We start from the raw sequence: 54,020 nt of genomic DNA, 5'->3' as shown, positions 1-54,020 counted from the left end.
CAGGGCTTGCTTTTTCGAGGTCTTCGGCGGTGATGACTTCCCACTTGCCCTTCGGGATCGATACCACGACGCCAGTGCCGAAAAAGTAAGGCAGCGGGACTTCGTCCATGAACGGCGTGCCCTCGACGACGTGCGCCGGGGCATCGATGTGCGTTCCCGAGTGCATCACCGTCGTGATGCGCTGCGTGAGCACCCCGGACTTGGCCATGTTATGGAGACGTTCGATCTTCACGTCTTCGAAATACGGCCAGCAGGGCTGCCCGAGACCCCACGGATGACTGAGGTCGTAAAACTCCAGCCCCATGTCGTTATGTAAGTTCTCCTGATAGTTGATGCCTCGGACAGTCACAGTCATTTACATACTCCGGTCTAAAGATATCGTTGAAAATCTGTACCGCTATTCAGTACAGAAGTACCGTATTGCGGTGAAGTGAATACTAATCGGAAGGTCGATCGAAACCATAGGGATGAACCCGAGGTGATTCGACTTCATGCCCGATATATTTAAGTGACGAGAACAGGATGCGTATTGCGCATCTGGCAAACTACCGATATCTCTTAAGCAGGAATGGAATGCGAAATGGCTAGAGCAAGATCAGAGGAAGTCGAGCAACTTGAGGGGGAGGGTTCACCTGCCGAGAGACCGGCAGTCCAGGTGATAGCGAGGGCAGCGGCAGTGCTCCGGGCGCTCAAGGAACACCCGGAGGGTCTCTCGCTTGGCGAACTGGCGAAGCTGCTCTCCCTGCCGCGCTCGACGGTTCAGCGTATCGTCGATGCACTTCACGCTGAGAACCTGGTCATTGCTGCTTCACTGGCCAAAGGCGTGCGCCTTGGGCCCGCGCTGCTGCCTTTGGCGGCGGCCGCAAAATTTGCGATCGTCGATATCGCGCGTCCGACACTGCAGCAGATCTCCCGGGAGTGCGGAGAGACGGTTGACCTGTCCTTGCTCGACGCAGACAAAGTGGTGTTCGTGGATCAGGTGCGCGGAACCCATCGGTTGCGGGCTGAGTCGGACGTCGGGATTTCGTTTCCGTTGCACTCTAGTGCGCCGGGCAAGGCCATGCTGGCTGCACTAGAGCGCGACGAACTCGATCGTCTCAAGACCACATTGCGCCTCGGAAAGCTGACAAGCCACACGATCGCGACCTGGCCAGAGCTTGAGGACGCGCTTGCAGAGGTTCGCCGCACTGGCCTGAGCAGTGATCTTGAGGAAAACGCGGACGGGGTCTGCGCAATCGCTGCATCGCTTCGTCTTCCCACTGGCGAGCTGGCGGCGATCTCGATACCTGTGCCCACGCAGCGCTTTCACGACCTGCGGGAGCAGCTTGAGGTTCTGTTGCAGGAGCAGTGCGAGAAATTGCAGCAACGGCTCCGTGGGAGCCGGTTCGGTTAATAAGTGAATAACGCGCTTGCGTTACCGGCAGGATCTTCGCGGCTTCACCGAACGGCAAGAGCCCGCTTCTTGCGGGCTGCCAGCCTGATCATTTAAGCAACGCATTGCGCGCACGGAACGGATTCGCGCGGGGCGTTGTTTATCTTGCAGTTATTTCGTACTGCAGATGTATTGGGTGGCAATGCTACATCGGGACAAGGCGAGCTGATGCGCGCGCCTCGTGGCTGCACATCAGCGTCACCGGCTCAACCAAATTGCGCCTCGATTTCGGCCTTGCATTTGAGCAGGGTGGCCTTGATTTCCGGCAGTTGACGCTCGAATCTCAGTGACGGCACGGCAATCGAAAGGGCATGCCTCTCGTTCGTGCCGCACCCGACGATCACGCCAACTCCGCATACGCCTTCCGCATGCTCCTGCAGGTCGAATGCCAGTCCAGTGCGGCGAACGGATGCGATGTCGTCGAGGAGCGCATCAATATCGGTGACCGTGTGCTCGCTGCGCGCATCCAGCTGGCCGCTCACCAGCCTGCGGATATCGTCGTCTTCCAGGGTCGACAGAATCGCCTTCCCATGCGCGGTGCAATAGAGCGGGAACGCGGCTCCGACTGGTGAAACGACGCGTAGCTCCCGGTCGGAAGAATGCTGGAACAGGGTCAACGCATGTGACCCACGGAACACCGCCAGATCCACTGTTTCACGCAGTCGTCTCGACGCCGCTTCAATGAACGGTGCGCTGATCGTCACCACATCGGTATGAATCGACGCAGCAAGCCGCGTGATTGCGGGGCCAAGACGCACGCCCGCTGCACCCGCTACGACAAAACGTCGCGCCTCCAGCGCACCGACCAGTCGCTGGACGGTGCTTTTCGGCAGGCCCGTTGCCTTGGCGATATCGCCAAGACTCAAGCCTGACGCCTGTCCCTCAAGTGCTTCGAGAACCGCGGCCGCGCGCGCCACTACCTGTTTTCCGCCGCCATCGGTTTCCAGTTCATCTGCCACTTCATTTCTCCCTTGACTTCAAGTCGAAATCTTGCCAGACTTCGTGCCGTACCGTTTAACGATACTAGCGTATCATTATTCGGTACGATGAGAAAAGACTTCAAAAAGGGACAAACGGCAGGAAATCTCAGCGAGATTTCAAGGTCGATGTTGCGAACCCATTTGATTGATCGAATGTGTCGGGTTCGTCGCGCAAACCAATGAGAGTGCCGGTGAGTGTCTTACGTTAGCCAGGGCAGGTCGCTGCCAGCAGGCGATCGGGAATGGTTTCAGATGATTTGGACGACTAACGAGGTATAAAGCATGACAACGGATATCAAGCGGCGCCGGATTCTGGGTGCAGCGCCGGCCTTTCTTGCAGGCATGGCAGCCGCCAATGCGATGCCGTCCGCTCTCGCGGCGGCGCCGTCCAGCATGGCCGGTTGCGCCGATGCTGAGCGCACGAGAATTACCTACTACCAGGTGCCGATGCAAAAGCGCTGGCCAGTCAACGAGCAGCTTGTTCAGTCCAAGTCCTACGCCAAATATTTCACGAAGGACCTGGTCGCGCCGATGGCGATGGTCAACGCCCTGGAGCAGGGCCCTCTGCCCGCTGAATTCATTCTCCCGCCGACCGTAGCAGGCCTCGACAAGATGATGCGCACCTTTGAGAGCGCACCGGTCTCTGGCTATGCCCTGGTGGAAGAGGGCCCTCTGGCCTATGCGCAATCTCGCCATGTCTTTCCGGGCGTGACGGCCAAAATGTTCGAATGGTGGTTCACGTGGCACCCGCTCGAAAGCGAGCGATACATGCTGTGGTTCCCGTATGCGCACATTCACAATTCGGTTGACGATCCCGCACGGCTTGCCAATTCGAAGCTGACCTACGCAGAGCGGCTGTATGGCAACCCGAATCACATCACCGAATATATCGGCAACCTCTTTCTCGATGGCTACATCAGTTTCGATACGCCGGAGAGCTTCGGCGTCAATCCGGCTGCACTGAAGACCAACGGATTTACATTCAACGCCAGCGGAATCATTTCTCCCGCAGACGCGCGCAATGCGCCGCTTGTCCTGATGATTCACCTGGGGCGCGACACGCCGGCGGGGCTGGAGATGATCAACCGCTACTGGATCGGCACTCACTCGTCGTTCAATCGCTTCAAGAAGTTTCCGGATGGCGCACGTCTGTCGAAGGCGGTGACCCAGCGTATGGGCCTCGATAAAGCGGCACTGGAAAACTTTGCCTACGAGATGGCGCTGCACGACATGACCGAGTTCACCTGTCTCGGCGGTTTCTTGCCGCAGATCTATCGGGAGTACGGAGCCTGAAAATTCAGGACGGTGCCTGCATGGAAGATGTCGTGCAGGCATCGCAGGAAGTGGAAACTGTAGCTAGCTTTAGTCAGTGGTAACTGCCAGTGCCTCGAAACGGTAAAGGGTGCCGCGAGGGATCTGGCGTTGTTGTTGAAAGGATATACCGTTGGATAGGAAACCCTTGATAGGTCTGGCTGGCGTCATCGTCGCGGCGATGGCGGCAGAGTTCAACGATCAAGTAGGATCAAGTGCGCTAGTCGATGTACGTGGAGCCTTTGGCATCGGTCACGACGCCGGGCTCTGGATGGAAAGCATCTACGTCAGCGGCATGGTCATCGGCATGGCGCTTTCGCCTTGCTGGGCAGTGGCGGTCACGCTTCGACGCATGGTTCTGTTCGTGCTCGCGTTGAACTGCATATCGTCGTCTCTTCTGCCGCTCGCTCATAGCGAGCCGATTTTCCTGATGTTGCGCGCGCTGCAGGGACTCGCCCACGGGTTCACGATCCCCCTTGTCATGACTGCTGCGTTGCGTTTTCTGGGGCCGCAAATCCGCCTCTATGGCCTCGCGTGCTATGCGCTGACCGCAACGTTTTTCCCGAACCTGAGTTCTGCCATGTGTGCACTATGGACAGACATGGTTGGATGGCAGTTTGTCTATCTCGAAGCAATTCCGCTTTGCACGATTGGTGCGCTCTGCGTGTGGTACGGCATGCCGCAGGATTCGCCGAATTATGCGCGGCTCAAGAAGTATGACTGGCAAGGAACCCTGCTCGTGTTTATCGGCATGGGCGCGCTGACGACCCTGCTGAAGCACGGCCCCCATCTGGACTGGTTCAATTCAAGGTTGATCTGCACGTTGGCCGTCGTGAGCGTTGTCGCTATTCCGCTCCTGATCGTCAACGAGTTCAAGCAGGAGCTCCCGCTGTTTCGCCCGCAACTTCTCAAGCGGCGCAATGTGGCTTATGGCGTGCTGACGCTTTTCAGCTTTGTGATCATCGGGATGTCAGGCTCTGCGGTTCCATCCGAATACCTCGCGGAAGTGCAGGGATTCAGGCAGATGCAGATATGGACGTTGATGGCAGAAGTCGCGGCGCTACAACTGATATTTCTCCCTTTGGTGGTCAAGATCCTGGATGTGGAGTGGATCGATAGCCGGTGGGTCAATGGCCTCGGTTTGCTGTGCCTCATCACCGCCTGTATCGGTTGCAGCCAGCTCGACTCGACGTGGAGCCGGGAGCAGTTCTACGTCTGGCAGGCGCTTTCAGGATTTGGGCAGGCGTGTGTCGTCCTGTCATTGCTGATGATGGCGACGAATTCCATCGCGCCGCAAGAAGGGCCGTTTGCATCATCTCTGGTGAACATGCCACGCGGCGTCAGCGAGGTGCTCGGCGGCTGCATCCTGGAACTGATGGCCCAATTTCGTGGACAGCTTCACTCCACCCGTATTCTTGAGTCGGCTGGAACCCATCGGTTCACGACCATTCAGGCGAATGGCGGCCTCGACGTGCAGCACCTGCCGCCGCTTTTGGCCGATGGCACGCCGCGCACTGCCAGTAGCCTCGCCCAGTTTGCGCACGCTGTGGACGTTCAGGCGGCAGTCATGGTTATCAAGGATGACTATCTGTTGCTGGCGGCCTTTGCGGCCGTTGTATTCGCCGTGTTGCTTGTGCTTCCGCAACGCACACTGCCACCGCGCATCGCACTTTTGAAGAAGTAAGAAGTAATCAATCAGTTTCAAGAAATGAACGACATGACCAAACCCCCTGCTGGCCCGGCTTCAACCACGCAGAACGGGGCTCACCACGCGCACCCGAAAAAGAGCAAGCTGCCGCTGATAATCGGTGCAGCGGTAGTCGCAACTTTCGTTGGCGTGGCCGCCTGGAAAATCTACGTACCGACATCCGACGTCTATACGGACGATGCGCGCATCACCGCGCACTACACGACCATCGCGCCTCGTATTGCCGGGCAGGTCAACTATGTCGGCGTTCAGGATAACCAGTTTGTGCACGCTGGCCAGCTGCTCGCGACGATCGACGACCGTGACTATCGCACTGCCGTCGATCGTGCCGAAGCGCAGTTGTTGCGCGACCGTGCGCAGGTCGATGACGCGCTGGCATCGGTGGATCGACAGCCCGACGTCATCGCCCAGGAAGACGCGCAGGTGAGCCAGATCGAGGCAAGGCTCTCGCTCGCGCAGTCCAACGCCACGCGTTACCGCAACCTGGCCGAGTTTGGCTCGGGATCGCGCCAGGACACCCAGGCGGCGGACGCCACGCTTGCGGAAACGAAGGCGGAACTTGCCCGCTCGAAAGCGGCAGTGAGTGCCGCGCGACATCAGCTTGACCTGCTCAAGGCGCAGCACGAAGCCGCACTGGCAACTGTCAAGGCTGATGAGGCGGCGCTTGCCCAGGCGCAGCTCAATCTCAGCTATACGCGGATCACGGCGCCGGTGGATGGCGTCGTCGGCGAGCACAGCGTCGAGCAGGGAAATTTTGTCAATCCTGGATCGGCATTGATGGCGCTTGTGCCGCAAAAGGAAATCTATGTCGAAGCGCAGTATCGCGAGGTTGCGCTCAAGCACATGGAGCCGGGTCAGCACGTGCGCGTACATGTCGATGCTTACGATATCGACCTGGATGCCTATGTGGACAGCGTTGCGCCGGCGACCGGCGGTACGTTCGAGCCCATCGCGCCTGACAATGCGACCGGGAATTTCACCAAGATCGTCCAGCGGCTTCCGGTCAAGATCACGTTTGCGCCCAATCAGCCGCAAGTTGCGATGCTGCGCCTGGGTATGTCAGTCGAGACGACCGTGAGGACGAACTTTGCCGATGTGATGGCCAAAGGTCGGGACACTTATCACCGGGCCAACGAGGCAGGCCAGGAGCGCATGACCGATGGCGGCGACGGAACCCGCAACGAAGCTGCCCGTCCTGCCAGCGCCGCAGCAGGAGTGTGATCATGGGCGTCAAGCAAGTTACCGGGCGCTCCAGCCTTGAAATCAAGAAGCTGCCACAGCTTACTGTCTGTGTTCTGGGTGCGCTCGCATCCGCCATGCTCGTTGCAGGTTGCACCGTTGGGCCTGATTTTCGTCCACCGGCATTGCCGGAGAAGACGACGGCGATGGCGCCTTCGGTATGGGCGAGCACGCCGGATGATGCGACCAACAGGGTAACGGGCGCAGCGATAGACGAATCGTGGTGGAGCAGCTTTAACGACCCCGTCCTGTCCAGCCTTGTACAGCGTCTCGTCAAGGAGAATCTTGACCTCGCAGCGGCGAGCGAGCGGGTGCAGCAGGCCCAGGCCGCGCGCGGCGTGGCGGCGTCCGCAGGACGGCCTCACGTGGGCGCCTCGATCGCCGAATCGCACGATCGCATTAGTTCCGCTGGAACGGCAAATCTTGTCTCGCACCCGGACGGCGCGCCGCTTGAGTACAGCGACTGGAATGCGGGGCTGTCGGCGTCCTGGGAGCTCGATCTGTTTGGCAAGGTAAGACGTGCGGTTGAAGCATCGGATGCGGGCACTGACGCGGCAATCGAGGCCCGTCGCGGTATCGCACTGGATGCGCTAGCCGAACTCGCATGCGATTACATGACCTTGCGTGGATACCAGGCGCGCGAAGCCATCACACGCAGCAATCTCACCACCGCCAATCATTCATTGTCGCTGGTTCAAAACCAGTATGAGAACGGCGTCGGCAACAAACTCGACGTGGCGCGGGCGAAAGTTCGGCGGGACGCCATCGCCGCTTCGCTGCCGGAGATCCTGACCACCGAACAAGAGGCCATTAACGCCATCGGACTGTTGCTTGCCTTGCCACCGCGAGCGCTTCAAAGCGAACTGGCGCCTGTAAAAGACCTCCCGCTCTTGCCGCCCGAAGTGCCAGTGGGACTTCCATCGGAACTTCTGCGGCGCAGACCCGATGTTCGGGAGGCCGAAGCACGTCTGCATCAGGCAACTGCGCAGACTGGCGTCGCCATCGCATCGTTCTATCCGGATGTCAGCCTCAACGGCAGCGTTGGCACCGAAGCGCTGAATTTCGGCAGCTTGTTCGCGTTGCCGAGCCGTGCGTTCTCCATCGGGCCAACGATCGACCTGCCGATCTTCGAAGGCGGCCGTTTGCGCTCAACCCTGAAGCTGCGCAAATCGCAGCAAAAGGAGGCGGCGATTGCGTGGCAAAAGACGGTGCTCCAGGCCTGGCGAGACGTCGATAACGCCATCACAGCCTATGGAAACACGCAGGAGCGCAGGAAAGATCTCGTACTGGCAGTCAGCAATGCGCGCGACGCGTTGACCGCCGCACAGCAGCGCTATGAGCAGGGAAGCGTCAGCTTCCTGGAAATCGACACAGCACAGGAGGCGTTGCTCGCGAACGAAGATGCGCTCGAACAGACAGAGATCACGCTTCGCGCCGAACTCGTCGCGCTTTACAAAGCTTTGGGCGGAGGGTGGCAGGTCGTGGGTTGACTTTAGGTTGCCTCGCGACGAATCAGGTTTGGAGTTAGCAGATGGATACGACTGAAAATATGCGCATGTTCATGGCCGTCGTTGCGTCAGGAGGGTTTTCCGCAGCGGCGAAACAGCTGAAGGTATCGACGGCACAGGTATCACGCGCGGTCTCGCAGCTCGAAACCCATCTGCAGGCACGACTGCTGAACCGCAGCACGCGCAAGTATGTGCTCACAGAAGTGGGCGAAAAATACCTCGCGCGTTGCAAGACGATCATGAGATGGCTGGATTCCGCCGAAGCCGAGGCACGCAGCGCGGCGGAAGATCCGGCGGGAACGCTTCGGGTCTACGCTCCCCTGGGGTTTGGCCAGAGCGACATCGTGTCGACGGTGCTGCGGTTCCGGGAGCGGCATCCAACCGTCGATGTCGACGTCGTGTTTTCGGATGCGCCTTTGCATATCATCGAAGGCGGCTACGATACCGCCTTGATACTTGCGCCTTCGCTACCTGATTCGGTCATGGTGGCGCAGACTTTGGGTACGGTTGCGGTCGTAGCGTGCGCCTCTCCAGGTTATCTCCGGCGCCACGGCACACCTGCGGGTCTCGACGACCTGAATGGCCACACGTGCCTGCGCATGAACACGCCGCATATGCCGGCAGGCACCTGGACGCTTGCAGGCAAGGAGGTCGTCGAACGGATCCGGGACTTGCCGATCGGGCTGTCCTTCAATCACGAAAGCGCGCTGCTTGCGGCAATGCAGGAGGGGTTCGGGATTGGCGTGCTTCCGGTAGCTTCGGCGCTTCCCGCGCTCCGGCGCGGCGATCTGGCCTGCGTTCTTCAGGATATCGAACTAGGTGCGCTCAATTTGTACGTCATCTATCCCTCACGGCAATTCGTCGATGCGAAGACGCAGGCCTGGGTGAATTTTCTTAAACGAGAAATTCCGGCGGCGCTTGCTGAAGACAATCGCCAGCTTGAGGAATACCGGAAGCTGGCGCGTTGGACAAGCGCGCCAGTTGCGTAAACCTGCCCAGTTTCTCAGCGTGATCCGGCTCGTGCGCGCAGACGATGGTGAGTGATCGATACGGTTGCCACAGCGAAGCAGCCGAGGATGAAAGCGGTCACAAAAACGTGCTGAGTATTGGACGCAACAATATCCATGAACGAGGAAAGAAACTGGCCAAGAAAAATCGACATGGAAAGATAGGCCAGGTGACGTCCTCGCTGGGCAACAGGACTTTGCTCGACGGTCATGTGATTGACTAGCGGCACGGAAAATCCAAAGCCGCATCCCATGGCAATGCCGCCGCATATAGCGCTCGGGATGGAAGGCGAAAGAGCAAAGATGGCGTGCGCTACGACGTAACAGACGAACGCAAAAACAAGTGTCTGATTTTCACCAATCGAGCCCGCTACGCGTGGCATTTGCGACGCAGCGACGACGGCAACCAGCGAGATGAATGACAGGAAATAACCTGTCTGCGCTTCACTCAGTCCCAGTGAACCGAGCATGAGCGGCAGCGCAATGATTCCCGTGAAAAACAGAATCATCGAGGCGCTGGCCGAGAAAAAGACCAGCTTGAGTCCAGCAGAGACGGGAGCCGACTGCGCTTGCACTTCGCCGTCACCCTGAAGATGGACGTCGGGAACGAACATCCACACCATGGCCAGCATCGCCCATGCAACAAGGTAGAGCAGGAACGGGAACTGCCAGCCATAAGCGGCAAGCACGCCGCCGATCGACAGAAAGATGACCCCTCCCAGCTCGATCGACATGCCCTGTCTTGCGATCATGGCGAGCCGTGCCGACCCCTCGTAGAGCGCCGAGATCATCCCGGTGCCGGCGGACATGACGATCGCCGTTGCGCCGCCAAGCAGCAACCGGTCGCCAAGCACGACATACGGCCCGCGCAGGAAGACGCCAATGACACCGAGAAGCCCGTAGAGAAAGAGGCCGATACAGAGCGAGCGACGCAATCCCGCGCGCTCGATGAGTCGACCGACCATCGGCCCAAAGAGCACGACGCCCAGAGAAGGAGTTGTCACGAGCCAGCTGGCCGACGTGGGCAAGCCTAATGCCGAAGCGATCGATGGCAGGCCGGGGACGATAACGCAGCCGACCATGATCGTCAGGCAGGCAACGCTCAACAAGGTGAATCCAGCGAGTTTCGAAGTGGAACGTGATTTCATTATTGCGTCTGTTTCCGTGCTGTTCTATAGTGTCCACTGAGTGGAACACTGATATCCTTTGTACGGAACATAGGGTAGGACGTGCTGTCCAAATGGTCAAGATTTCTTTTGGTATTAACCCTTAAGGTGCAAAGCGTGGACGAGATTCAGGAAGCCGATGCGGACAACGCATCGGGCAAGCAGGTGATCGCGCGCGCGGTCGCTGTGCTCAGTGCCCTGGAGGGGCAATCGTCGGGACTCAGCCTCTCGCAGATCGCTCGATCTGCGCAGCTTCCTCGAACGACCGTGCATCGCCTCGTTCATGCACTGGAAGCTCAAGGTTTTGTGTCGACCGGCTCGGGAGGGGTCAGGTTGGGGCCGGCGCTTGTCCGGCTTGCGGCATCGGCGCAGACCGATGTGGTGGCCGTCGCAAAGCCTTTTGCTGATGCGCTAAGCCGACGCACGCGCGAGACTGTCGACATTTGCGTGTTGAGAGGGGCTCACGCGATCTCGGTCGACCAATATCTTTCCGATCAGGAGCTTCGTGTTGGATCGGCCATTGGCACGGCCTATCCGCTGCACTGTACGGCTCACGGAAAAATGCTGCTGTCGTTGCTTCAGGATGCTGAAGTGGGGACGCTGCTTGAGCACCGGCTTGAGCAACGGACGCAGGCAACAATTGTCAAGAAGCCGGAGCTGTTTCAGCACCTGGCCACGATCCGGGAACTCGGCTATGCGGTCGATCGCGAGGAGCATGCGCGAGGCGTCTGCGGACTGGGTATCGCAATCGAGACTTCATCCAACCAGAGCTATGCGATGGCGCTCGCCGTTCCCGCCTTGCGGTTTGAGGAGCGCTTCGAAGACTTGCTGGGAGCACTACGTCAGACCAAGTCGGAGATTGAATCGGCGCTTGGCGCTACGCGCCGTAATTCGGGGGCGGTCGCTGCCCCCCAGGCTTGACCACAAGGAATAGTGATCGGAAGGTGTGCGAAACATTTGTTTGGTACGCCGGTCACCAGTTTGCTGTGATTATGGGCTCAAGCTACGAAAGGGAAGCATTCAACTTTGTAGATATCGTTTTACGCTTCCCGTACCCCATGTCCCGCTTTTTACCGACGCATTACCGACGCATTATCGACTCATCACTGACGCATCAACGCCATCATCGCGCCGAAGCCGACAAACACGCCGCCCGTCACGCGGTTGAAAACCTTCGCCACTCGCTGGCTCTTGAGCGTCGCGCCGATGCGCGTGCCGAAGCTCGCATACACCAGGTACCAGCTCACCTCGCACACAGCGAACGTCGCGACCAGCACGCCGAACTGCGGCAGCGTGGGGCGGCTCGCGTCGATGAACTGCGGCAGCAGCGCGGCGGCGAACAGGATCGCCTTCGGGTTGCTGCTCGCCACCAGGAAGCCGTTGCGGAACAGCGTGGCCGCAGGGCGCGCCGGACGGGCCGTAAGCGCTTCGGTGCTGGCGTCGGCACGTTCGTTCGACTCGACGGGCGCACTCCACGCCTTGACGCCCAGATACACGAGATAGGCAGCGCCGATAAAGCGCAGGACGTTGAACATCGTCGGCCAGGCTTGCAGGAACACGCCCAGGCCCGCGGCGGAAACGGCCAGCATCAGCACGAGCGCCGACAGGCAGCCGCCCATGGTCGCGCTCGTGCGGCGCAGGCCGTACTGCGCGCCGTGCGACATGATGAGCAGCATATTGGGGCCGGGGATGGCGCAGACGACAAAGACAGTGGCGAGGAACAGCCACCAGGTATGGAGGTTCATTGCAACAGCCTGACAGGGATGGAAAAAGTGAACCCGGATTATGCCAGTGCGCGGCGCGGCGGGCAGGCGTGAATCGCGGCGGCGTGCGGTCTGGAGGGGCAGGCAGAAGTCCCGCAAGCGACCCGCAAGCGTCGCGCAAAAGAAAAAAGCCCGCCTGGAGGCGGGCTTGAACCACGTCTAAGGAGACATGGAGGAGACAGTTTCACTATAGGTAAGTTATTGACGCATCGCAATAAACATCCGAAGAATGAATCGTTAACCATTGTCAGATTTGGCGATTTATGATTGCTCTGCCTGTCTGCTGCGTCGAGAATGTCTCAACGCCATCGCCCCGTGTCTGTCATCCAGCGGTGCAGGCGGTGGGAGAACGGTGCGTCGGCAACGGTATCGAAGCGATTGATCGAAGGCGGCACCTCGACAGGCAAAAAATGCAGGGATGAGCAGGAACCGCAGGGCTTGAACGTGCGTTTCGGGCGCGACGCGCCTGAATCGTCAACTGGCATGAACCGGAGGGGTCAAATGGGCATTCTGGACAAGGTAGGCGAAATCGCTGGCGCAGTGGCAGCCGTCGAAGCGACGGAGAAGGTCGATGCGGATGCCGGTTTTCTGACCAAGGCGGCCGCGGCGGTCGCTGGTTTCGAGGGCGCAGGTGCGCTCGAAAAGATGGTCGAGAAGAAGGAAGACGAGAAGCAGGCCGACGACGGCACGCAGCAAGCCGACGCGGGCGACGCTTCGGCAGATCCGCAGGCCTGAGTGGCGCGGCGGATTCTCGCAACAGGAATAAGCACGGGGTTCCCGGGCGCGCCGTTTGAGGGAGCGGCGCGCATCGGATGAGAGTGGCAGGACTTCACGAGCCGCGGTTTGCGAACCGCGGTTTTTTTTCGTCCGCCGAATGGTGGGCCGGGTGGAATGCGCGCGACGTCAAGGCGCTTCATGCCGATGCCGTGCCGATGCAACGCCGCCCTCATTGCTTCACGAACACGAAATCACATTGACGCGTGGTCGTGCGCGAGCCGGTGCCTGAAGCCGCGTCGAAATGCGCGCTCACGCTGTATTCGTAGGGCGTGCGCGGATCCAGGTGGCCGACCGAGTAGCCTGGCGCGCTCGTCAGCCCCTGGCCGATCAGCGTGGAGCTGCCGTCGGGCTCGATCTTGCCGTCGAGCGTAAACCAGCCGCCGCGGCCCTTGTCGCCGCGCTCGCCGTGGAGCACGCCGTCCACCACCGTGGCCGGGAAGTGGAAGGTGTAGCTATAAGCGCCGTCGGGGCCGGTCTGGCAGGTGAGCGTGACGCTCCAGGTGCCGTCGAATTTTCCGGCTGACTGGGCGGGCTGCGTGAGCAGCGCGCCGCACACGATTCCCAGCAAGGCCGCCGCACGGGCATGGCGCCGGACGTGAATGGCTGGCATTGTCGGATCCTCCCGAAAGCCGCGCGGAACTCACATCGAATTCACGCTCAAGCCATTCTCGACGCAAGGTGCATACCCGCATGTGCGGCGGCTTACCTTCGATCCCAACAATCTGTCACGCGCACCCGCATCCGCTCAGCCCGCCGCCTTGCCGATGGCGTCGAGCTGGGCGAGCACGTCCGCGCTCAGTTCGAGCGTCTCGGCCTGCATGTTTTCGCGCAGGTGCCCCAGCGACGATGTCCCCGGAATCAGCAGGATATTCGGCGCGCGGTGCAGCAGCCAGGCGAGCGCGACCGTCATCGGCGTGGCGCCCAGCGACTGCGCGATCTCCGACAGCGCCGACGACTGGATCGGCGTGAAGCCGCCAAGCGGGAAAAACGGCACATACGCAATGCCCTGCGCGGCGAGCGTGTCGATCAGCGCATCGTCGGCGCGGTTCACCAGGTTGTAGTGGTTCTGCACGCAGACGATCGGCGCGATGCGGCCTGCGTCGGCGACCTGCTTTGCCGTCGCGTTCGACATGCCGATGTGGCGCACGAGGCCGCGCTCGCGCAGCGCGGCGAGCGCTTCCATCTGGCGCTCGATCGGGCCTTCCGAGGGCTGGTGGATGTCGCCCATGATGCGCAGGTTCACGATGTCCAGCGCGTCGAGACCCAGGTTGCGCAGGTTGTCGTGCACGGCGCGCTCGATGTCCGCCGGTTCGAGCGCCGGCAGCCACGCGCCCTTGTCGTCGCGCACCGCACCGACCTTGGTGACGATCGTCAGGTCGGCGGGATAGGGGTGCAGCGCCTCGCGGATGATCTGGTTGGTCACGTGCGGCCCGTAGAAGTCGCTCGTGTCGATGTGGTTCACGCCCAGCGCGAGCGCTTCGCGCAGCACCGCGACGGCCTGGGCGCGATCCTTCGGCGGGCCGAATACGCCCGGCCCGGCCAGTTGCATGGCGCCATAGCCCATGCGGTTGACGGTGCGGCCGGCCAGCGTGAAGGTGCGTGCGGGGGATTTCGTCGGTTGCGACATTGCGTTCTCCTCGAAAAGGGATGGCGTCAGTATGGGCGCCGCCGCGCTGTTAGATAATCCCAGTCGATCCGCACGGGTTGTTCAAAATTTTGCACAATGAGGGCGGATCCCGGAGGCTATCTTTCGCCATGGTCACGATCACGAATCAGGAAACTCGCCCGCAACCGAACCTCGCGTTCGAGATGAACGACCTCGCGGCCTTTGCCGCGGTCGCGCGCGCTGGAGGCTTTCGCGACGCCGCACGCGCGGGCGGGGTGTCGGCGTCCAGTCTTAGCACGGCGGTGCGGCGGCTCGAAGCCAAGCTTGGCCTGCGACTGCTGCACCGCACGACCCGCAGCGTCGCGCCCACCGAGGCGGGCCAGCGCCTGCTCGAAACCATCACGCCGCTGTTCGCGGAGATGAAGGCCGCGCTGGACGTGCTCAACGGCTATCGCGACCGTCCCGCCGGGGTGCTGCGCCTGAACGTCCCGGCCAACGTAGCGCGCAACGTGCTGCCGCCGATTCTCGCGCCGTTTGCGCAGGCTTACCCGGAAATTCGCGTCGAAGTGATGGTCGAGGACGGTTTCGTCGATGTCCTGCAAGTGGGCTGCGACGCCGGAATCCGCTATGACGAGCGGCTCGACCAGGACATGATCGCGCTGCCGATCGGGCCGCGTACGCAGCGTTTCGCCACGGCGGCGTCACCGGCTTATCTTGCGGCGCGCGGCGTGCCGGGGCATCCTCGCGACCTGCTCGACCATGCTTGCTTGCGCATCCGTTTTTCGGGCGGCGCAATGGCGATCTGGGAATACCACCGCGATGGCGAGACCCTGCGTCTCGACCCGCCGGGGCAGCTGGTGGTGAAGCCCGCGGCGTCGCTCGATCTCGCCATCGACATGGCATTGCGCGGCGCGGGCGTTGTCGCGCTGTTCGAGGACATGCTCACGCCGCATTTCGAGAGCGGCGCGCTGGTGCCGCTGCTTGCGGACTGGTGGCCCGAATTCTCCGGGCCGTTTCTTTACTATCCCGGGCGGCGTCATGTGCCTGCGCCGCTGCGGGCCTTCATCGATTTTCTGAAGTCGAAGGATGGTTCGGCATCCTGATTGATGGCTGGCGCGGGCGATAAAGCGGCGCGCGCCACGTCTGCGCGAGCAGGACGCCCGCGAGCGCCGTGACACCGCCCAGCAGGTGATAGCCATGCAGCTGCTCGCCGAACACGCTCACGGCCAGCGCCGCCGTGAACACGGGCAACAGGTTCATGAACATGCTGCAGCGGCTCGGCCCGAGGTGCTTGACGCCCTGCATCCAGAAGTACGGCAGCACGACCGACGCCAGCGACCCGGCGTAGGCAATCAGCGGCAGGCTCGCGCGGTTCGGCAGCGCTTCGGCCAGCGGCAGGCGCGAGAGCGGCAGCAGCATGAAGAGCAGCGCCGCAAGCGCCTGAAAATACGTCGATTGCCAGGACGGCAAGCCCACGTGCCAGCGTCGCAGCAGCACGCCGTAGAGCGCATACGCGAGCGCCGCAACCAGCATCAGCAGATCGCCCGCGTGGACGCCGCCTGCGAGCAGCGCGGCGGGATGGCCCGCCGTGATCAACCACACGAGTCCCGCGAACGACAGGACGCCGCCGCCTGCCATGCCGGCCGTTGGTGTCTCGCCGAGCAGGGCCACCGAGAGCAGCATCGTCAGCAGGGGCACGAGCGCCGTCATGATCGACATGTTGGTCGCCGTGGTGGTTTTCGCGGCGGCGTAGGAGAGGCACTGGAACAGCGCCATCGCAAGCAGGCCGAGCAAGGCGAGTTTCGGCAGTTGCGGCAGGATGGCCGCGCGGTTGCGCCATGCGGCGGCGGGCACGAACAGGCTCATCAGCGCGACGGCCAGCACGAGACGCCAGAACGTGATGGCGTAGGGATCGATCGTGTGCGCGGAGAGCCGCGACACCATGACGTTGCCTGACCACAGCAGGATGGCGGCAAGCGGGAAAAGCGCGTGGCGCAAAGAGGGGGCGGCGGGCATTGCGTCGGTTCTCACGAGAGCGGAAAGAACCCCGATCTTGCGGGCGGATCGCCGTGCCCGTCTCACGCTAGAATGGCAAAAGCTATCGCAAAACTGCCACATATTTTTGTGGCCCAAGCCATGATCGCCACGCCGCCCGCCGATATCCACGTCCCCTTCGAAGACACGCCCATGCCCGTCGCGGCATTGGCCGCCGATTATCCGCACGGCGCGTTCATTGCCACGCATCGGCACCGGCGCGCGCAACTGCTCTATGCGATCGAGGGCGTCATGCTGATCGAGGCCCAGACGGGCCGCTGGGTCGTGCCGCCCTCGCGGGCCGTGTGGCTCGACGCGGGCCTGGAGCACACGGTGCGCATGAGCGGCAAAGTCCGCATGCGTACCGTTTTTATCGAGCCGGGTGCGGTTGAGGGGCTGCCGCAGGGCAGTTGCGTGGTCGATGTGCCGCCGCTGTTGCGCGAACTGATCCTCGCGGCCGTGGACGTGCCGCTCGACTACGCGCCGGGCAGCCGGCACGACTGGCTCATGCGCCTGCTGCTGGCGGAACTGGCGGTGATTCCGCGCCTGCCGCTCTACCTGCCGTGGCCGGAGGAGGCGCGTTTGCGGCGCGTGTGCGATGCGATCGTGGCTGCGCCAGAGGCGGCGCACGAAGTCGCGCACTGGGCCGCCGAACTCGGCATGGCCGAACGCACGCTGCATCGCGCGTTCCAGCGCGAGACCGGCATGACGCTCGGACGCTGGCGGCAGCATGCGCGGCTATTCCTGGCGCTAGAGCGCCTCGCACACGGGGAGAAAATCGTGAGTGTCGCGCTCGATCACGGCTATGGGAGCCAGAGCGCGTTTGCCGCCATGTTCCGGCGGCATTTTGGCATCGCGCCTTCGGCGTTTTATCGCTGAAGGCGCGTGCAAGCGGCAGGTAAGCGCGAATTAGCGCGCGGCCTTTGCGGCCTTGTTCCAGCCGAATTCGACGAACACGCGGCACAGCTCGGTCATGCCCCTGGCGTCTTCGTCGTCGAAGCGCGCGAGGTTCGGGCTGTCCACGTCCCACACGCCGATCAGCGTGCCGTCTGCCGCGACCAGCGGCACGACGATTTCCGATTGCGACGCCGAATCGCAGGCGATATGGCCGGGAAACTCATGCACGTCGCGCACGACCTGGGTTTCGCGCGTTTGCGCCGCCGTGCCGCACACGCCCTTGCCAAGCGGAATGCGCACGCAGGCGGGCTTGCCCTGGAACGGGCCCACGACGAGTTCGGTGCCGTCGAAGAAGTAGAAACCGGCCCAGTTGAGCCCTTCGAGCGAGTTGAACACGAGCGACGAGAAGTTGGCCGCGTTCGCGATCGCATCGGCTTCACCCTCGATCAACGAGCGCGCCTGGGCGGCGAGCGTCTCGTAGAGAGCGGATTTGTCGGCGGGGAGGGCGTCGGAAAGCGAAAACATGAGCGAAATACCTGAAAAAGCCGGGTTGAGCGACGGCGTAAAAGCCGTCGCGATGTTCGAGGGCGCCAGTTTAGGCCACTTTGCGGGTTTTTGCCGAGGGGCGAATGACGGATGCCGGTGCTGCCAGCCCTCTCTGGCCTCAACGCCCGACCAGCAAGCGTGCGCCCACGGCCATCAGCAGCGCGCCGGCCGCGCGGTCGAGCACGGCCTTGCGGCGCACGAGCACGCCGCGCACGACGGGATGTGAAGCCAGCAGCGCCATCGCGCAATACCACGCGCATGAAATGGCGATGGCGAGCGCAACGACCACGGCATCGAACCACACTGGCACGTGTGTCGGCACCATCAACGCAAAGATGCTGCCGTAAAAGGCGATCGCCTTCGGATTGGTCATGCTGACCATGTAGCCGTTTTTTGCGGCTTGCCAGCCCGAGTGCGCGGAAAGTGTGGCAACCGGCAAGGCGCTGCGCGCGTTTGCAATCATCTTCACGCCGAGCCAGATCAGATAAAGCGCCCCGACGTAGCGCAGCGCGAGCGCGATCCACGCGGCCTGCGCGACGATCAGGCTCAATCCCGCAATCGCCGCCAATGCCCAGGTGCCTGACGCAGCGGCGAGTCCTAATCCCGTCATCAATCCGGCGCGCCGCGAAGCGACTGCCGTGGACGTCACGATCACGAAATTGGGGCCGGGGCTTGCGACGCTTAAAAACAGCACACCAGATAGCGCGATCAGCATATTCACATCGTTCAAGAGGAGCCTCCGTTATGAGTGCAATCGTTTGCGTTGCAAAACGCATTGGGTGCGCCCGATTAACGATTTCAAGCGCCATGATAACCGTTTGCCGCAGGGCTTTCCCGGACAGTAATTATTGCGGATTTAATCTGCTTTTCAGGGCCTCATGTCGTGCCGTGCGAACAGGCATGCGGGTTCTGCAATGCGCGCGGCATATTGCCCGGGAAAATGCATTCTCGCGGACTGCGAAGCAATTGGGTGAAATGGCCGTATAAGTCACGTCTGATTGCCGCAATGGCATGAAGATATCTCCTTAGAATTGCATAAAAATCGGCGAAGCCAGACGTGTTGAAAATGGGCGCGCAAAGGATTTCTTGAAAACAGGATGCGTTTTCCTTCAGGAAAAAATTGCGCACGCCGTAAACCTTATTAGATGCGTCAGTAATCGTTCTGATTTCTAACTGATGCATTGAAAACCGGACGAATTTCGTGGCAGCACCTCGATCAGAGCCGGAAAAACCAAAACATGACGCGTCGCAAAAGACGCGAATGCCTGAGAGAGGGCCGAAAGCCATGAAACACAAACTCCTGACGAGTGCATTGATCGTCGCGTTGAGCGGCGGCCCGATGGCATCGTTCGCCGATGCCGCGACGTATTCGAACGGCACCGCCACGGCGACGTTCACCGTGTCGCTGACCTTGCAGGCCAACTGCACGATCAGCGCGAATCCGCTGAGCTTCGGCACCAATGGCGTGCTGGCGACGGCGCTCAACCAGCAGACCACGGTGGCCGTCGATTGCACCAACACCACGCCTTATAACGTGGGGATCGACGGCGGCACGGTAAGCGGCTCGACCGTGACGAACCGTCTGCTCGCCGGCACCGCGACCGGCAATACGTCGACGACGGTGGGCTTCCAGCTCTACCAGGATTCGGGGCGCACCACCGTCTGGGGCAATACGCAGGGCACCAACACGGTGGGCGGCACGGGCACGGGCAGCGTGCAGACGATCAACGTGTACGGCCAGATTCCGGTTCAGACCACGCCGCGTCCGGATACGTACCAGACGACGGTCACCGCGACGGTCTACTTCTAGCCGGGAGACCGCCATGTACGTGCTCAATCGCATCCTGAACTACGCGCTGTCCGGTGTCGTCGTCGCGGCGGCGTGCCTGGGCGGCGCACAGGCCGCCACGTTGCAGATCTCGCCCGTCATGGTGGACCTGGCCGCGGACGCCAACGCTACGGGCCTCACGCTGCGCAACTCCGGCAGCAAGCCGATTTATGGCCAGGTGCGCGTCTATCGCTGGAGCCAGGCGGGCGGCGAAGACGCGCTCACGCCCACCCAGGACGTGGTCGCGAGCCCGCCGCTGATCGAGATTGGCGCAGGCGCGGAGCAGCTCGTGCGTCTCGTGCGCACGGCGCCCGCGGCGAGCAACGTCGAGCAGAGCTATCGCATCCTGATCGACGAGTTGCCCGAACCCGATGCCACGCCCACCAACGGTGTCGCGATCCGGCTGCGCTATTCGGTGCCGGTGTTCATCGATCCGGGCAGCGGCCCCACCGGCCAGCCGAATCTCGCGTGGCGTCTGCATCATGGCGACGCGGGCTGGACGCTCGAAGTCGCGAACTCGGGCGGCCGCCGCGCGCAGATCGCGGGCGTCGAGATCGTCGATGGCGCAGGCCATGCGATCCCCGTCAACAAGGGGTTGCTTGGCTATGCGCTGGCCGGGTCGATGCATCAATGGCCGCTCGCGCTGCCCGTTTCCGCCGATCTCAACGGCCCGCTCAAGATCCGCGCCGCTGTCAACGCGCAGCAGACCGAGGCGGCTGTGCTGAGCCACTAGGCGCTTCCGTCACGCCGCTTTCCTGCATTCGCGTTTGTGCCCTCGCGCAGCGCTGGGCAGCGAGCTTGTGCGCGATGCGGTGTCCGCTGACCTCATTCATTCGACAAGGATTGCGAATCAATTGACGTGGCGATTCAAGCGTGGGAACGCTCATGAACGCAAGGCGATCGCCCTCGCTGCCGCGCTGTTCTTCCTTGCGCAAACGCATGCGCGCGCGCAGCCAGCGGATGGCGCGAACGCTTCTTCAGGCAATTCAAACAGCAAGCCCGCCGCCGTCCTGCCCGACACCGTGCTCAACCCGCCCGCCGAACCCAATGCCTCGCTGGCCGGTCATGCTCACGCGGGCGCGTTGCCGCCGCAAAGCGACCTGTACCTCGAAGTCACGCTTAACGGCGACCGCACCGCGCTGATCGCGCATTTCCGTCAACGCGAGGGCCGTCTCTACGCCGAGGCCGCCGATCTCGACACCATCGGTCTGCGCGTGCCGGAGCTCCCCGTCGGCGCTCCGGGAAAGCCCGCCAACACCGAGATCGCGCTCGACAGCCTGCCGGGCCTGCATTACCGCTACGACGAAACGACCCAGTCCATCGCCATCGAAGCGCCCGACACGCTGCGCAAAGCCTATGTGTTCGACACGCGCGCGCTGGAAAAGGCCCCGCAGGCCAGCGCCTCGCGCGGCTTCGTCCTCAACTACGACGCCTACGTGGAAGAGGCGGGCAGTACGCAGTCCGCGCTCTGGTCTGAGCAGCGCTACTTCGATACGCATGGCGTGTTCAGCAACACGGGCACCGCGTATCTCTACCGGACGATGCACCGCTACGTGCGCTTCGATACGTCCTGGCAGACCTCGAACGCGACCACGCTCACGACGACGCAGGTCGGCGACACGATTTCCTCGTCGCTCGACTGGAGCCGCTCGCTGCGCATCGGCGGCTTCCAGTGGCGCAGCAACTTTGCGTTGCGGCCCGATCTCGTCACGTTCCCGGTGCCGTCGCTGTCCGGCTCGGCCGTGGTGCCGTCGTCGGTCGACCTCTACGTGAACAACGTGAGGCAGTTTTCAGGTTCGGTGCCGGGCGGCCCGTTCGTCATCAGCAACGTGCCTGGCATCACCGGCGCGGGCGAGGCGACCGTCATCACGCGCGATCCGCTCGGCCGCGCGGTCGCGACCACGGTGCCGCTCTATATCGACACACGCTTGCTGGCGGCGGGACTGTCGAGCTATTCGGTCGAAGCGGGCTTTTTGCGCCGCGACTATGGCGTCGAGTCGTTCAGCTACGATCCCCAACCCGTTGCGAGCGCATCGATGCGGCACGGCATCAGCGACCGGCTGACCGTCGAGGCGCACGCCGAAGTAACGGGCGGCCTCTACGACGCAGGCGCAGGGGCGCTCGTGCGGATCGGCCAGCTGGGCGTGATCAACGGCTCCCTCGCGGCATCGACAGGGCATTTCACGGGCGCCCAGGTGGGCCTGGGCTATCAGCTCATCACGCAGGCGTTTTCTGTCGAGTTGAGCACGCTGCGCGCCACGCGCCATTACGGCGACCTGGCCGCGCGCGACGGCTCGCCGGTGCCGCTCGCCACCGATCGCGCGACGGTGAGCGTGCCCTTGCCGGGCAGCCAGACGGTGGCGCTCAGCTACATCGGCTACCGTTATCCGGATGTCGCGGCGTCGCACATTGGTTCGGTATCCTATACGGTGAGCCTGCGCAACCTGGTTTCGCTGAGCGTGTCGGCGTTCCGCGATTTTTCCTCGCGCAGCTCGTCGGGCGTGTTCCTGAGCGCCAGCATGGGCCTGGGCGACAGAACCTCGATCAACGCCAGCGCGGGACGCCAGAACGGCGAGGGCACCTGGAACGTCAACGCGTCGCGCGCGCCCGACTACGACGGCGGCTGGGGCTATACCGTGCAGGACGGCGGCAGCAACGCGTCGCACTATCAGCAGGCGCAGGTGCAGTACCTCGGCCGATACGGCCAGGTCACCGCGCTCGGCCAGGCGCTGGACGGTCGCATGGCGGGCTCGCTCGACGTCACCGGCGCGCTGGTCGTGATGGACGGCGCCGCGCTGCCGGCGCGCCGCATCGACGACGGCTTTGCGCTCGTGTCCACGGACGGACTCGCGGGTGTGCCGGTGCTGCACGAAAACCGCGTGATCGGCACGACGGATTCGCACGGGCACCTGCTGGTGCCCGACCTCAACGCGTATCAGAACAACCTCATCAGCGTGGACAGCATGGGCCTGCCCGCCGAGGCCCATATGGCCACCACGCGCGCGAACGTGGTGCCGCAATCGCAATCGGGCGTGCTCGCGAGTTTCAGGGTCACGCAATATCGCGCGGCGTCGGTGATCCTGCGCGGCCCGGACGGGGCGAATTTGCCGGCTGGCGCGCGCGTACATCACGAGGAAAGCGGCTCCGACACGATCGTCGGCTACGACGGCCTGACCTTCATCGAAAACCTGCAAGCCGATAACCATTTGAGCGTGACGGCAAGCAGCAGCAAGGGCTCGATTCATTGCGCGGCCAGCTTCCGCTACGTGCGGCCGACCGACGGCTCGCTGCCGACTTATGGCCCGCTCACCTGCCAGACCGTATCCGGAGATAGACCATGACGCGTTCCTGTTCCCGACAGCGCCTTGCGATGCTGTTCGCCAGCGTGCTGCTGTGCGTGCTGGCCGCGCTCATGCCGAACCGCGCGCAGGCGCAGACCTGCACCGCGACTGTTTCGACGATCAGCTTCGGCACCATCAGTCCGATCACGCGCGCGGCCGTCAATGGCTCGGGCACGATCAACGTGACCTGCTACTGGACGGTGGTGTCGCTCGCGCCGACCGCGCTCGTATGCCTGAACCTCAACGCCGCGCAGCCGCGCGTGCTGACGCAGGCGGGCGGCACGGCGACACTGCAATACGACCTCTACAGCGACCAGGCGCATTCGACGTCGTGGGGCTCGACAGCGGCGGCAACCACGCCGATATCGGTCACCATCCAGCAGCCGCTGCTAGGCACAAGTGCGACCGTATCGATACCGTATTACGGGCAGATCGCCGCCAACCAGCCTACCGTGCCGACCACGAACAACGCCGACACCACCTATTCGCACGCCTTCAGCGGCGGCGAGACGTCGCTGATGTACGGCTACTACCTGCTCGGCATCCTGGGGCCGCCGGGTTGCTCGTCACTCACCACGAATGGCGGTTCGCTGCCCTTTACCGCGACCGCCAATGTCACCAACAACTGCAATATCAGCGCGAGCAACATCGTGTTTCCGGCGGCGGGCGTGCTCACCAGCGCGCTCGCGGCAACCGGGACGATCACGGCGCAATGCACCAACGGCGATGCGTTCAAGATCGCGCTGAACGGCGGTTCGAGCAATCAGGTCAACGCACGCACGATGGTGTTGTCAGGCGGCAACGCTACGGTGGGCTATCAAATTTATTCGGACTCGCAGCATGCGACCCCGTGGGGCGACGGAACGAACGGCACGAGCACCGTGAATGGAACCGGTTCCGGAAACGCCGCTTCGTTCACGATGTATGGCGTGGTTCCCGCGCAGAGCACGCCTGCGCCGGGAAATTACTCGGATAGCGTGACGGCAACCATCAGTTTCTGATCGCGCGCCAGCGACATGATTGCAAAGCGCTTTTTCCAACGCGCCCCATATCATCCGACTTATCGGGTTATACCCTAAGGCTATTTCCCCTCCGTGAGGACTCTGGTATAAATGCGCTCCCAAGCTGAGTACGTTTTAGCACGGTAAAAATTCACGGTCTGTAGCAGTGTTAACCAGGTGGTTAAAATTGCAGGCCGCAAGCGGTGATGAGGGAGTGCCATGGCGCGCGTGGTAGTGGTGGGCAGCATCAATATGGACATGGTCGTTGCGACCGATACGTTTCCGCGTCTTGGCGAAACGCTGTTCGGCTCGCGTTTTTCGACCTTCCCCGGCGGCAAGGGCGCGAACCAGGCGGTCGCCGCCGCGCGCCTGGGCGCGCAGGTCACGATGATCGGCTGCGTGGGCGCCGATGCGTTCGGCGAGCAGATGAAGCAGACGCTCGCACGCGAAGGCATCGACGTGAGCCACGTGCGCACCGGCGAGCAATCGACCGGCGTTGCATCGATCACGCTCTCGGGCGCGGACAACGCCATCATCATCGTGCCGGGTGCGAACGCCGAGCTCTCGCCCGAAGACATCGACCGCGCCAGCGACGCCTTCGCACAGGCCGACGTGATCCTCGCGCAGCTCGAAGTGCCGATGGCCACCGTGCTGCACGCAGCGCGCCTCGCCCGCGAACACGGCAAACCCTTCTTCCTCAATCCCGCGCCCGCCGTTGCGCTGAGTGACGAACTCGTCTCGCTCACGACGCTTCTGACGCCGAACGAACACGAACTCGCCACCGCGCTGCAAACGCCCGCGGGCTGGTGGGCCGAAGTGCTCGCGCGCATGCCTGGCCGCATTGCGATGACGCATGGCAAGGAAGGCGCGTACTTCACGCAGGCCGACGGCACGCTCGTGCATCAACCGGGCTTCACAGTCGAAGCCGTCGATACGACCGGCGCGGGCGACACCTTCAACGGCGCGATGGCGGCGTTCTGGCATCTCGGCATCGCTGAAGCAGCGCGGCGCGCGAACGCGGCCGGCGCGCTGTCCGTGACGCGCGCGGGTGCACAGGGCGGCATGCCCACGCTCGCCGAACTCAAGCAGTTCCTCGATCGGCAAGACCCGCAGTCGTGACTCGTTTCGAGTCTGCATTAAGTCTGTTTCAAGCCTGTTTCAAGCATTGAAGAGCAACAACGCGTAATGAAAAAACAAGGACACCTGAATCGCGACATCGCGCGCGTGCTGGCCGGCATGGGCCATACCGACAGCCTCGTGATCGCCGATTGCGGCCTGCCCATTCCGGCGGGCGTCGAATGCATCGATGTTTCGCTCACGCTCGGCGTGCCGGGTTTCTTCGATGTGCTCGACAGCATCCTCGCCGACTTCAAGGCGGAACGCGCCGTGTTCGCGAGCGAAGCGCAGGTGCATAACGCCGCCGTGGTCGCGAAGGGCCGCGAGATGGCCGCCGCGCAGATCGCCGTCGAAGAAGTGCCGCACGAAGAATTCAAGCGCCTGTGCCGCGACGCGAAAGTCGTGATCCGCACCGGCGAATGCAGTCCCTATGCGAATGTGATCCTGCATTCGGGCGTGATCTTCTAAGAGGTTCATGATGCAAGTGATGATGCAGGGCATCGGCAAGGCGTTCGGCCCGGTGCGTGTGCTCGAAGGCGTCGATTTCCATATCGAAGCAGGCGAGATCCACGCGCTGATGGGCGAGAACGGCGCCGGCAAATCGACGCTGATGAAGATCCTCAGCGGCGTCTATCAGGCCGACGCGGGCCAGATCCTCATTGATGGCCGCGCGACGACGATCCGCAACACCGTCGAAGCCGAACGCGCGGGCATTGCCATCATCCATCAGGAACTCAACCTCATCCCGCAGCTGACGGTGATGGAGAACCTGTTTCTCGGGCGCGAGCCGCACCGCTTCGGCATGGTCGATACCGCGACGATGCGCCGTGAAGCGCGCAAGTGGCTCGACAAGGTCGGCGCGCAGCGCATCGACCCGCAGACGGAGGCCGGTCATCTCTCGATCGGCCAGCAGCAGCTCGTGGAAATCGCCAAGGCGCTGTCGCTGAACGCGCAGGTGCTGGTGATGGACGAGCCGACGGCCGCGCTCACGAACCGCGAGATCGACACGCTGTTCGAGATCATGCAGGCGCTCAAGGCCAGCGGCGTGGCGATCGTCTACGTATCGCATCGCATGGAAGAGATCTTCCGCATCTGCGACAAGATCAGCGTGCTGCGCGACGGCCACTTCGTGGGCGAGCGCGCGATTCCGGAAACGAATTTCGACGAGATCGTCCGGCTGATGGTCGGGCGCGAACTGGGCGAGCGCTTTCCGAAGCGCAGCCACCAGCCCGGCGACGTGCGCCTGCGCGTGAACAATCTCGCCGACGATGGCCACGTTGCGGGCATTACGTTCGACGTGCGCGCGGGCGAGGTGCTGGGCATCGCGGGCCTGATGGGCGCCGGGCGCAGCGAAATCCTGCGCACGCTGTTCGGCGTCAACCGCAGGACGGCGGGCACCGTGACGCTCGACGGCCAGCCGCTCGACGTGCGCGACGCATGCAGCGCGATCGAGGCAGGCATCGGTTTCGTGACGGAAGACCGCAAGCGCCAGGGGCTCGTGCTGGGCATGTCGGTGCGCGAGAACGCCACGCTCGTGCATCTGGACAGCTACGCGAAGCTGGGCTTCGTGAGCGAGAAGGCCGAGCGCAGCGCCGTCGACGGTCTCATCAAGCAGTTGCGCGTGCGTACGCGCGACGCGGAACTCGACGTGAAGTCGCTCTCGGGCGGCAACCAGCAGAAGGTCGTGTTCGCCAAGTGGCTCGCGAAGCCGCCCAAGGTGCTGCTGCTCGACGAACCCACGCGCGGCGTGGACGTGGGCGGCAAGGCCGAGATCTACACGATCATCAACCAGCTCGCCGAACAGGGCGTGGCGATCGTGATGGTGTCGTCGGAACTGCCGGAAGTGCTGGCAATGAGCGACCGCATTCTCGTGATGCATCAGGGGCGCCAGGCCGGTCTTTTCGAGGCGGCCACCGCCACCCAGGAACAGATCATGACCGCCGCAGCAGGCGGTCACGCAGCGGCAGCGGCCTGAACACGCTGAACAAGCCGCACCGCGCTGCGCTCACACCTCATTCCAGGCAAACCCAAGCGAGACATTCATGTCGCAACTCACCATGACCCCCAGCAGCAAGGCGACGCTGCAAAAGCTAGGCCCGTTCATCGCACTGCTGATCATTGCGGTGGCGCTGTCGATCGTGAGCCCCAATTTCCTCACGCTCGACAACCTGCTCAACGTGATGCGTCAGGCGTCCATCAACGCGCTGATTGCCTTCGGCATGACGCTCGTGATCCTGCTGGGCGGCATCGACCTGTCGGCGGGCTCGGTGCTGGCGCTGTCGTCGGTCATCATCGCCACGTTGCTCAGCTCCGGCACGAACGCGCTGGTCGCGACCGTTGCGGGTCTCGCGGCAGGTGGTTTGATGGGCCTCGCCAACGGCCTTGTCATCAGCAAGGGCAAGGTTGCGCCGTTCATCGCGACGCTCGGCTCGATGACGGTGCTGCGCGGCCTCGCGCTGGTCGTCTCGAACGGCAGCCCGATCAGCAGCTTCAGCAGCGACTTCTTCTCGCTGCTCGGCGGCGGCTATGTCGCGCGCCTCGTGCCGATTCCCGTCGTGCTGATGCTCGTGATGTTCGGCGTGTTCTGGGTGCTGCTGCGCAAGACCGTGTTTGGCCGCCACATCTATGCGACGGGCGGCAATGCCGAATCGGCGAAGCTCTCGGGCGTCAAGGTCGATCGCATTCAGCTGTGGGTCTACACGATTTCGGGCGTGATGTCGGCGCTCGCGGGCGTGGTGCTGACCTCGCGCCTGAACTCGGCGCAGCCGACCGCGGGCACGGGCTACGAGCTCGACGCCATCGCTGCTGTCGTGCTGGGCGGCACGAGCCTCACGGGCGGGCGCGGCTGGATCTTCGGCACGCTGGTGGGCGCACTGCTGATCGGCGTGCTCAACAACGGGCTGAACCTGCTGGACGTGTCGTCGTTCTATCAGCAGGTCATCAAGGGCGGCGTGATCCTGCTCGCGGTGCTGATCGACCGCGGCAACAAGAAGTCGTCGTAATTCCGCTGTAACCGCCGTACCGCATTTCAAGCTTTGCTGGGCATCGCGCGTCGCTTTCGCGCGATGTCTCGATCCGAATTTGGTAGTAATCCTGATAATTTTTCGATCCACTCTCCACACATTAAAACGAGGAGGAAGACTATGCACAAGCCGTTCCAGCCATCGCTTTCGAAGATGTTCGCCGCGCTCGTCGCCGGTTCGCTCGCACTGGGCCTCGCGGCCTGTTCGAAGGAAGGCCCGGGCAGCGCCGCAGACGCGGGCGCCAGCGGCGCATCGGCTGCCGCTCCGGCATCGGGCGCGCTGACCGTCGGCCTGTCGATCTCGACGCTGAACAACCCGTTCTTCGTGTCGCTCAAGAAGGGCGCGGAAGACGAGGCGCAGAAAGACGGCGTGACGCTCATCACCGTCGATGCACAGAACGACCCGGCGAAGCAGCAGGCCAGCGTCGAAGACCTGATCGAGAAGAAGGTCAACGTCATCCTGATCAACCCGACCGATTCGTCGGCGGTGGCCAACGTCGTCAAGGAAGCGACCAGCAAGGGCATCAAGGTGATCTCGCTTGACCGCAGCGTGAATGGCGCGGACGTCAGCTCGCACATCGCCTCGGACAACAAGGCAGGCGGCAAGATGGCAGCCGACTTCCTGGCCGACAAGCTGGGCGGCAAGGGCAATATCGTCGAACTGCAGGGCATTCCGGGTTCTTCGGCAGCCAACGAGCGCGGCGCGGGCTTCGACGATGAGATCGCGGCCAAGGGCGGCGTGAAGATCGCCACGAAGCAGCCGGCCGACTTCGACCGCGCCAAGGGCCTTTCGGTGATGGAAAACATCATCCAGGGCAACAAGGACATCCAGGGCGTGTTCGCGCAGAACGACGAAATGGCCCTGGGCGCAGTGAAGGCGCTGCAGGCAGCGGGCCTGAAGAACGTGGCCGTGGTCGGCTTCGACGCCACCGACGACGCGATCGCCGCCGTCAAGGCAGGCCAGATGGCCGCGACCGTGCAGCAGCAGCCGGAGCTGATCGGCCAGTATGGCGTGCAGACCGCGAAGAAGCTCGCGGACGGCCAGACGGTAGACAAGTTCATCCCCGTGCCGCTGAACCTCTATAAGCAGCAGTAAAAAGCACTTTTAGACCTGACGGGCCCTGTTTTTATTACAGGGCCCGTCATTCTGTTGTACGCTTTCACGCAGCCACGGTAGTCGTCCATGCGTCGGCTGCTGCGGTAGCTGCATTCCCCGGCAGTCCCCAATCCCCCCCAGCCAGCAGGAAGCCCGCGTGTCCCAGTTCGAGCGTCTGACCATCGACGACATTGCCCGCCTCGCGGAGGTGTCGCGCACCACGGCCAGCATGGTGCTCAACGGCAATGCCGAGCGCTACCGCATTTCGGCGGCGACGGTCGAACGCGTGCTCCAGGTGGCGCGGGACAATCACTTCACGCCTTCCCAGTCGGCGCGTTCGCTGCGCTCGCGGCGCAGCAACACCATCGGGCTCGTCATTCCCGATCTCACCAACTCGGCACATGCTGCGCTCGCACAGGCAATGGAATCGCAATGCCGCGAGCAGTATCGCTATCAACTGGTGATCGTGACGAGCGACGAAGACCCCGTGCGCGAGACCGAAGGCATTGCGCATCTGGTCTCGCATCAGGTGGACGGCCTGGTGGTGGTGCCCTGTACCGCCGAAGCGCCGCGCTACGAGAAGTGGGTCAAGCGCCTGCCGCTCGTCTTCGCCGACCGCCGCGTGGACACCAGCGCGATTCCCTATGTAGTCACCGACGCCACGGAAACCGTCGCGACGCTGGTCGGCGAGGCTTTCGCCGAAGGCGCGCGTGAAGTCGTGTATTTCGGCGGCCAGCCTGAACTGTCCGCAAGCCGCGATCGTCTCGCGGGCTATCGGCAGGCATTGCAGGCGCACGGTCTCGCAGAGCAGGCCGATTGGGTGTTCCAGCGCGACTATCAGCGCGAATCCGGTTATGAGCTCATGAAGGCGTGGTTCGAGACGCATGGCCGCTATCCCGAGGCGCTGTTCGCGGGCTCGATCACCTTGCTCGAAGGCGTGCTGGAATTCGTCAACGAAGCGAATGCGCTCGCGCAGTCGCCGGGCCGTTTGATGATCTTCGACGACCATCAATTGCTTGACTGCCTGCCGCTGCGTATCGACGCCATCGTGCAGGACAGCGCGCAGCTGGCCGCGCATAGCCTGCGCTGCGTGTTTTCGCTGCTCGAAGGCGATGCGCCGCCCGAATCGCTCCAGGTGCCCGCGCACATTCACTATCGGCGCAAGCGCTGAATCTCGTTCGTCATCCTGAACAGTGCCTTTCGGACGGCGCGCTCAGAAGCTGTCCAGGCCACCGACTTTATCCGCGTTTTCAAGCGCCTTGCGCTCGCGGCGTTCCTCGTTGCCGCGCCGCGCGCGTTTGCGCTGGCGCGACAGCACGCTGATGACTTCGCCGGTGCTGGCGTGAGCGGGAATTTCGTTGCGGATCACGTTGGCCACCATCGGCAGGCCCTGGCGTTGACGCCGCAGCGCACGCGCAATCGCGTTGCGGCAGGCCTGACCGTGGCAGTCCCACTCGTCGCGCATTTTTCCGCAGTATTGGCAAGTGTCCATCGGTTCAGTTTACCCGGAATCGCGTGACGCTTTAGGGGCGCGATCCGGGTGAACAGCGGCACGCGCCTTAATTACGCGCCGGAATCTCCAGCCCGCGCTTCACCGCCGGACGCGCGATGAACGCTTCGAGCACGCGCTGCACGTTCGGGAAATCCTTGTAACCGACCAGGTCGCCGGCCTCGTAGAAGCCCACGAGATTGCGCACCCACGGGAAGGTCGCGATATCGGCGATCGTGTAGTGATCGCCCATCAGCCACTTGCGGCCTTCCAGGCGCTGCTCCAGTACACTCAGCAGGCGGCGCGATTCGGCGACGTAACGGTCGCGCGGACGCTTGTCCTCGTACTCCTTGCCCGCGAATTTGTGGAAGAAGCCGAGCTGGCCGAACATCGGCCCAATGCCGCCCATCTGGAACATCAGCCACTGGATCGTCTCGTAGCGCTCACGGCCTTCGCGCGCGAGAAACTGGCCGGTCTTGTCACCGAGCCAGATCAGGATGGCGCCCGATTCGAACAGCGCGAGCGGCTGGCCATCCGGGCCGTGCGGATCGATGATCGCGGGGATCTTGTTGTTCGGGTTCAGCGAAACAAATTCGGGCGAAAGCTGGTCGTTGGTGTCGAAGCGCACCAGATGCGGCTCGTAGGCGAGGCCCGTCTCTTCGAGCATGATCGACACCTTCACGCCGTTGGGCGTGGGCAGCGAATAAAGCTGGATGCGCTCGGGATGCAGCGCCGGCCACTTGGCGGAGATGGGGAAAGCGTTGAGGTCGCTCATGGGCTGTCCTGTTGTGAGGCGAATAGGGGCGGGCGCGTTCCGCGCGGAGCGCACCCAGGCGGGACAGTGTAGAGGAAATGGCGCGAGCCCGCAGACGGCGCACGGGCTGTGCATCGAGTGTGTAAATGCACGGTGCGCCGTCGTTCGGGCAGGGGCTTAGGGCTTGATCAAGCCTTCCGCGACCAGCGCTGCGTGCACGGCCGGACGCGCGCCCACGCGCTTCTGGTGCGCGAGCACAGCCGGGAATGCCGACAGGTCGAAGCCAATGTGCGCGGCCCAGTTGGTCGTCGTGAAGAGATAGGCGTCCGCTGCCGTGAACTGGTCGCCCACGAGCCATTCATGGTCGGCCAGGCGCTTGTCGAGCAGCGCGTATTGACGCTGCAAAGCGGCGACGGAGTCGGCGCGCACGCTCTCCGGTGAAGCCGGATTGAACAGCGGCGAATAGCGCTTGTGCACTTCCGTGCTGATGAAGCCGAGCATTTCCTGCAGACGATAGCGCGCGAGCGAATCGTAGGCGGGCGCGAGGCCGCTGGCCGGATTGCGGTCGGCGAGGTACTGCATGATCGCCGGGCCTTCGGTGAGCAGTTCGCCGTTGTCCAGTTCGAGCGCCGGCACGCAGCCCTTCGGGTTGATCGCGCGGAAGTCCTTGCCGCTGGCCGTTTGCTTGTCGCCGAGGCCGACCTCGTCGAGTTCGAGGTCGAGGCCCGCTTCGCGCGCGACGATATGCGAGGCAAGCGAGCAGGCGCCCGGGGAGAAATAGAGTTTCATCGTGAGTCCTGGTTGAACATACACACACGTAACTCCGCGCGTCGCGGGAGCGGCGCGCGGGGGCACTATGTTAGCGCGGGTAGACGCTGTTATTGCTTCCCGATGGGCGTTTCAGCTTCAACCAGTATTTGGCGTGCATCATTCATGGATTAACCCGGCGTCTGTATCGATTGTTGCAGGCTCAACAGGTTGAGCGGCGCGACGCGGATCAGGCCGGCGCGCGGACTGTCGATATCGGCGATCAGGGTGAGCGAAAGAGAAACCGTCACGGGCAGCACGAACATCAGCACGCGCCGTCCGCCTTTGCCGCGCGCGCCATAGCCCTGCATGATGTTGCTGAAGAATGCGATCACGAGCATCAGCACCCACGCCGCCACCGGAATGCGGTTGAGCCAGGCGGCCTGCGTATAGCCCTGCGTGTTGAGCACGTCGTTCATGCCGGCCACCGCCAGCGCCGTGATGGGATTGGGCTGCGTGGCCGCGGGCTGGCGCACGCTGTTCCAGAGCTGCGTTTGCAGTTCGGCGGTGCTGCGGTTGTTCGCGGCGAGCGTCGCGGGATCGCGGGTCTGGTAGTACTCGACGCGCGCCTCCAGATAGCGCGCGAGCAGCGCCTTGGTCCTGGCCGCATCCGCTCCCAGCAGATCCGCGCGCAGATACTCGGTGCCGATCGCGTTGGCTTCCTCCTCCTCGTAGTTCTTGCGCTGGTCGTATCGGCTCACCGCCATCGACAGCGTGAAGCCGATCAGCAGCGCCAGCAGCGTGAGCGTCGCGCCTTGCACGACGTTGTAGTTCTCGCGCGCTTCTTCGGAGAGCGGCGCGCGCCGGTGCAGCACCACCGCGCCGAGCGCGGCGGCCAGCGGCAGGCAGACGATCAGCGCGACAAACAGAAAGGCGGGATGCTGTATCAGTGACGTCACGATGGCTCCGTTAGGCGAAGGCGCATGCACGGCAGGATGGATAGCGGGGAGTGCGAAGTATTCGGTGTGGGGCGAGGGCGATTCTACGTCAAAGGCCATTTGCGTGACTGCGTGGCGCTACAGCGCCGCCTCCGGCGCCATTTCGTTCAGGTGCACGGCGCGCAGGTCGTCGATGAACGCGCGCTGGATATCGCCCGCATGCGGCGCGCGCCGCGTGACCATGTGGAACGTCACGTCGTAACGCAGCGCCGCCGGATTCACGGCGCGCAACAATCCCCCATCGACATATGGTTTTGCGAAATGAACCGGCAGGTAACCCAGGTGATGGCCGGAGAGGATCAGCAGCGCGACGGCTTCCATGTTGTCGGCGATGGCGGTGACGTTGCGCTCGTGGGTGGTCGAGTGCTGCGCCTCGGGCAGCGGATAGCTGCGCCAGGCCCATTCGCAGGCGGCGGCTTCGTCGGCGCCCACGGCATCGGGCTCGCCCGCGCGCTCGAACAGGGGATGGCGCGCGCCGCAATACGCGTACTGGCGCTCGATAAAGAGCGCGGTGTAATCGAGGCTCGGCACGCGGTGCCAGAAATAGCCGATGGCGATATCCACCTTGCCGTTGAGCACCTGCTCTTCCAGTTCGCCCGGCGAGCGGATCTGGATATTGAAACGCACGGCCTGGTCGCGCTGGCGAAAGCGCGCGATTGCATCGCTGATGCGCGCATTCTGGCTGAACGGCGTATGGCCGATCAGGCCCAGGTTCAGCTCGCCGACGAGCTGGCGATCCATGTTCGCGGCTTCGGCGCAGAAGCTGTTGGCGGCCACCAGCAGCCGGCGCGCCGACATGGCGAAGCGCTCGCCCTTGGCCGTGAGCTTGAAGCCCCCGCGCCCGCGTTCGCAGAGCCGGAAGCCCAGCCGCGTTTCCAGCGACGACAACTGCGTGCTGATGGTCGATTGCCCCACGTTGAGCGCGGCCTGGGCGGCGGTGAGCCCGCGCGCGTCGACCACGGCGAGGAAAACGCGGATCAGCCGCAGGTCGAAATCGGTCAGGTTGGCGAGCACGGGATACCTCTTACATTGATGCAGGTCGATGTAAACATCATCAGGCCATCATTTTATCCAAAATTTTTTCCCTCTAGCATTGCCAGCATTGGGTTTGAACCCACTGCTCCGATCGATGTTTACAGGGTTTTTACGGATATGAACGACTCCCACAACACCACGCTGAATCAGCCTCTCTCCGGCAACGCCATGCCGCGCTTTGGCGGCATCGCCTCGATGATGCGCCTGCCGATCGCCGAAACCAGCGCGGGGCTTGACGCCTGTTTCGTCGGCGTGCCGTTCGATCTGGGCACGTCTAACCGCAACGGCGCGCGCCTTGGCCCGCGCCAGATCCGCGCCGAATCGGTGCTGCTGCGGCCCTATAACATGGCGACGCGCGCCGCGCCGTTCGACTCGCTCCAGGTGGCCGATATCGGCGACGTGGCGATCAATCCGTTCGACATCCACAAGGCGATTGCCGATATCGAGGCCGCGTACGACGGCATCATCGCCGGCGGCTGCAAGCCGGTGACGCTGGGCGGCGATCACACCATCGCGCTGCCGATCCTGCGCGCGATGCACAAGAAGTACGGCAAGGTGGGCGTCGTCCACGTGGACGCGCACGCCGACGTCAACGACACCATGTACGGCGAGAAAATCGCTCACGGCACGCCGTTCCGCCGCGCGGTGGAAGAGGGCCTGCTCGATTGCGACCGCGTGGTGCAGATCGGCCTGCGCGGCACCGGCTATCACGCCGAGGATTTCGACTGGTGCCGCGACCAGGGCTTCCGCGTGGTGCAGGCCGAGGCGTGCTGGAACCGCTCGCTCGAAACGCTGATGAAGGAAGTGCGCGAGCAGATGGGCGATGGCCCCGTGTACCTGAGCTTCGATATCGACGGGCTCGATCCTGCTTTCGCGCCGGGCACGGGCACGCCCGAGATCGGCGGGCTCACCGTGCCGCAAGGCCTGGAAATCATTCGCGGGCTGCGCGGGCTGAACCTCGTTGGCGCGGATCTCGTGGAAGTGTCGCCGCCGTACGACCCGCAAGGCACCACGGCGCTGCTGGCCGCGAATCTCGCCTTCGAGATGCTGTGCGTGCTGCCTGGCGTGAAGTATCGCGCTTAAAGAGACGCATGAATGCGGGGCGAATCCAGATGATTCGCCATCCGAACTAAAAAGACATAACCAGACGAGATCCCCGGAGAGTGTTCATGAGCGAGACCGAACGCGACACAGAAACCCAGGTGCTGGCCGCCGCCGACGCCCTGATCGATTCCTTCGCGCGCCACGACCGCGACGCTTATTTCGCGGCCTTCGCGCCCGATGCGAGCTTCGTGTTTCATCACGTGAGCGAGCCGCTGCCCACGCGCGCCGCCTATGAAGCGCTGTGGCGCCAGTGGGAGCGCGAAGACGGCTTTCGCGTGCTGGGCTGCGAATCGCGCTCGCGCAGCGTGCAATGCATTGGCGACGTGGCGCTGTTCGTGCATAACGTGCGCACGCGCGTCGCGACCCATGCGGGCAGCGAAACGCTCGACGAGCGCGAGACGATTGCCTTCGCGCGCCGCGACGACCAATGGCTGGCGGTGCACGAGCATCTGTCGCCGCACGCCTGTGCGGCGCTGCACGACGCGGTCAACGAAGGCGAGGTGTGTGCATGAAGCGCGAATCGATGTGCACGGTTGCAGCGTCCTCGCTCGCGATCGAGCCGGGCGTGTTTATCGACGGTGCGTGGCGACAGGGCGCGGGCGTGCTGCTCGAACTCGTCGATCCGTGCAGCGCGCAGCCGTATGCGCGGGTGTCGAGTGCCGACGCCGACGATGTCGATGAAGCCGTAGCGGCTGCCGCGCGGGCCTTGCGCGGCTGGCGCAGCGCGAGCGTCACGCAGCGCGGCGAACGCCTCGAAAGCATCGCGCAAGGCATAGAAGCCCATGCGCGCGATCTCGTCGAACTGCAGATGCGGTGCAATGGCAAGCCGCGCTTTGAAGCCGAACTCGATGTCAGCGACGCCGCGGCCACCTTCCGCTACTACGCGCAGTTGTGCGCCGAGGGCGGCGTGGCCGAGCGCACGCCCGTCGCGTTGCCCGACGCCGCATTCGAAGCCGATGTGCGGCACGAGGCCGTAGGCGTCTGCGCGCTGATCGTGCCGTGGAACTTCCCGCTCGTGACGGCGGCGTGGAAGCTCGCGCCCGCACTCGCGGCGGGCTGCACGGTGGTCATCAAGCCTTCGGAACTGACGCCGCTGGCCGAACGCGCGCTCGTCGATATCGTCACGGCGGCCGGCGTGCCCGCAGGCGTGGTGAACCTGGTCGCGGGCGGCCGCGAGGTGGGCGCGCAGCTTGCCTCGCATCGCGGCGTGGCGAAGGTGTCGTTCACGGGCAGCACGGCGGCAGGCCAGGCGGTCATGCGCGCCGCCGCCGGGCGCATGCAGCGGGTCTCGCTCGAACTGGGCGGCAAGTCGGCGCTGATCGTATTCGACGACGCCGACCTGGATGAAGCCGTCGAACTCGCGTTCAATGGCGCATTCTTCAACGCGGGACAGATGTGTTCGGCAACGTCGCGCGTGCTGGTGGCGCGGGCGCTGCACGACGCGTTCGTGGAAAAGCTCGTCGCGCTCGCCCGTAGCGCCGTGGTGGGCGCACCGCACGTTGACGATGTGCGCGTGGGGCCGCTCATCAGCGCCGCACAGCGCGAGCGTGTGCTGGGCCTGCTCGCGCGCGGCAAGGAGCAGGGCGCACGCGTGCTGTGTGGGGGCGCCGCGGCCACGCAACGGGAAGGCGGATTCTTCGTCGCGCCGACGGTCTGCGCCAACGTCGCGCCCGACAACGTGCTCTGGTGCGAGGAGATCTTCGGGCCGGTCGCGCTGGTTCGGCCATTCGATACGGAATACGAAGCGATCGCGCTCGCCAACGACAGCGACTATGGCCTCGTCGCCACGGTGCTCACGGCCGATCCGGCGCGCGCCGCGCGAGTCAGCGATGCCTGCGAAGCGGGCGTGGTCTGGGTGAACGCCCCGCAGGTGATCTTCCCGCAGACGGGTTGGGGCGGACGCAAGCTCAGCGGCCTTGGCCGCGAACTCGGGCCCTGGGGCGTGCGCGCTTACCAGGAAATCAAGCACGTCATCCGGGCGCGCGCAGGCGCAGCTCATCCGGCGCAGCCCTGACACGCTGCGCCCCGCAAAGAATCCACGAGGAAGAGACAGATGAGCACCGATAACGTTAATGGCTGGGCAGCGCCCACCGCAACCGGCGCGAGCGACAGCGCCGACGCACCCAACGCGAAGCCCGGCAAGTGGCGCAAGATCGAGGTGCGCTCGATCGACTACGTCCCCGCGCACGAACGTCACGGCAGCGTGGCGGGCCAGGGGCCGTTCTGGTTCCTCGGCAATTTTCAGTTCTTCACGATCGCCATTGGTTTCGTGGGGCCGAGCATGGGGCTCTCGCTGGGCTACACGATTCTCTCGGGCGTGCTCGGCATTTTGTTCGGCACGCTGTTCATGGCCTTTCACGCTTCGCAGGGCGCGCATCTGGGCCTGCCGCAGATGATCCAGTCGCGCGCGCAGTTCGGCTATCGCGGCGTGGTGCTGATCCTGATTGCCACGCTGTTCACGTTCATCGGCTTCAATGTGGTCGATACGGTGCTGATGGCGAGCGGCGTGAAGGGGATCTTCGGCTGGTCGCCGACGCTCGTGACCATCGTGACGGCGCTGATCGCGCTGGCGCTGGCGATCTATGGACACGACTGGCTGCATCGCGTGTTCAAGTGGCTGCTGGTGGCGAGCCTGCCGCTTTACGTGCTGCTCACGCTCTGGATCCTGTTCGGCGCAGTGGGCGTGAAGGCCGGCGTGGCGCATGCGGGCGGCTTCTCGCTCGTCGCGTTTGCCGCGCAGTTTGCGGCTAGCGCGAGCTACAACATCACATATGCGCCGTATGTGTCGGACTACTCGCGCTATCTGCCGCGCGAGACGAAACCGCGCGCCATTATTGCGGCGGTGTTTATCGGCGCATCGGCATCGGCGATCTGGCTGATTGCGCTGGGTGCGTGGCTCGCAACGCGTCTGGGCGCATCGGATGGCCTTGTCGCGCTCTACGATGCGGGCAATGCGATGTTCCGCGGCTTCGGCGTGCTGATCTCGCTGGCTTCGGTGGGGGCGATGGTCGCGACGATGGGCCTGAACGCCTACAGCGCGATGCTGACCGTGGTCACGGCGGTGGATTCGTTCAAGCCCGTGCGGCCCACTTCGGCGGTGCGCGTGATTACGGTGCTCGCGCTGGGTCTCGTGTGGGTGGTGATTTCACTGTCGCTGTCGGGCAATGCGATCGACATTCTGTTCGCGGCGCTCACGATCATGCTGTATCTGCTGGTGCCCTGGACGTCGGTGAACCTGGTCGACTTCTTCTTCGTGCGACGCGGCCACTATGCGATCACGCAGCTGTTCACGCCCAACGGTCTTTACGGCGCATGGGGTTCGCGCGGGCTGATCGCTTATGCGGTGGGCTTCGCTTCGACCGTGCCGTTCTTTGTCCTGCCGGGCATCTATACGGGGCCGCTGGCGGCGCGTATCGGCGGCGTGGATGTGGCCTGGGCGGTAGGGCTGCTGGTGTCGGCGGTTGCGTACCTGGTGCTGGCGCGCTCGATCGACGCGGAAGGCGAGCGCAAGGCGGTGTTGCAGAGCGAGCGTGAGATCGCGTTGCTGGATGGCGCGGCGGGCAAGTCGCACTGAGCTGGCGACAGCGCTTGCCAGTAGATAGAGAAACGCGGCGCATGCTGAAAAGCATGCGCCGCGTTCTTTTTTGACATCTACATCCGACGAATGCGTTTAGCCTTTGTTCCAGAGCGTGCGGCCCCAGAACGTGAGCGTGCGATCCCAGGCCTGTTGCGACCAGACCGGATCGAACTGCGTGTGCGAGATGCGGCCTTCACCAACGGCGGTTTCGTTCGCAAACGCGTGGAACGCCATATAACGATGGAACTCGACGTTCACGCCGCCGTCACGCAGCTTCGTTTCGAGTTCGTCGACGGTCTCGATCTTGAAGAACGCGTCCTGCGTCCCCCAGTGGCCGAGCACCGGCACGGTGATCTTGCTCGCGTCGAGGTATTCGAGCGGGGGGAAGCCGTACCACACGACCGCGCCCGACAGGCCCGGGATCTGGTTGGCGGCCAGCAGCGTGAGCGCGCCGCCCATGCAGTAGCCGGTTACGCCGATGCGGTCGGTCAGCGTCTTCAGGTGGTCGACCGCGCCACGGATGTCCTGCGAAGCGGCATCGCCAAAGTCGAGGCCGCTCATCAGGTGGTGCGCCTCTTCTTCCTCGACGGTCTGCTTGCCGCGATAGAGGTCGGGGACGAGCGCGTAGTAACCGGCCTTGGCGAGGCGGTCGGCGACGCCGCGAATCTGGTCGTTCAAGCCCCACCATTCCTGGATCACGACGATGGCGGGCGCGCCTTCGGTCTTCTCAGGCGTGGCCAGGTAGCCCTGGAGCGATTTACCGTCGGGGCGGTTAAAGCTGATCATGGAGCCGCTGGACTGTGTCATGGATGTTCCTTGAGAATTCGGTTGATCGGTTGAGGGGGAAATCGCAACGCACAAGCATAGCGCCTGTGCAGCGGCTTTGCTTGTAAGGGCTTCGGGGCGCGCCGGGCGGGCCCGGGTGACTATTCGCCGATCAGATGCAAGACGACCTCGCGGGTGCTCGCATGGCGGCGATGCTCGAAGAGGTAAATGCCTTGCCAGGTGCCGAGCAGCGGTTCGCCGTGCTCGACTGGAATCGACAACTGTGTCTGGGTGAGGGCGGTGCGCAGATGAGCGGGCATGTCGTCGGGGCCTTCGGTGTCGTGCTCATAGCGCTGTGGGTCTTCGGGCGCGAGTTCATCGAAATAGCGTTCGAGATCCCGACGCACGGAAGCGTCTGCGTTCTCCTGGATCAGCAGCGACGCCGACGTATGGCGGCAGAACAGCGTCAGCAAGCCGGTGCCAATGCCGCTTTCGCGCACGAACATGCGCACTTCCTGCGTGAATTCAACGAGCCCGCGCAAGCGCGCGCGAACCTGCAAATGATGAATCGTCTGGCGCATGACTAGAACCTCCTGGAGCGATGCCGCGTGTAGCATGGACTGCGTGGGTTACATCGGCCGCCCCGCACGCGAAACGGCCCAGGCTGGTAGGATACCGGCCTTGCCAAGTCACCGCCCCGATTACCGGAGCATGCCAGGAGTATGTCGTTGAATCTCACCCGCTTCGCCAAGAACCGCCACGCCACCAAGGCTTTCGATCCCGCCCGCAAGATTCCGGCCGCCGTCATCGATGAACTGAAGGAACTGATCCGCTTCAGCCCGTCGTCGGTGAACTCGCAGCCGTGGCACTTTGTCGTCGCCGAAAGCGACGCTGCGCGCGCTCGCGTCGCGAAGTCGATGCAGCCGGGCTATGCCTATAACGAAGCGAAGGTCACGCGCGCCTCGCACGTCATGGTGCTGTGCGTGCGCAAGGACATGGACGAAGCGCATCTGGACGCCGTGCTGGCGCAGGAAGAGGCCGACGGCCGCTTTGCCAGCGCCGAAGCAAAGACGACGCAGCAGAACACGCGCGGCTTCTACGTCAACCTGCATCGCGAGCGTGACGACCTGTCCGCATGGATGGAGAAGCAGGCGTATCTCGCGCTTGGCACGCTGCTGATCGGCGCATCGACGCTCGAAATCGACGCCTGCCCGATGGAAGGTTTCGATGCGAAGGCGCTGGACGAAGAACTGGGCCTCGCCGCACGCGGCCTGACGGCGATTGTCGTGGTCGGACTTGGCTACCGCAGCGCCGACGACTTCAACGCGAAACTGCCGAAGTCGCGTCTCACCACGGAAGCGGTCTTTACCGACCTCGCCTGAATGCCGACGGGCGCCGCCAGGCGCTTTCAGGTGCTTTGAGTCGCTTCCTGCCGCGTCCAATAGCTCGACTAGGCCAATAACCGCGGCCGCGCTGCGGTTATTCGCCTTCGTGCCGTTCGTGTAGTATCGGCGCTTCCAGTGACGCGTTACATAACGGAGCGTTCAGGTCATGCAAGGCATCAAGCGCCGGGTCGTCTACCTCACGCTGTTCGAAGGGCTGGGCATTCTCATCACCGGCACGAGCTTCGCCTCGGTCGCGGGCAGCGGCGCGGATCGCGCGGGCGCAGCGGCGGTCTTCACCTCGCTCGTCGCGGTGGCGTGGAATGCGCTCTACAACTGGCTGTTCGAACGCTGGGAAGCGCGTCAGACCCAACGCGGACGTAGCCCTTTGCGACGCGTGCTGCATGCGATCGGCTTCGAGGGCGGGCTGGTGATCTTCCTGGTGCCGATGATCGCGCTGACGCTGCGCGTGTCGCTGTTCGAGGCCTTCGCCATGGACATCGGCCTCACGGTGTTTTTTCTGGTCTACGCGTACATCTTTAACCTGGTCTTCGACGCGGTTTTCGGTTTGCCGGCCTCGGCAATGCCTTTGCACGAGGCCGCGCAGAACTCGCAGGCCAAGCCGTGCAACTGAGCGCATGAACGCTCGCTTTGCCACGGCTTGCCGTCGAAAAACTTGTTTGCAATCCTGATAGTTGAACCTGTGCCGGTGCGTCACTGAACCGTGTAGCCGCGCCCCTGCATGCAGGCACCGAACGCCCTCCAGTACGTAGTGAGTTCGGCGCCTTGTGTCTGCTGCTGCGCCTGGGCCTGGGCCGCATGTTCGCGCCGCGCGCGCACGCCGCCCGCGACCGCGCCGGCTGTCGCGCCGACCGCTGCGCCGTGGCCAGCGCTGTTGCCGCTCACGTCGCCGATGATCGCGCCAGCAGCGGCGCCTCGCGCTGCGCCGGCCACGCGTGCACCGGTCGGGCCAGTGGGCGTCTGGACGGGTTGCGCAGCAACCGCTGGATCGATGCCCGTGTTCTGTTTCGCCCACGCATAACAGGCGCCTTCGTCCTGTTGCTGTTTTTGCGCCGACTGGCCATGTGCGGGGTAGACGGCCGGATGCTGCTGTGCAAATGACAGTGACGAGAGTACGAGCAAGAGGCCGATGCCAAGCTGTTTCATGGAGTACTCCTGAACACGGTGTAGGGGCGCCGCGCACCGCAGGCGCGGCATATGATGGTGTGAGTCGGCGGCACGCGTTGGCGTCGATGCAACCAAACGCCGACAACGCAGCATAGCCAATCGCGCAAATCACCGATGGCAGCCTGCGCAGCCATGCTGGGCGAGCCCCACTCCGTGTCAGGACGTTGCATCGCAACGCTTGCGAACGTGCCGAAACGTCGCACGAACGAACGTTGTCGAACCTTGGGCAGACGCAGTGGCCATTGCGGCCGCTTTGTCAGCCGCCAGGGGCAGCGCCCCTGCGGCTGTGGCGATGCCTGTTACTGTGCAGCGTGGTGCTTGTGGGCGTGCTTCTTATGATGCTTCGTGGTCGCCTTCGAATGCTTCGTGCTGTGCGCGCGATGGCCGCTGTGCGCCTGCGAGGCCGGCGCGCGCGCGGAATCCGACGCTTCGTCGAACTGAACGGTCGAGGGCTGGGCCTGCACGTTGCGTGCGTGCGCTTCGACCTGTGCGGCGCGTGCCGGGTCGTTGCTCATCTGGATGCCGTTATCCGCATTCTGTGCCGAGGCGATGCTCGCGATCGCAGACAGGGAAAGCAAAACGGCCATGGACGACTTCTTCATATTCTTCCTCGTGTTCGTAGTTGAATGACGCGACTTGCGTCTGCACGGGCTAACGGGCAGGAATGGATCGCCGTTGACGCCGCGGCCACGAGTTAACGCTTCTTTACAAGATTGACTGTCGATTGCCTCATCGCAAATAGAAAAGCCCCTGTCAGACGGGCTTGAAAGCGAATGAACCAGGACGGTCGGACTATTGCGTCGGCCCAGCAGCGTCGGCGCTGGCGCTAGCTTTTGTGCTGGCGGCCGTATCGGCATTCGCGCCCGGATCGACGCTGACCTTCTGCGGATGGCTCGCATCATGGAGCACGCCGCTCCACCCGCCGCCCAGGTCGCCGATCAGCGCCGCCGCGTCCAGCAAGCGTGACTGCTGCACCGTGAGCGCACTTTGTTGCGTGCTCAACTGAGTGGCCTGCGCCGTCGCAACCGTCGTGTAATCGACCGTGCCCGCCTGGTACTCGTTCTGCGCAATCTGCGCGCCGCGGATGGAGTCGCGCACCGCTGCGTCCAGCGCGTCACTTTGCTGCGCGAGGATACGCAGCCCCGAAAGATCGTTCTCGACGCTCTGGAACGCGCTCAACACGGTGGCGCGATAGTTCGCGACGGCGGCGTTGTAGCTCGCGCGCGCCGCGGCAACTTCGCCGCTGCGCTCGCCGCCATCGAAGATCGTCTCCGTTGCGCTCGCGCCCAGCGACCACACGTAGTTGCTCACGTGCAGCAGCCCCGCGAGCGGCGCTTGCGTGAAACCATCGAGCGCCGAGAGCGAAATCGTCGGATAGTAGGCGGCGACTGCGACACCAATCGCTGCATTCGCGGAGGCCATCTGCCGCTCGGCCGTGGCGATGTCGGGACGGCGTTGCAGCATCGTCGACGGGACGCCCGCGGGAATCTCGGGCAGGATGGGCAACTTGCCGTTGTGCGGGATCGTCATGTCCTCGGGATTGCGGCCGACCAGCACCGCAATCGCATGCTCGTACTGGGCACGCGCAACGCCCAGCGCGATCAGGCTCGCCTGCGCGTTTTCCAGTTGCGTGCGCGCCGTGATGAGGTCGGACGGCGCAACGGTGCCTGCCGTGTCCTGGTCCGTCACCACCCGCAGTGAATTCTTGTACGCCTCGACCGTCTGGGTGAGCAGGTCGATATCGGCGTCGGTGACGCGCAGGTCGATCACGGCGTTGGCGAGCGCAATCTGTTCGGATAGCTGAGCATTGGCGAGCGTCGCTTCGCTGGCCTGCGCCGTGGCCGACTGCTCCTCGACCTGGCGGCGCACCTGCCCCCAGAAGTCGAGCGTCCAGCTCACGTTCGCCTCCAGCGACCCCGAGTTGACGATACGCGCGCCGCCGCTGCTGAAGCTGCTGCTGGTGCTCGTGGATGCGCGTTCGCGCGTGGCCGATCCGGTGACGCCGATCGTCGGAAAGAGGCTCGCGCGCGCCACACGCACTTCGGCCAGCGCCTGCTGGTAGTTGGCGTAGCTCTGCGCGACGGTCTGGTTCGACACCGCCACGAGCGGCTCAAGCTCGTCCAGCAGCGGATCCTGGAAGCCGCTCCACCATTCGCCCTTGGGGCCTGCGGCGGCGGAGGGATCGGCCTGCGTCCAGCCGGGCAGCTCTTTCCACTGCGCGGGCGTGGCAACCTGCGGACGATGATAGTCGGGGCCGACCATGCAGCCGCTCATCAACAGCACGAGGCTCAGGGGCAAAAGACGAACAGCGCAACGTGCTTTCATGGACAGGGTTGAATCGATTGGATGAATCTTCATGATGCGCTCTCATCGGCCTGGTGGTTCCAGGGCAGGCGCGCGGCCAGGCGGGCGAGGCGGGCGCGCAGGCGGTCGAGGAACAGATAGATCACGGGCGTCGTGTACAGCGTGAACACCTGGCTCAGGATCAGGCCGCCCATCACCGTGACGCCGAGCGGCTGACGCAGCGACGCCCCCTGGCCAATGCCGATCGCGAGCGGCACCGCGCCCAGCACGGCCGCGAACGTCGTCATCATGATCGGGCGAAGACGCACCACGGCGGCCTCGTGGATCGCGTCGCGCGCGTTGCGGCCTTCATTGCGCTGCAACTGGATCGCGACGTCCACCATCATGATGCCGTTCTTCTTCACAATGCCGATCAGCAGAATAATGCCGATCATCGCGATCACCGAGAACGGCGTGCCGAAAATCAGCATCGCAAGCGTGGCGCCAATGCCCGCCGACGGCAGCGTCGAGAGAATCGTGAGCGGGTGAATCGTGTTCTCGTAGAGCACGCCCAGCACGATATACACCACGGCCAGCGCGGCGAGGATCAGCAGCGGCACCGTGCCCATCGATTGCGCGTAGGCCTGCGCCGCGCCCGCAAACGCGCCGTGGATCGAGGCGGGCATGCCGATATTGCGCTGCGCTTCCTCGATGATTTTGCCGGCTTCAGATAGCGAGCCGCCCTGCGGCAGGTTGAACGAGATCGTGCCCGCCACTTCGCCGCTCTGGTGGTTGACCTGGGTGGCCGTGTGGCCCGTCGTCCAGTTCATCAGCGCGCTGATCGGCACCATGGTTTCGGCGGCGGTGCTGTCCGCGCTGCCGCTCGAACTGCCGCCCTTGCTGTTGGCGATCGAGTTGTTCTGCTGGTTGGCCACGGCATTGGCGTTGCGCGAGTTGGTGTTGCTCGTGCTCGTCGTCGAGGTGCTCTGCGCCGTATAGGCAGTGATGCCCGAGACCGTGCTGCCCGACATCTGGGTGGACGCCGAGCCGCTCGCATTGCCTGCCGCCGTGCTCAGCCAGATGTGGCCGAACGACTGCGGATACTGCCAGTATTGCGGCGCGACTTCCATCACCACGAAATACTGGTTGATGGGGTTGTAGATGGTCGACACCGTGCGCTGGCCGAAGGCGTCGTAAAGCACACTGTCCACCTGGTTCGGGTCGAAGCCGTAGCGCTTGGCCGTCGCGCGGTTCACCGTCACGTAGGCCTGCAGGCCGTTTTGCTGAAGGTCGGAATTCACGTCGGTGAGCGTGCCGTGATACTTGTTCAGCTCGTCGACAAGTTTAGGTGTCCATTGGAAAAGCGCATCGGCGTCGTCGCTCGTGAGCGTGTACTGATACTCGGCCGCCGACTGCCGCCCGCCAATCTGCAGGTCTTGCTGCGCCTGCAGGAACAGCCGCGCGCCCGAGACCGCATTGAGCTTGGGCCGCAACCGGTTCACGACTTCGGTGGCGGACAGTTTGCGCTGCGCGAGCGGCTTGAGTTCGATAAAGACCGTCGCCGAATTCAAGGCCCGGCCGCCCGTGAAGCCTGCGACCGACGCCACGGCGGGATCTTTCTGCACGATCTCCTGCAACTGCGCGAGCTTCTTCTCCATCGCCGTGAAGGAGATGCTCTGGTCGGCGACGATCTGGCCGATCAGGATGCCGGTGTCCTGTTCGGGAAAGAACGTGCCGGACAGCAGCCGCGCGAGAAACACGTTGGCGACCAGCAGCGCGAACAGAATGAAGATCGTGAGGCGCGCATGATTGAGCGCGACGTCGAGCGTGCGCGAATAGAACTGCTTGAAGCGCTCGAACTGCGCCTCGATCCAAACGGCGGCGCGCGACGGCTCGTGTTTTTCGCGCTCGCGCTTGAGCACGTAGGCGCACATCGTGGGCGTGACCGTGAGCGAGACGATCAGCGAGATCACGATGGCGATGGACAGCGTCATCGCGAACTCATGAAACAGCAGGCCGACGATGCCCGGCATCAGCAGGATCGGCAGGAACACGGCGATCAGCGAAAGGCTCATCGACAGCACCGTGAAGCCCACTTCGCCCGCACCGCGCAGCGCGGCTTCCTTCGGGTCGAGTCCGGCTTCCATATGGCGCACGATGTTTTCCAGCACCACCACGGCGTCGTCCACCACGAAGCCGGTGCCGATGGTGAGCGCCATCAGCGAGAGCGAATCAATGCTGTAGCCGAGCAGGTACATCGGCCCGAACGTGCCGACGATCGACAGCGGCAGCGCGACCGCCGGAATCAGCGTGGCGCGCGGCGAGAGCAGGAACACGAACACCACGCCGATCACCAGCAGCACGGCGATGAAGAGCGTGCGTTCCGTGTCGGCGACGGACGCGCGCACGGACTCCGAGCGGTCAACGGCCACGTTCACCTTGATGGTGGCGGGCAGGGCGGCTTCGATGTTGGGCAGGCGCGCCTGGATCTGCTGCACGGTCTTCACGACGTTGCTGCCGGGCATGGGATAGACGATCACCAGCACGGCAGACTTGCCGTTATAGAGGCCCGCGTTGCGGATATTTTCGTTGGAGTCGCGTACCGTGCCCACGTCGCGCAGATAAACAGGCGCGCCGTCGCGATAGGCGATCACCACGTCGCGATAGGGCGCGGCGTTGCTGATCTGGTCGTTCGAGGTCACCACGAAGCGCTGGTCGCCCTGGTCGAGGTGGCCTTTGGCGCTATTCGCATTGGCCGCGCCAATCGCCGCGCGCACGTCCTCCAGCCCGATGCCGTAGCTATTGAGCTTGCCCGGCTCCAGTTCCACGCGCACCGAGGGCAACGCGCCGCCGCCCAGCGTAATCTGGCCCACGCCGTCCACCTGCGAGAGCTGCTGCATGATGACCGAGTCGGCGGAATCGTAGAGCTGTGCCTTGGTGAGCGTGTCCGAGGTGAGCGCGAGCACCATGATCGGCGCACTCGCGGGGTTGTACTGGCGATAGGTAGGATTGCTGCGCAATGTGGTCGGCAGGTCGGCGCGCGCGGCCTGGATCGCGGCTTCGACGTCGCGCGCCGCGCCGTTGATGTCGCGGTTCAGGCCGAACACAATCACGATCAGCGACGATCCCACGTTGTTGATCGAGGTGAGCTGGCTCACGTCGGCGATAGTGCCCAGGCGCCGCTCCAGCGGCTCGGCCACGGTCGACGCCATGGTTTCGGGACTCGCGCCCGCCATGTTGGCCTGCACCACGATCACGGGGTACGCGATATTGGGCAGCGGCGCGACCGGCAGCCGGAAAAACGCCAGCGCGCCAGCGAGCAGGATCGCGATCGCCAGCAGCGAAGTGGCGACCGGCCTGCGGATAAAGAGCGCCGAGAGGTTCACGGCGTGCCCTCGGGCGCGGGCGTGCGCGGCGGCTCATGCGGGCCATCGGCATCGGCGTCGCTGTCGTCTTCCGGCTTGTTCTTGCGGCCAAAACGGATCGCAAGGCGGTCGAAGCACAGATAGATCACCGGCGTCGTGAACAGCGTGAGCATCTGCGAAAGCGTGAGGCCGCCGATGATCGCAAGACCCAGCGGGCGGCGCAGCTCGGAACCCGTGCCGGTGCCCAGCAGCATCGGCAGCGCGCCGAGCATGGCCGCGAGCGTGGTCATCAGGATCGGGCGGAAGCGCAGCAGCGACGCTTCGAAAATCGCCTCGCGCGGCGGCTTGCCGTGCACGCGTTCGGCTTCGAGCGCGAAGTCCACCATCATGATGGCGTTCTTCTTGACAATGCCGATCAGCAGCACGATGCCGATAATGCCGATCACGTCGAGATCCTTGCCGGCGATCATCAGCGCAAGCAGCGCGCCAATCCCCGCGGACGGCAGCGTCGAGAGAATCGTCACCGGATGCACGTAGCTTTCGTACAGCACCCCCAGCACGATATAGACGGCCACGAGGGCGGCGATCAGCAGATAGACCTCAGAAGACAGCGAGTCCTCGAACGCCTGCGCCGCGCCCTGGAACGACGATGTGATCGACGGCGGCAGCTTGACGTCCGCTTCCGCCTTGCGGATGTCGCGCACGGCGGCGGAAAGCGACGCGCCATCGGCGAGATTGAACGAGATCGTCACCGAAGGGAACTGCGCGAGGTGGCTGATCGTCAGCGGCGAGCGCGTGATGCTGATGGTCGCAATCCCCTTGAGCGGCACCTGGCCGGAGCTGGCGGTCTGGCTCGGCAGATAGATGTCGCCGATCGAGTCGACGGTCGGCAGCGACTCGGGTTTCGCCACCAGGATCACGCGGTACTGGTCGGACTGCTGGAAGATCGTGGAGACGATGCGCTGGCCCAATGCGTCGTAAAGCGCGTTGTCGATGGTCGCCGCCGTGATGCCGTAACGCGCCGCAAGCTGGCGGTTCACCTGCACGTTGACGGACAGGCCGTCGGTGTTCAGGTCGCTGGTCACGTCGGCGATCGACGGGATCTGCTTCATCTTCGCGATCAGCGCGGGCACGTACTGATTGAAGGCCTGCTGGTTCGGCCCGCGCAACACGAAGTTGTACTGGTTGGGCGACACCGTCGTATCGAGCGTCAGGTCTTGCTCGGGTTGCAGGTAAAGACGCACGCCCGCGACTTTCGACGCCGACTGCTGGATACGTCGCGCGATTTCCTCGGCGCTGCCGGAGCGGTCGTCGTGCGGCTTCAGGTTGATGAGGAAACGCCCGTTGTTCAGCGTGTTGTTGATGCCGTCGATGCCCACGTAAGAGGTGAGCGAAACAACATCGGGATCCTTGAGGATTTCTTCGGCGAGCGCGGATTGACGGCGCACCATCGCCTGGTACGACACCGAATTGTCGGCCACGCTGATGGCCTGGATCACGCCCACGTCCTGCACGGGGAAGAGGCCCTTGGGAATCACGACATACAAGAGGCCCGTGAGCGCGACGGTCACCACGAAAACAATGAGCGTGAGCGCCTGGTGATCGAGCACCCAGCGCAGGCCGCGTTCATAGGCGTTCAGCGTCTTGTTGAACAGGCCTTCGCTGATGCGCTCGAAGCGGCTGGGGTGGCGCTCGGCCTGGGCGCGCAGGATACGCGCGCACATCATCGGCACGACGGTCAGCGACACGACGGCCGACAGCACGATCGTCACTGCGAGCGTGACGGCGAATTCGCTGAAGAGACGCCCGATCACGCCGCCCATGAACAGCAGCGGGATCAGCACGGCGATCAGCGAGATCGTCAGCGAGAGAATCGTGAAGCCGATCTGCCCCGCGCCTTTTAGCGCTGCCTGCAAGGGCTTTTCGCCTTCCTCCAGGTAGCGCACGACGTTCTCGATCATCACGATCGAGTCGTCCACCACGAAGCCCGTGGCGATGATGAGCGCCATCAGCGAGAGATTGTCGATCGAGTAACCCAGCTCGTACATCATCGCGAGCGTGCCGATTAGCGAAACCGGCACGGAGATGCTCGGGATGATGGTGGCAGGCAGGTTGCGCAGGAACACGAAGATCACCGCCACCACCAGCGCGACGGCAAGCACGAGTTCGAACGCGGCGTCATGCACCGACGCCTGGATCACGCCCACGCTGTTCGACACGACCGTGACTTTCATGCCGGCGGGCAGCGTCGCTTCAAGCTGCGGCAACTGGCGCATGATCTGGTTGACCGTGGCGATCACGTTCGCGCCCGGCTGGCGCTGCACGTTGAGCACGATCGCGGGCTGCTTGTTGTACCAGGCGCCGCGCTCCACGTCCTGGGCCGCCGTGGACACGCGCGCGACGTCGCGCATGAAGACCGGCGCGCCGTTCTGGTAGGCGATGACGGTATCTTCGTAGTCCTTGGGATCGGAAATCTGGTCGTTGGAATTGATCGTGTAGTCGAGCTCGGGGCCGTCGAAATTGCCCTTCGGCGCACTCACGTTCACGTTGGCGAGCAGCGTGCGCAGGTCGTCCAGATTCAGGCCGTAGGCGGCGAGCTTCTGCGGATCGGCTTCCACGCGCACGGCCGGCACGTTGCCGCCCGCCGTGCTCACGAGACCCACGCCCGGCACTTCGGAAATCTTGGTGGCGAGCCGGTTATTGGCCGCGTCCTGCAACTGCGTGAGCGACATCGAATTCGATGTGATCGCGAGTGTGAGGATCGGCTGGTCGGCGGGATTGACCTTGGCGTAGGTCGGCGGCGCGGGCAGGCCGCTCGGCAGGAAGCTGTTGGCGGCGTTGATGGCCTGCTGCACGTTCTGCTCGGCGACGTCCAGATTGAGCGAGAGATCGAATTGCAGCGTGATGACCGACGCGCCCTCGGAGCTGTACGAGACCATCTGCTGCAGGCCCGGGATCTCGCCGAGCTGCACTTCGAGTGGCGCGGTCACCGTGGTCGCCATGACGCTCGGGCTGGCGCCGGGGTAGAAGGTCTGCACCTGGATCGTCGGGTAATCGACGGAGGGCAGCGACGACACGGGCAGGAACTTCATCGCCACGAGCCCGACCAGCACCATCGCGATCATCAGCAACGATGTCGCGACGGGCCGCAGAATGAAAAGACGCGAAATATTCATCGGCGCTTAAGGCGTGGGATCAGGAGGCGTCGGAGGCCGCGGATGCGCTCGAATCCGCGGACGCTGCCGCAGGCGCGGAAGCCGCACGCGCGTGCGAGGCATTGCCCATGCGCGCCGCGCTGGCGCCGCTCGCGGCAGCGGGCTTGCCGGTCGATGGCTGGATCTTCGTGCCGTCGTTGAGGCGGTCGAGGCCGTCGGTCACCACGCGCTGGCCTGCCTGGAGTCCGCTCTTGACGACGGTGTGCTGTCCGTCGCTCGGGCCGAGCGTGACCTTGTGGACGGAGACGGTGTTGTCGGCGTTCACGAGATACACGTAGTCGCCAGGCGCGCCCGACTGCACGGCGGGCGTGGGCACCAGGACGGCGTTCTGCATCGTGTCCACGAGCAGGCGCACATTGACGAATTCGTTGGGGAACAGCGCCTCGTCGTCGTTGGGGACGCTCGCGCGCAGCGTGACCGTGCCGGTGGCCGTGGCCATCTGGTTGCTGATCGCGTAGAGCGTGCCGGTCGCCAGTTGCTTCGTGTTCTCGCTGTTAAAAATGGTGATCGGCAGCTTCGCACCGGCATTGACGCGTTGCAGCACGTCCGACAGCGCGTTCTGCGGCACCGTGAACTGCACGGTGGTGGGCTTGATCGTCGTGATGACGGCAATCCCCGTCGAGCTGGACGCCGTCACGTAATTGCCCGGATCGACCAGGCGCAGACCCACGCGGCCCGAAACGGGTGCGGTGATGCGGCAATAGATCAGGTCGAGTTCGTATTGCTTGATGTTGGCGAGGTCGGACTTCACGGCCGCCTCGTCCTGCGCGACGAGGAACTTCTGGTCGCTATAGGTCTGCTCGGCGATCGACTTCTTCTCGTTCAGTTGCGCATAGCGTTCGAGGTCGGCGCGTGCCTGGGCGAGCGAGGCGCGATCCTTGGCGAGTTGCGCCTCGGCCTGCTCCTTGCTGATCTCGTACTGGCGCGGATCGATCTGCGCAAGGAACTGGCCTTTGACGACGTCCTGACCTTCGCGATAGCCGACTTCCGTGAGATAGCCACTCAGTTGCGGCAGCACCGTGACGGTGGCGACCGGCGTGACGGTGCCAAGCGCATCGAGCGTCACGGGCATCGAACCGAGCGTGGCCGGCGCGACCGTCACGACCTGCGGCGCCGCACCGCGCGCGGGTTTTTGGCGGTGCAATATGTGGAAGACCACGAAAACGATCAGCAGCACGATCAGCGCGAGCAGGATCCAGCGGCCACGACCGCTGCGCTTGCGCGGCGGCGGGCTGGGCGGAGGCGGCGTGACCGGCACGGGCGGCCTGGGCGGCGTGGATGAGGGGGGCAGGTGGTTGGGCGTGTCGCTCATGCCAGTCTCCCAGAGCCAATATCGAGGCCGACGAGGCCGCTCGTGCCAGTGCTTTGCGCTGCGCACGCACGCGTGCGCCAGCAGGGGCCGTGTGGGGCGCGCGGCAGGCGGGCCGCGCAGGCGCCGTACCGGGTGTCGTCGGTTCGCATACGAATTCTCATGGTTGTTGTGTGCAGTCGCTGCGCGAGTCCCTTATGCATGCCGTTATGCATGCCGGATCGCGAGAGCCTGAGATATGCAGTCTAACCAAATCGAGCGCTAATTTCGAAACGTAGGTTAATTGAAAGGTTTTAGCGTGTTACAAGCGCCCGAAAATACTTTAAATGTGCAGCGAGCGAATCTCGTGAAATAGCTTGTAAGGGATTCGATTTGCCGGACTTAGCTCCGGGCATCGCATCCGTATCCGGTCGCTATGCTCACGTCCTCATGGCAGCGAAGGATCTGAGGAGGTGACCGGAACATGTCAAAACATTATTCATCCATCAGGCGTGCGTTGAATCGCTCTATGCTGGGCCTCGCGCTCGCTGGCGCCCTGTCGCTCCAGGGCTGTTCGACCACGCTTGAAAATATCGCACTGGGCGCCGGGGTTGGCGTCGTGGGGACGGTGTCGGCGCTGGGCTGCCTGCTGGCTTGCCAGGATCACGGGCCGGGCTGGTGATGCACGGATTCGCAGATTCGCGCGCAAATCGGCGATCCGGTTTGGGCATCTGCGTTTGTCATATTCATCGAAGAAACTAGAGGGTTAGGGGCGTGGAATCCGCGTGGCCGTAATGCGCAGTAACCGATTCCGCGGTTTCTCGTTCCATGAGCTAAGGTTCCCTTCAGGCTGCGTCCGTACGCTTGAGCGCCAAGGGGGCCATTGCCTTGTAACGCATGGTCTTTTTGGAAAGTGGATTGCATGCGGATTGAAACGCGTCTGGAAGATTTCGCTGCGGCTGTCCGGTCTGGAACCCACCTTTAGGCGTAAGTCCGCGCATCCTCGCGGCAGTATCGACGACATGAAAACGCTGTTTTTGCAGGCCCCGTCCTATGACGGCTTCGACGGTGGCGCGGGTTCGCGCTACCAGGCGAAGCGCGAGATCCGCTCGTTCTGGTATCCGACCTGGCTTGCGCAGCCCGCAGCGCTCGTGCCCGAAAGCCGCGTGCTCGACGCACCCGCCGACGGCATCGGCGTCGAAGAGACGCTGAAGATCGCGATGGACTATGACCTCGTCATCATCCACACGAGCACGCCGTCGTTCCCGACCGATGCGCTCTTTGCCGAAGACCTGAAAAAGCGCAAGCCGTCGCTGCTCGTGGGCATGGTGGGCGCGAAGGTGATGGTCGATCCGCATAACTCGCTGACGGCGACCGAGGCAATCGATTTCGTCTGCCGCGAAGAATTCGATTACACCTGCAAGGAAATTGCCGAAGGCAAGCCGTTCCCCG

General features: G+C 63.6%; 50 protein-coding genes and 1 pseudogene. 28 read left to right on the top strand and 23 right to left on the bottom strand.

The features are described 5' to 3' along the window. The coding region (locus BBA01S_RS35040; protein ID WP_027820501.1) for a cyclase family protein at window positions 1-355 on the bottom strand (355 nt) is incomplete at its 3' end. A gap of 213 nt (window positions 356-568) precedes the next feature. On the opposite strand from BBA01S_RS35040, the gene BBA01S_RS44165 reads away from it, so the two are divergent. Continuing rightward, window positions 569-1,393, top strand: coding sequence for an IclR family transcriptional regulator (locus tag BBA01S_RS44165; protein ID WP_156966188.1), 825 nt, complete (start codon window positions 569-571; stop codon window positions 1,391-1,393). 245 nt (window positions 1,394-1,638) lie between these two features. On the opposite strand, the gene BBA01S_RS35030 is transcribed toward BBA01S_RS44165, so the two are convergent. Beyond that, entirely contained in the window at window positions 1,639-2,391 is a 753-nt protein-coding gene (locus BBA01S_RS35030; RefSeq protein ID WP_042298401.1) for an IclR family transcriptional regulator, read from the bottom strand. 303 nt (window positions 2,392-2,694) lie between these two features. Here BBA01S_RS35030 and BBA01S_RS35025 point away from each other — a divergent pair, with 303 nt between their 5' ends. From BBA01S_RS35025 to BBA01S_RS35005, 5 genes are all read left to right on the top strand, one after another. After that, window positions 2,695-3,705 carry a DAPG hydrolase family protein gene (locus BBA01S_RS35025; RefSeq protein WP_027820499.1) on the top strand — a complete coding sequence of 337 codons (1,011 nt, stop codon included), beginning with the start codon at window positions 2,695-2,697 and terminating at the stop codon, window positions 3,703-3,705. Between the two features lie 151 nt (window positions 3,706-3,856). Then, the gene (locus tag BBA01S_RS35020; RefSeq protein ID WP_027820498.1) at window positions 3,857-5,407 is read left to right on the top strand and encodes an MFS transporter; all 1,551 of its coding nucleotides are present in this window, start codon (window positions 3,857-3,859) and stop codon (window positions 5,405-5,407) included. A gap of 33 nt (window positions 5,408-5,440) precedes the next feature. Beyond that, window positions 5,441-6,652: an HlyD family secretion protein gene (locus BBA01S_RS44160; RefSeq protein WP_084162732.1), complete on the top strand. Its 1,212-nt coding sequence runs from the start codon at window positions 5,441-5,443 to the stop codon at window positions 6,650-6,652. A 2-nt stretch (window positions 6,653-6,654) separates the two neighbouring features. Further along, window positions 6,655-8,160 carry an efflux transporter outer membrane subunit gene (locus BBA01S_RS35010; RefSeq protein WP_084162728.1) on the top strand — a complete coding sequence of 502 codons (1,506 nt, stop codon included), beginning with the start codon at window positions 6,655-6,657 and terminating at the stop codon, window positions 8,158-8,160. A gap of 41 nt (window positions 8,161-8,201) precedes the next feature. Further along, window positions 8,202-9,167, top strand: a complete 966-nt coding sequence (locus tag BBA01S_RS35005) for a LysR family transcriptional regulator (protein ID WP_027820496.1) — start codon at window positions 8,202-8,204, stop codon at window positions 9,165-9,167. A 14-nt stretch (window positions 9,168-9,181) separates the two neighbouring features. Here BBA01S_RS35005 and BBA01S_RS44155 read toward each other — a convergent pair whose 3' ends face one another. Beyond that, complete coding sequence (locus BBA01S_RS44155) at window positions 9,182-10,333, bottom strand: MFS transporter (RefSeq protein WP_042298400.1); 1,152 nt, start codon at window positions 10,331-10,333, stop codon at window positions 9,182-9,184. 135 nt (window positions 10,334-10,468) lie between these two features. On the opposite strand from BBA01S_RS44155, the gene BBA01S_RS44150 reads away from it, so the two are divergent. Then, window positions 10,469-11,272, top strand: a complete 804-nt coding sequence (locus BBA01S_RS44150) for an IclR family transcriptional regulator (RefSeq protein ID WP_218004272.1) — start codon at window positions 10,469-10,471, stop codon at window positions 11,270-11,272. Between the two features lie 182 nt (window positions 11,273-11,454). On the opposite strand, the gene BBA01S_RS34990 is transcribed toward BBA01S_RS44150, so the two are convergent. Next, window positions 11,455-12,096, bottom strand: a complete 642-nt coding sequence (locus BBA01S_RS34990) for a LysE family translocator (RefSeq protein ID WP_027820495.1) — start codon at window positions 12,094-12,096, stop codon at window positions 11,455-11,457. A 519-nt stretch (window positions 12,097-12,615) separates the two neighbouring features. Here BBA01S_RS34990 and BBA01S_RS34985 point away from each other — a divergent pair. After that, window positions 12,616-12,849 (top strand): hypothetical protein, encoded by a 234-nt coding sequence (locus tag BBA01S_RS34985; RefSeq protein ID WP_027820494.1) that lies wholly within the window; start codon window positions 12,616-12,618, stop codon window positions 12,847-12,849. A gap of 211 nt (window positions 12,850-13,060) precedes the next feature. Here the strand turns inward: BBA01S_RS34985 and BBA01S_RS34980 are convergent, their stop codons facing one another. After that, window positions 13,061-13,501: a hypothetical protein gene (locus tag BBA01S_RS34980; protein WP_042298399.1), complete on the bottom strand. Its 441-nt coding sequence runs from the start codon at window positions 13,499-13,501 to the stop codon at window positions 13,061-13,063. Window positions 13,502-13,636: 135 nt separating this feature from the next. Continuing rightward, window positions 13,637-14,518 (bottom strand): aldo/keto reductase family oxidoreductase, encoded by an 882-nt coding sequence (locus BBA01S_RS34975; protein WP_027820492.1) that lies wholly within the window; start codon window positions 14,516-14,518, stop codon window positions 13,637-13,639. A gap of 128 nt (window positions 14,519-14,646) precedes the next feature. On the opposite strand from BBA01S_RS34975, the gene BBA01S_RS34970 reads away from it, so the two are divergent. After that, entirely contained in the window at window positions 14,647-15,600 is a 954-nt protein-coding gene (locus BBA01S_RS34970) for a LysR family transcriptional regulator (protein ID WP_042298398.1), read from the top strand. On the opposite strand, the gene BBA01S_RS44145 is transcribed toward BBA01S_RS34970, so the two are convergent. After that, window positions 15,560-16,513, bottom strand: coding sequence for a DMT family transporter (locus BBA01S_RS44145; protein ID WP_042298397.1), 954 nt, complete (start codon window positions 16,511-16,513; stop codon window positions 15,560-15,562). The genes BBA01S_RS34970 and BBA01S_RS44145 overlap by 41 nt on opposite strands. 120 nt (window positions 16,514-16,633) lie before the next feature. Between BBA01S_RS44145 and BBA01S_RS34960 the strand changes: the two genes are divergently transcribed. Beyond that, the gene (locus BBA01S_RS34960) at window positions 16,634-17,410 is read left to right on the top strand and encodes an AraC family transcriptional regulator (protein WP_027820490.1); all 777 of its coding nucleotides are present in this window, start codon (window positions 16,634-16,636) and stop codon (window positions 17,408-17,410) included. Window positions 17,411-17,440: 30 nt separating this feature from the next. Here the strand turns inward: BBA01S_RS34960 and BBA01S_RS34955 are convergent, their stop codons facing one another. The 3 genes from BBA01S_RS34955 to BBA01S_RS47230 form a co-directional block, all read right to left on the bottom strand. Further along, the gene (locus tag BBA01S_RS34955; RefSeq protein ID WP_027820489.1) at window positions 17,441-17,953 is read right to left on the bottom strand and encodes a GAF domain-containing protein; all 513 of its coding nucleotides are present in this window, start codon (window positions 17,951-17,953) and stop codon (window positions 17,441-17,443) included. Window positions 17,954-18,092: 139 nt separating this feature from the next. Continuing rightward, entirely contained in the window at window positions 18,093-18,689 is a 597-nt protein-coding gene (locus tag BBA01S_RS34950) for a LysE family translocator (RefSeq protein WP_042298406.1), read from the bottom strand. 161 nt (window positions 18,690-18,850) lie between these two features. Further along, a complete protein-coding gene (locus BBA01S_RS47230; RefSeq protein WP_156966187.1) occupies window positions 18,851-19,261 on the bottom strand; it encodes a hypothetical protein in 411 nt (136 codons plus the stop codon). Between the two features lie 52 nt (window positions 19,262-19,313). Here BBA01S_RS47230 and BBA01S_RS34945 point away from each other — a divergent pair, with 52 nt between their 5' ends. The 10 genes from BBA01S_RS34945 to BBA01S_RS34900 all read left to right on the top strand — a co-directional run bounded on the left by BBA01S_RS34945 (window position 19,314) and on the right by BBA01S_RS34900 (window position 30,549). Further along, the gene (locus BBA01S_RS34945; protein ID WP_042298405.1) at window positions 19,314-19,784 is read left to right on the top strand and encodes a Csu type fimbrial protein; all 471 of its coding nucleotides are present in this window, start codon (window positions 19,314-19,316) and stop codon (window positions 19,782-19,784) included. Between the two features lie 13 nt (window positions 19,785-19,797). Further along, window positions 19,798-20,535, top strand: coding sequence for a fimbrial biogenesis chaperone (locus BBA01S_RS34940; protein WP_027820486.1), 738 nt, complete (start codon window positions 19,798-19,800; stop codon window positions 20,533-20,535). Window positions 20,536-20,656: 121 nt separating this feature from the next. Beyond that, window positions 20,657-23,143 (top strand): fimbria/pilus outer membrane usher protein, encoded by a 2,487-nt coding sequence (locus tag BBA01S_RS44140; RefSeq protein WP_052392027.1) that lies wholly within the window; start codon window positions 20,657-20,659, stop codon window positions 23,141-23,143. Further along, complete coding sequence (locus BBA01S_RS34930) at window positions 23,140-24,144, top strand: Csu type fimbrial protein (RefSeq protein ID WP_027820485.1); 1,005 nt, start codon at window positions 23,140-23,142, stop codon at window positions 24,142-24,144. Before BBA01S_RS44140 ends, BBA01S_RS34930 begins: the two co-directional genes overlap by 4 nt. Window positions 24,145-24,363: 219 nt before the next feature. Next, entirely contained in the window at window positions 24,364-25,263 is a 900-nt protein-coding gene (gene rbsK / locus BBA01S_RS34925; protein ID WP_027820484.1) for a ribokinase, read from the top strand. A 66-nt stretch (window positions 25,264-25,329) separates the two neighbouring features. Further along, entirely contained in the window at window positions 25,330-25,728 is a 399-nt protein-coding gene (gene rbsD, locus BBA01S_RS34920) for a D-ribose pyranase (RefSeq protein WP_027820483.1), read from the top strand. A 7-nt stretch (window positions 25,729-25,735) separates the two neighbouring features. Next, on the top strand, window positions 25,736-27,235 hold the full coding sequence (locus BBA01S_RS34915) for a sugar ABC transporter ATP-binding protein (protein ID WP_304622543.1): 1,500 nt from the start codon (window positions 25,736-25,738) through the stop codon (window positions 27,233-27,235). A 67-nt stretch (window positions 27,236-27,302) separates the two neighbouring features. Continuing rightward, entirely contained in the window at window positions 27,303-28,262 is a 960-nt protein-coding gene (locus tag BBA01S_RS34910; protein WP_042298396.1) for an ABC transporter permease, read from the top strand. A 141-nt stretch (window positions 28,263-28,403) separates the two neighbouring features. Continuing rightward, window positions 28,404-29,378, top strand: coding sequence for a ribose ABC transporter substrate-binding protein RbsB (rbsB, locus tag BBA01S_RS34905; RefSeq protein ID WP_027820480.1), 975 nt, complete (start codon window positions 28,404-28,406; stop codon window positions 29,376-29,378). Window positions 29,379-29,535: 157 nt separating this feature from the next. Beyond that, entirely contained in the window at window positions 29,536-30,549 is a 1,014-nt protein-coding gene (locus tag BBA01S_RS34900) for a substrate-binding domain-containing protein (RefSeq protein WP_027820479.1), read from the top strand. 42 nt (window positions 30,550-30,591) lie between these two features. On the opposite strand, the gene BBA01S_RS34895 is transcribed toward BBA01S_RS34900, so the two are convergent. The 5 genes from BBA01S_RS34895 to BBA01S_RS34875 form a co-directional block, all read right to left on the bottom strand. Next, window positions 30,592-30,870, bottom strand: a complete 279-nt coding sequence (locus BBA01S_RS34895; RefSeq protein WP_027820478.1) for a hypothetical protein — start codon at window positions 30,868-30,870, stop codon at window positions 30,592-30,594. Window positions 30,871-30,937: 67 nt separating this feature from the next. Beyond that, complete coding sequence (locus BBA01S_RS34890; RefSeq protein WP_027820477.1) at window positions 30,938-31,642, bottom strand: glutathione binding-like protein; 705 nt, start codon at window positions 31,640-31,642, stop codon at window positions 30,938-30,940. A gap of 156 nt (window positions 31,643-31,798) precedes the next feature. Next, complete coding sequence (gene gstA, locus BBA01S_RS34885; protein ID WP_027820476.1) at window positions 31,799-32,410, bottom strand: glutathione transferase GstA; 612 nt, start codon at window positions 32,408-32,410, stop codon at window positions 31,799-31,801. A 149-nt stretch (window positions 32,411-32,559) separates the two neighbouring features. Further along, window positions 32,560-33,327, bottom strand: coding sequence for a bestrophin-like domain (locus tag BBA01S_RS34880; protein WP_027820475.1), 768 nt, complete (start codon window positions 33,325-33,327; stop codon window positions 32,560-32,562). Window positions 33,328-33,444: 117 nt separating this feature from the next. Then, window positions 33,445-34,380 carry a LysR family transcriptional regulator gene (locus BBA01S_RS34875; RefSeq protein ID WP_027820474.1) on the bottom strand — a complete coding sequence of 312 codons (936 nt, stop codon included), beginning with the start codon at window positions 34,378-34,380 and terminating at the stop codon, window positions 33,445-33,447. 138 nt (window positions 34,381-34,518) lie between these two features. On the opposite strand from BBA01S_RS34875, the gene speB reads away from it, so the two are divergent. The 4 genes from speB to BBA01S_RS44130 all read left to right on the top strand — a co-directional run bounded on the left by speB (window position 34,519) and on the right by BBA01S_RS44130 (window position 39,079). After that, on the top strand, window positions 34,519-35,484 hold the full coding sequence (speB, locus tag BBA01S_RS34870) for an agmatinase (RefSeq protein ID WP_027820473.1): 966 nt from the start codon (window positions 34,519-34,521) through the stop codon (window positions 35,482-35,484). 86 nt (window positions 35,485-35,570) lie between these two features. Next, window positions 35,571-36,017: a nuclear transport factor 2 family protein gene (locus tag BBA01S_RS44135; protein WP_042298395.1), complete on the top strand. Its 447-nt coding sequence runs from the start codon at window positions 35,571-35,573 to the stop codon at window positions 36,015-36,017. Continuing rightward, window positions 36,014-37,519: an aldehyde dehydrogenase family protein gene (locus tag BBA01S_RS34860; protein WP_245641684.1), complete on the top strand. Its 1,506-nt coding sequence runs from the start codon at window positions 36,014-36,016 to the stop codon at window positions 37,517-37,519. Before BBA01S_RS44135 ends, BBA01S_RS34860 begins: the two co-directional genes overlap by 4 nt. A 39-nt stretch (window positions 37,520-37,558) precedes the next feature. Beyond that, a complete protein-coding gene (locus BBA01S_RS44130; RefSeq protein ID WP_042298394.1) occupies window positions 37,559-39,079 on the top strand; it encodes a purine-cytosine permease family protein in 1,521 nt (506 codons plus the stop codon). A gap of 96 nt (window positions 39,080-39,175) precedes the next feature. Here the strand turns inward: BBA01S_RS44130 and BBA01S_RS34850 are convergent, their stop codons facing one another. Both BBA01S_RS34850 and BBA01S_RS34845 read right to left on the bottom strand, forming a co-directional pair. Next, window positions 39,176-39,889 (bottom strand): dienelactone hydrolase family protein, encoded by a 714-nt coding sequence (locus BBA01S_RS34850; RefSeq protein ID WP_027820471.1) that lies wholly within the window; start codon window positions 39,887-39,889, stop codon window positions 39,176-39,178. Between the two features lie 119 nt (window positions 39,890-40,008). Then, a complete protein-coding gene (locus BBA01S_RS34845) occupies window positions 40,009-40,428 on the bottom strand; it encodes a secondary thiamine-phosphate synthase enzyme YjbQ (protein ID WP_027820470.1) in 420 nt (139 codons plus the stop codon). Window positions 40,429-40,575: 147 nt separating this feature from the next. On the opposite strand from BBA01S_RS34845, the gene BBA01S_RS34840 reads away from it, so the two are divergent. Next, entirely contained in the window at window positions 40,576-41,229 is a 654-nt protein-coding gene (locus BBA01S_RS34840; protein WP_027820469.1) for an oxygen-insensitive NAD(P)H-dependent nitroreductase NfsB, read from the top strand. A 169-nt stretch (window positions 41,230-41,398) separates the two neighbouring features. Beyond that, window positions 41,399-41,863, top strand: a complete 465-nt coding sequence (locus BBA01S_RS34835) for a PACE efflux transporter (protein ID WP_027820468.1) — start codon at window positions 41,399-41,401, stop codon at window positions 41,861-41,863. An 80-nt stretch (window positions 41,864-41,943) separates the two neighbouring features. Here the strand turns inward: BBA01S_RS34835 and BBA01S_RS34830 are convergent, their stop codons facing one another. The 6 genes from BBA01S_RS34830 to BBA01S_RS34805 all read right to left on the bottom strand — a co-directional run bounded on the left by BBA01S_RS34830 (window position 41,944) and on the right by BBA01S_RS34805 (window position 52,592). Then, window positions 41,944-42,396: a glycine zipper domain-containing protein gene (locus BBA01S_RS34830; RefSeq protein ID WP_027820467.1), complete on the bottom strand. Its 453-nt coding sequence runs from the start codon at window positions 42,394-42,396 to the stop codon at window positions 41,944-41,946. A gap of 320 nt (window positions 42,397-42,716) precedes the next feature. Beyond that, complete coding sequence (locus BBA01S_RS44125; RefSeq protein ID WP_042298393.1) at window positions 42,717-43,019, bottom strand: hypothetical protein; 303 nt, start codon at window positions 43,017-43,019, stop codon at window positions 42,717-42,719. 190 nt (window positions 43,020-43,209) lie between these two features. Beyond that, window positions 43,210-44,742 carry an efflux transporter outer membrane subunit gene (locus tag BBA01S_RS44120; protein ID WP_042298402.1) on the bottom strand — a complete coding sequence of 511 codons (1,533 nt, stop codon included), beginning with the start codon at window positions 44,740-44,742 and terminating at the stop codon, window positions 43,210-43,212. A gap of 29 nt (window positions 44,743-44,771) precedes the next feature. Further along, a complete protein-coding gene (locus BBA01S_RS34815) occupies window positions 44,772-48,086 on the bottom strand; it encodes an efflux RND transporter permease subunit (protein WP_027820466.1) in 3,315 nt (1,104 codons plus the stop codon). Further along, entirely contained in the window at window positions 48,083-51,241 is a 3,159-nt protein-coding gene (locus BBA01S_RS34810) for an efflux RND transporter permease subunit (RefSeq protein ID WP_027820465.1), read from the bottom strand. Before BBA01S_RS34810 ends, BBA01S_RS34815 begins: the two co-directional genes overlap by 4 nt. 19 nt (window positions 51,242-51,260) lie before the next feature. Beyond that, window positions 51,261-52,592: an efflux RND transporter periplasmic adaptor subunit gene (locus BBA01S_RS34805; RefSeq protein ID WP_084162727.1), complete on the bottom strand. Its 1,332-nt coding sequence runs from the start codon at window positions 52,590-52,592 to the stop codon at window positions 51,261-51,263. Window positions 52,593-53,085: 493 nt separating this feature from the next. Here BBA01S_RS34805 and BBA01S_RS34800 point away from each other — a divergent pair, with 493 nt between their 5' ends. Both BBA01S_RS34800 and BBA01S_RS44115 read left to right on the top strand, forming a co-directional pair. Beyond that, entirely contained in the window at window positions 53,086-53,250 is a 165-nt protein-coding gene (locus BBA01S_RS34800) for a hypothetical protein (RefSeq protein WP_245641683.1), read from the top strand. A 340-nt stretch (window positions 53,251-53,590) separates the two neighbouring features. Next, window positions 53,591-54,020, top strand: a pseudogene (locus BBA01S_RS44115) (hopanoid biosynthesis associated radical SAM protein HpnJ); the annotation flags it as partial.

It is taken from the genome of Paraburkholderia bannensis NBRC 103871, from assembly GCF_000685015.1.
GTDB lineage: Bacteria > Pseudomonadota > Gammaproteobacteria > Burkholderiales > Burkholderiaceae > Paraburkholderia > Paraburkholderia bannensis.
The sequence above is the reverse complement of the archived record's forward strand: the minus strand, read 5'-3'. Positions and strand labels throughout refer to the sequence as shown.

Coding starts and splice junctions, on each gene's coding strand:
- BBA01S_RS44165 (WP_156966188.1), top strand. CDS start 569: ATGGAATGCGAAATGGCTAGAGCAAGATCAGAGGAAGTCGAGCAACTT.
- BBA01S_RS35025 (WP_027820499.1), top strand. CDS start 2,695: ATGACAACGGATATCAAGCGGCGCCGGATTCTGGGTGCAGCGCCGGCC.
- BBA01S_RS44160 (WP_084162732.1), top strand. CDS start 5,441: ATGACCAAACCCCCTGCTGGCCCGGCTTCAACCACGCAGAACGGGGCT.
- BBA01S_RS35010 (WP_084162728.1), top strand. CDS start 6,655: ATGGGCGTCAAGCAAGTTACCGGGCGCTCCAGCCTTGAAATCAAGAAG.
- BBA01S_RS35005 (WP_027820496.1), top strand. CDS start 8,202: ATGGATACGACTGAAAATATGCGCATGTTCATGGCCGTCGTTGCGTCA.
- BBA01S_RS44155 (WP_042298400.1), bottom strand. CDS start 10,333: ATGAAATCACGTTCCACTTCGAAACTCGCTGGATTCACCTTGTTGAGC.
- BBA01S_RS34990 (WP_027820495.1), bottom strand. CDS start 12,096: ATGAACCTCCATACCTGGTGGCTGTTCCTCGCCACTGTCTTTGTCGTC.
- BBA01S_RS34985 (WP_027820494.1), top strand. CDS start 12,616: ATGGGCATTCTGGACAAGGTAGGCGAAATCGCTGGCGCAGTGGCAGCC.
- BBA01S_RS34980 (WP_042298399.1), bottom strand. CDS start 13,501: ATGCCAGCCATTCACGTCCGGCGCCATGCCCGTGCGGCGGCCTTGCTG.
- BBA01S_RS34975 (WP_027820492.1), bottom strand. CDS start 14,518: ATGTCGCAACCGACGAAATCCCCCGCACGCACCTTCACGCTGGCCGGC.
- BBA01S_RS34970 (WP_042298398.1), top strand. CDS start 14,647: ATGGTCACGATCACGAATCAGGAAACTCGCCCGCAACCGAACCTCGCG.
- BBA01S_RS44145 (WP_042298397.1), bottom strand. CDS start 16,513: ATGCCCGCCGCCCCCTCTTTGCGCCACGCGCTTTTCCCGCTTGCCGCC.
- BBA01S_RS34960 (WP_027820490.1), top strand. CDS start 16,634: ATGATCGCCACGCCGCCCGCCGATATCCACGTCCCCTTCGAAGACACG.
- BBA01S_RS34955 (WP_027820489.1), bottom strand. CDS start 17,953: ATGTTTTCGCTTTCCGACGCCCTCCCCGCCGACAAATCCGCTCTCTAC.
- BBA01S_RS34950 (WP_042298406.1), bottom strand. CDS start 18,689: ATGCTGATCGCGCTATCTGGTGTGCTGTTTTTAAGCGTCGCAAGCCCC.
- BBA01S_RS47230 (WP_156966187.1), bottom strand. CDS start 19,261: ATGGCTTTCGGCCCTCTCTCAGGCATTCGCGTCTTTTGCGACGCGTCA.
- BBA01S_RS34945 (WP_042298405.1), top strand. CDS start 19,314: ATGGCATCGTTCGCCGATGCCGCGACGTATTCGAACGGCACCGCCACG.
- BBA01S_RS34940 (WP_027820486.1), top strand. CDS start 19,798: ATGTACGTGCTCAATCGCATCCTGAACTACGCGCTGTCCGGTGTCGTC.
- BBA01S_RS34930 (WP_027820485.1), top strand. CDS start 23,140: ATGACGCGTTCCTGTTCCCGACAGCGCCTTGCGATGCTGTTCGCCAGC.
- rbsK (WP_027820484.1), top strand. CDS start 24,364: ATGGCGCGCGTGGTAGTGGTGGGCAGCATCAATATGGACATGGTCGTT.
- rbsD (WP_027820483.1), top strand. CDS start 25,330: ATGAAAAAACAAGGACACCTGAATCGCGACATCGCGCGCGTGCTGGCC.
- BBA01S_RS34915 (WP_304622543.1), top strand. CDS start 25,736: ATGATGCAAGTGATGATGCAGGGCATCGGCAAGGCGTTCGGCCCGGTG.
- BBA01S_RS34910 (WP_042298396.1), top strand. CDS start 27,303: ATGTCGCAACTCACCATGACCCCCAGCAGCAAGGCGACGCTGCAAAAG.
- rbsB (WP_027820480.1), top strand. CDS start 28,404: ATGCACAAGCCGTTCCAGCCATCGCTTTCGAAGATGTTCGCCGCGCTC.
- BBA01S_RS34895 (WP_027820478.1), bottom strand. CDS start 30,870: ATGGACACTTGCCAATACTGCGGAAAAATGCGCGACGAGTGGGACTGC.
- BBA01S_RS34890 (WP_027820477.1), bottom strand. CDS start 31,642: ATGAGCGACCTCAACGCTTTCCCCATCTCCGCCAAGTGGCCGGCGCTG.
- gstA (WP_027820476.1), bottom strand. CDS start 32,410: ATGAAACTCTATTTCTCCCCGGGCGCCTGCTCGCTTGCCTCGCATATC.
- speB (WP_027820473.1), top strand. CDS start 34,519: ATGAACGACTCCCACAACACCACGCTGAATCAGCCTCTCTCCGGCAAC.
- BBA01S_RS44135 (WP_042298395.1), top strand. CDS start 35,571: ATGAGCGAGACCGAACGCGACACAGAAACCCAGGTGCTGGCCGCCGCC.
- BBA01S_RS34860 (WP_245641684.1), top strand. CDS start 36,014: ATGAAGCGCGAATCGATGTGCACGGTTGCAGCGTCCTCGCTCGCGATC.
- BBA01S_RS44130 (WP_042298394.1), top strand. CDS start 37,559: ATGAGCACCGATAACGTTAATGGCTGGGCAGCGCCCACCGCAACCGGC.
- BBA01S_RS34850 (WP_027820471.1), bottom strand. CDS start 39,889: ATGACACAGTCCAGCGGCTCCATGATCAGCTTTAACCGCCCCGACGGT.
- BBA01S_RS34845 (WP_027820470.1), bottom strand. CDS start 40,428: ATGCGCCAGACGATTCATCATTTGCAGGTTCGCGCGCGCTTGCGCGGG.
- BBA01S_RS34835 (WP_027820468.1), top strand. CDS start 41,399: ATGCAAGGCATCAAGCGCCGGGTCGTCTACCTCACGCTGTTCGAAGGG.
- BBA01S_RS34830 (WP_027820467.1), bottom strand. CDS start 42,396: ATGAAACAGCTTGGCATCGGCCTCTTGCTCGTACTCTCGTCACTGTCA.
- BBA01S_RS44125 (WP_042298393.1), bottom strand. CDS start 43,019: ATGAAGAAGTCGTCCATGGCCGTTTTGCTTTCCCTGTCTGCGATCGCG.
- BBA01S_RS44120 (WP_042298402.1), bottom strand. CDS start 44,742: ATGAAAGCACGTTGCGCTGTTCGTCTTTTGCCCCTGAGCCTCGTGCTG.
- BBA01S_RS34810 (WP_027820465.1), bottom strand. CDS start 51,241: ATGAATATTTCGCGTCTTTTCATTCTGCGGCCCGTCGCGACATCGTTG.
- BBA01S_RS34805 (WP_084162727.1), bottom strand. CDS start 52,592: ATGAGCGACACGCCCAACCACCTGCCCCCCTCATCCACGCCGCCCAGG.